Here is a 54459-nt window from a genome sequence, read left to right on the forward strand (position 1 = left end):
CGCCTTGGCGAAGGTAACGGCATGGATTCCAGGGTCTTCGCGACGGAGCTTCGCTCCTGCGCCGCCCTACATGACGAGGCTGGGTCCGGATGGTTGGCAACCATCCGCCTTTTGTTTTGCTGGCAAATAGAACACAATGTGAAGCAGTTCATAGAATTATACTTGACGCTGCAAAACATTGACATCCGATCTTCTGCCGCCCCATAATCATCGCCGTCACTCATTCGAATATTCTGTTTCAGCTGATCCGGGGCCGTGCTTCCGGGGCGGATTCTTGTTGGCTGCATCGATGGGCCGGGCATGCCGGCCGCGCTTCGGGAACGACGACGGATGGGGAGGAACGACAGATGGCCATCGACATAAAAGTCTCCGTCTATACCAATGGCGACGACGCCTTCGTCGCCTGGGCGCCCAGCGATTTCATCGCCGGGTGCCGGGGTTTTCTGCTCGAGCGCGGCCGCAAGGCCGGCGCGAGCGAGAGGATCGAGCCGGTGGAGAACCGCGTCGGCTTCACCAAGGACAAGCCGAAATCGGGCGACCACAGGCCGTCGGACGTCTGGCCGTTCCAGCGCTTCAACTGGACCGACCATGCGGCCGATGTCGGCAATGTCGTGCGCTACCGGGTGACCGCGATGATGAGCGCCGGACCCGGCAAGCCGCTGACCAAGGGCGTGTCGAGCGACTGGACGGACTGGGCAACACTCGCCACCGACGCCGGCGGCGGCTTTTCCTGCTACTTCAACCGCGGCCTGGTTCTGTCGCAATTCGTCGCCCGCTACATGGCCAAGAACAAGCTGTCGCCCGCGGCCTTCAAGAAGAGCCTGCAGACCAATGGCGACGCAAAATTCCGGGCTTTCCTCGAAGGCGATCTCGGCCTGCGCATGGTCGGGCTGACGCAGGTCGCCGGCGACGAGCTGCATGCCGCGCTCTACGAGCTCGGCGATGCGACGCTGGAGACGGCGCTGATCGGGCTCGGGCCGCGGCTCCATCTCATTCTCGCCAACGGCTCCGACAAAAGCGGCGACGGCAACAAGGAGGCGCGCAAGAACCTCAACGACCACGGCATCGCGACCATCGACCGGATGCTGAAATCGAAAGGCCTCGGCCACAACAAATTTGTCGTCGTGTCCAAGGACGGCGAGCCGAAGATGGCGTGGACGGGCAGCACCAACTGGAGCACGACCGGCCTGTGCACGCAGGTCAACAACGGCTTGCTGATCGAGGACGCGGCGGTCGCGGTGCATTTCCGCAAGCATTGGGACCTGTTGAAGGACGCCTCGCCGCCCAAGACCGACCCGGCCAATTTCACGCCGGCGCTGATGGCGGACAACGACGCCCCCAAGACCTTCACGGTCGGGACAGCCAAGACGACGGTGTGGTTCACCCGCACCTCGGATGGCGCCGACATGGCGGCGCTGCGCGACGTCATCGCCTCCGCCAAACAGGCGGTGCTTTTCCTGATGTTCACGCCGGGCAAGCAGGGGCTGCACACGCTGGCCGGCCAGCGCGCCAGGGAAAAGGGCATGTATGTGCGCGGCGTGGTCTCAACGCTGAGCGCGGAGGAGGGCGGCACCGATCAGGATTTCCTCGACATCGACCTGGTGAGCAGCGACCGGAAATTCACGCCCGACCGCTACGCGGTGGCGCAGCCGCAGGGCCTCGACGCGCCGCTCGGGCCGTGGATCGCCGAAGTAAACCGGCGGATTTTCCTGTCGCAGATCGGCCACGCCATCGTGCACTCGAAGATCCTGGTGACCGACCCGCATTCGAACGACTGCGTGGTGGTGACCGGCAGCCACAATTTCTCGGCGCCGGCGAGCGAGAAGAACGACGAGAACCTGGTGATCGTGCGCGGCCACAGGAAGCTCGCCGCCGCCTATGCCACCTATGCAATGTCGGTCTACAGCCACTACCGCTACCGCTCCTACATCCGCGAGACGCGGGCCCAAGGCAGGACGCCGTGGAGCTATCTCGACGACGACGACCAGTGGCTGAAGACCGAGCTCAGGACCAAGGCGCAGGAGATCGCGTTCTGGACGCAGGGTTAGTTGTCCGACGCGGGGATTTTGAAAGGTTTGCAGGCTGGCAAGGCCTTGGCCGTTGATCTCCGTGAAATCGGCGCAAACACTGGAGATTGGCTGAAGCCTCCCAACCTCGTCATTCCAGGGCGGAGCAGCCGCGAAGCGGCGTCGCGCAGACCCTGGAATCCATTCCGTGAACTTGGTCGAAGAGCGCAGCGGAGCAGAATTCTGCACCGCTGTAAGGGCTCGGAAGTCGCGGAATGGATCCTCGGATCTGCGCGCGTCGCTTCGCTCCTTGCTCCGCCCGTGGATGACGAGGTTGGGAGGCTTCCGCCAATCCCCGGCGTCTGCGCCGATTTCACAGAAAGGAACGGTGAAAATACTGCCGGCCGACAAGCGGCAACTTAACCGCTTGCGAGACCGGGGCCTTGATGAGGGCGATCATAATCACTTCTGCTTAAACTGTGCTGTCTTCAGAGCTGTTTCCAGCGACACGTCTGTCTTCTCGACAGTTTCCTCAATCGGCGGTCCAACCCGGATCGCGTCGCCAGGTGGAAGAGTAAACGTTGGGGCCGCGTCGTTGACCCTATTCACAACCCAAAAAAGAAGCGTCATGACGGCGATGTACGCTACGAGGGAAATCAGCAAGCCAGAGATTCCCCAGGTGCGAGCTATCCAATGCGCGGTCGACAAGCCGAAGGCCATAACAGAAAACCCGGCAAAGATTAGGCCGTAAAGAACGCCAACCAGACCTCTGCGAAACGGATAGCTCTGTGCGAATTTGAACATCCCCCAATAGTGCGGCGACACAATTGCAAATTTCTCAAGCACCTATTTAAAGTTGAACCATTTGGAACAGGTCGGATAGACGCGGCGCCGGCCTGTCCAGAACTGTCAGCAGCAGCGGCGATTTACAGTTGCACCGGGCGGCATCCGACCTATATGAGGTCACCTTTTCCAGCCGGCCGTATTTCAGCATGTCATCCATCATCTCGATCTCCGGTGTCACGAAAACCTATGCCACCGGCTTCAAGGCGCTGAAGGAAATCAATCTCGACATCGAGCGCGGCGAGATCTTCGCGCTGCTGGGGCCGAACGGCGCCGGCAAGACGACGCTGATCTCGATCGTCTGCGGCATCGTCAACCGCTCGTCGGGCACCGTCACCGTGGACGGCCACGACATCGGCCGGGACTACCGCGCCGCGCGCAGCCTGATCGGGCTGGTGCCGCAGGAGCTTACCATCGACGCCTTCGAGACGGTCTGGGCGACGGTGAATTACAGCCGCGGCCTGTTCGGCAAGGCGCCCAACGCGGCCTTCGTCGAGAAAGTGCTGCGCGACCTTTCGCTGTGGGACAAGAAGGATTCCAGAGCGATCACGCTGTCGGGCGGCATGAAGCGCCGGCTGATGATCGCCAAGGCGCTGTCGCACGAGCCGCGCGTGCTGTTCCTCGACGAGCCGACGGCCGGTGTCGACGTGGAGCTACGCCAGGACATGTGGGCGATGGTGCGGCGCCTGCGCGAGGACGGCGTCACCATCATCCTCACCACGCATTACATCGAGGAAGCCGAGGCGATGGCCGACCGCGTCGGCGTCATCAACAAGGGCGAGATCATCCTGGTCGAGGGCAAGGCCGAGCTGATGCGCAAGCTCGGCCGCAAGCAGATGAATCTGGAGCTGCGCGCGCCGCTCGCCGCCGTTCCGGACGGCCTGTCGCACTATTCATTGGAGCTGTCGGACGACGGCAACCAGCTCACCTACACCTATGACAACCAGAGCGACCGTCCGGGCGTCGCCTCGCTGATCCGCGACCTCGAGGCGGCCGGCGTCCAATTCCGCGACCTCGACACCAAGAATAGCTCGCTCGAAGAGATCTTCGTCAATCTTTTGAGGCAAGAGCCATGAACCTGCGGGCTGCCCCCAATTTTCGTGCGGTATGGGCGATCTACCGGGTCGAGATGGCGCGCGCCTTCCGCACGGTGCTGCAGAGCATAATCTCGCCGGTCATCTCGACATCGCTCTATTTCGTCGTCTTCGGCTCGGCCATCGGCTCGCGCATCACCGAGATCGACGGCATCGCCTACGGCGCCTTCATCGTGCCGGGGTTGATGATGCTGTCGCTCCTGACGCAGTCGATCTCCAACGCCTCCTTCGCCATCTATTTCCCGAAATTCGTCGGCTCGATCTACGAGCTCCTGTCGGCGCCGGTATCCTACCTGGAGATCATCATCGCCTATGTCGGGGGTGCCGCGACCAAGTCGGTCATGCTCGGCCTGATCATCCTGGCCACGGCGGCGCTTTTCGTGCCGCTCAGGATCGAGCATCCATTCTGGATGATCGCCTTCCTGGTGCTGACCGCGGTGACCTTCAGCCTGTTCGGCTTCATCATCGGCATCTGGGCAAAGACCTTCGAGCAGCTGCAGCTGGTGCCGCTGCTCATCGTCACGCCGCTCACCTTCCTCGGCGGCAGCTTCTATTCGATCCACATGCTGCCCGGCATCTGGAAGACGATCACGCTGTTCAACCCGGTCGTCTACCTGATCAGCGGGTTCCGCTGGAGTTTTTACGGCAAGGCCGACGTCTCGGTCGGCGTCAGCCTCGGCATGACGGTGATGTTCTTGGCGATCTGCATCGCGATCGTGGCGTGGATCTTCAAGACGGGCTATCGGTTGAGGAACTGAACAGGGCTCAGCCGCCGCAGAGCCTTTGTTTTTACGGCACCTGTGTGATGCTGCCGCTGCCGCGCACCTGCGAACGCCGCATGGTCGGGTGCCCGTAGACATCGACGTCGCCGCTACCGGAAATCGAGACATCCGCATCCGCCTGCGCGGTGATCTCGGCGTCGCCGCTGCCGCGGATATCGACCTTAGCGGATTGGGCGGTCAGGTTTTTGAGACGCCCGTCGCCTGAACCGGAAATCTTGAGGTCGACGGTCTGAGCCGTTCCGGCGGCGGTGACGCTGCCGCTGCCGCGGATGTCCAGCCGCAGCGCGGGCTGGTTGATCTCGTCCAGGGCGAGATCGCCGCTGCCGATTATCTTCCAGTCCGTTATCGCGGGCCCCGACAGGGTGACGTCGACGCGGTTGTTAAACCAACCCGGATCGCAGTCCAGGCTGAGCTTGCTGCCTTCCATCCGCACATGGTCGACCAGGACCGATTCGCCGCTGACGACGGCTTGCGCCACGTCTCCCGGCCGGTAGCGCACCGCTGCCGGAACGGCGATGGTGAAACCATCGCCGGCGTTGAACGGCAGCGTGACCTGTTTCGTCGTGGAGGTGGACTTTCCGCAGGTGGATTGGCCGCCGATCCACGAGCCGCCGGCATAGATCCAGTCCGGCCCGGAAAGCCCGATGCCAAGCGCCAGAAAGACGATTGCGCCAGTCAGCCCCGCCGTCGCGACGAATGCCAGTTTTCCAGTCATTGTCCGGTTCCTTCCACGTGATGACGAACAAAGCTCAGGCGCGATCGCGGTCAGGCCGCGCCAGACGCGAATGCAGCCTGGCGTAGCGCCCGACGACCCGTAGGCCGGCGCTGAACCCGAGCAACAGCAAGGCGCCGCCGCCGATGAAACCGCCGACCAGCCCGGCGCCGATGAAGAGGCGGCCGAGCACGGCCATGAGCGTTCCGGCAGGATCGAACAGCAGCGTCGAGAGGATGATCTTGATGCCCAGCGCGCCGATGGCGACAAGCGTGATGCCAAGCCCGATGCCGAGGATGATCGCGGTGAGCAGAAGCGGCAGCAGCAGGACGAGATCGACGAAGGCAAGACCGGCAAGGGCGAGTGTCGCCGCCAGCATGTTGGACATGCTCCAATGCGCCTCGAAGCGGCGCAGCCCGGCCTCGGCGCGCAGCTCGCGGGCGAGCCTGGCCGGATCGCCCAGCGCCGCCGCGACCTCCGCTTCGCCGCGGCCGGAGGCGTCAGCGAAATGGGCACTATAGTCGCCGACTATGCCGTCGATCTCGTGCACCGGCAAGCCGGCCAGCCCCTGTCTCAGCGTCTGCAGGAAAGCGTCCTTGGTCATGGCAGATCCTCGAGAAGTTTGTCGATCGCGCCGACGAGCGAGCGCCAATCGCGGCGATGCGCTTGGAACGCCTTCTGTCCCAGCGGCGAGAGCCGGTAATATTTGCGGGGCGGTCCGTTGCTCGACTCCACGATGCGGGTGGCGACCAGGCCGTCATTCTGCATGCGGCGCATCAGCGGGTAGATCGTGCCTTCCCCCATGCCGACCGCGGCGACCAGCTGGCTGGCGATTTCGTAGCCATAGCTTTCACCCCGCGACAGCACGGCCAGCACGCACAGGTCGAGCGCGCCTTTTCGCAATTGCACCTGGATCGAGTCGGTCATGTCGCATTCCGGTTCACCGGACAGCTTGGTTCCCGGTTTACAAAAACAGATATAGCAAGCTACCTGTTTATGCAAGATACCAGTTGATGCAGCTTACCGAGCAAGAGAAACTGCCATGATCCAGCCACGGTTCATTCGGCTGGCACAGGAGTGCCCGGCATGCCCGGAAAACCAAGCGTATTCAGATCGCCTTGATCAACCGCAGCAGGCCCAGCATTTCCACGAAAGTCCCTTTGCGGAACGCGATATAGGTCGGCTCCTCGATGCCATGGAAGCGGCGCTTGAAGGCCGCCTGGCCCTGCAGGTTGAAGCGCGAGCGGTTGATCCAGGGCGAGTTGTAGGCGCGCTGGAAGGTTCCGCGCCAGAAGCCCGATTCGGCGAAGCCGCTCGGCTCGATGTCGAGCAGCGGCGAGAGCCCGAGCGTCACCTCCGTGACGCCCTCCTCGCGAAAGCGGTCGACGGCGAATTTGGTCAGGCCGATCTCGGCATGTGGCGTCGCATCGACCTGCTTGCGCTTGAAGGAGGTGGTGTAGCCGATGACCTTGCCGTCGCGAAACAACGGGTCGAAATCAAGGATGGCGAGAAGCCGGCCTTCAGGGCCGTGCAGGAGGAAGCGGCGCATGTCGGCGCCGATCTCTTCGGAAAACCGACGGTTGAGGAAACGCATTTCCCAGCGCTTGATGATGCGCTCTTTGCGCCAGTCGGCGGAAAGCTGCTTGATCTCGTCCTGCAGCCCGTCGCCCTTGTCCTCGGCGAGGGTAAACCCCTTCTTCGTCAGCCAGCGCTCGGAATAGCGCACGGTCTCGTTGCGCCTGCCGGAAAAATCATGCGCAGGCAGCGGCAGCCTGGTGTCGACGCCGAGGCGATTGACCTGGTAGCCGAGGCCGGCGAGCACCTTGGCCGTGTCGGCGCCGACTTGGACGAACCAGGGACTGCCTGCGGCCTCGACGAAGCGCTTGATATAGGCCGGACGGTCGGCCGGGTCTGCCACCGGATCGCCAAGCGCGAAATGACGGCTCATCTTGGTGCCGAAGGCGATGTAGCCGTCGCCATCGCTGAAATAGGACAGTTTCTGCTGCACGGCCGTCGAATAGGCGAGCGAGAAGTCGCCGTAAAGGCGCACCAGCGCCAGGCGCTCGTCGTCCGTCAGGTCGCGTCGCGGGACCTTGGGTGCCACGGCATCGAGAAGCCTGTCGAAATGGATGCGCAGGGGCGCCATGAGCTCCGCGTGCCAAGAATGGACGACCTGCCGCCCTCAGGTCGCGAATCGCCGGCGCGGCCGATTGCGGTCACGTCGCGCCAGCGCGATATAGGATGCAATTGGCGGCGAATGAAGGGGAAATGTCCGAAAGCGTCCGCCATGGCCCGTCGGCCGCAGAGCGGCAGCGTAGGGTTGAAGCCGCCCCAGCATCGTCATTCTATGGTGGAGCAAGGAACGCAGCGACGCGGCGCAGACGATAGAATCCATGCCCGTGACTTGGAAGCGCCGCCACGGTGCAGAATTCTGTTCCGTTGCACGCCGTGGTAACGGCATGGATTCCAGGGTCTTCGCGACGGAGCTTCTCTCCTGTTTCCCCCTGCGATTGCCGACGTCGGGGTGGCTTGCGCCCAATCCCCGACGTCCACGACTCAAAGCTGCTATCCCCAGCGCGTCACACCGCGATCTTGCCGCCGCCCTGCTTCGTGATGGCAACGACGGACGGCCGCACCGGCATGTCCGGCTTGAAGTCCGGCCAGCGGGTCGACGGGTCCTCGTAATAGGACGGGCGGCCAAAACCTTCCCAATCCTCGCCGCCATCGCCCGGATGCTGGACGGCGACGAAAGCGGTCTGGTCGTCCGGCGAAAACAGCGGGCCGCACATTTCGGCGCCGATCGGCACGCGGAAGAACAGTTTCGACGTTGCCCGCGCGTCACCCTCGGTATCGACCGCCCAGAGACCGTCGGTGCGGCCGGTGGCCTTCGGGCCCTGGCCGTCGGTGGCGACCCACAGGCGCCCGGCGGAATCGACGGCGCAATTGTCCGGCATGCCGAACCAGCCATGGGCGGTGGTCGCGGTCGAGAAGGTGGCGCCGACATCGGCAACGGAAGGATCGCCGCATTTCAACAGCACTTCCCATTTGCCCTTGGTGGCGGCGAAATCGCCGCCGTCCTCGACGATCTCGATGATGTGGCCGAAAGCGTTGTCGGCGCGGGGATTGGCGGCGTCGACCTGCTCGGACTTGCGCTTGGAATTGTTGGTCAGCATGACATAGACCTTGCCGTTGCCGGCATTGGGCTGGATATCCTCCGGCCGGTCCATCTTGGTGGCGCCGAGCAGGTCGGCGGCGCGGCGCGTCTCGATGAGAACGTCGGCTTGGGAAGCAAAGCCGTTCTCGGCCGTCAGCGGGCCTTGACCGAAAACGATCGGCATCCATTCGACCGAGCCGTCCTCGGCGAATTTGGCCACATGCAACGTGCCGTCGTCGAGCAGGTCCAAGTTGGCGGCGCGGTCGTTCGGGTTGAAAATCCCCTTGGTGACGAATTTGTAGACATAGTCGAAGCGCTCGTCGTCGCCGAGATAGAAGACGACGCGGCCGTCCTTGGCGACGATCGATTCGGCGCCCTCATGCTTGAAGCGGCCCATGGCGGTGCGCTTCCTCGGCACGGAGTTGGGATCGTTGACGTCGACCTCGACGATCCAGCCGAAACGGTTCGGCTCGTTCGGCTCCTTGGCGAGGTTGAAGCGGTCGTAATGCGCGCCCCACTCATAGGCGCCTTCGGGGATGCCGAGCCGCTTGTAATTGGCGGCTTCCCTGTGGCCCTCCGGCAATTCGCCCGAGAAATAGCCGTGGATGTTCTCCTCGGCCATCACATAGGTGCCCCAGGGCGTGACGCCGCCGGCGCAATTGTTGAGGGTGCCAATGACCTTGGTGCCGGACGGGTCCGCATTGGTCTTGACGCGGTCATGGCCCGCCACCGGGCCGGAGAGCGCCATCTCGGTGGTGGACATGATGCGGCGGTTGAGCTTGCCGTCGCGCACCACTTGCCATTTGCCGCCTTGCTTGCGGATCTCGACGATGGTGCCGCCATGGGCGGCCATCTCGACATCGACCTGCTCCTTCGAGAGCGGCGCCACCTCGGCCTTCTTCTTGCCGTCCTTCTCGACGACCGAGACGATGCCGGGGAACATCAGATGCGGGTTGGTGTATTCGTGGTTGACGACCAAAAGGCCGTGCTCGGCCGAGCCGTCGATCGGAATATAGCCGACATAGTCGTTGTTGTAGCCGAACTGTCTTGCCTGGGCTTCAGCCGACTGCTTCAGCGGATCGAAGTCGGGGGAATCGGCAAACAGCGGATCGCCCCAGCGCAACAGCACGTCGGCGTCATAGCCGGGCGCGACATGGTGCTTGTCGTCGATGCCGGCTTCGAGCTCGTCGAACTTGAAGGCCGAAGCCTCAGCAGCGCGCGCCTCGTCGGCCGCAATCAGCGCCAGCGGGCTGACGGTGGCGGCGATGGCCGACACGGCCAGCGACCCCATGAGAAAGCCGCGGCGCGAGAAACGCGCGGCGATGATCTCGCCCATGGTGCGGTTGTCGGTCGGGTTGACCGGCGGGCCGTCATTTTCCTCGAGCTGGCTGGTCCGAAAACGGGTCTCAGGGGTCACGGTCATGAGTTGTCCTCTCGCTTCTTGAGTGGCTGGGGATTTTGACCTTTCGACCCCTAAAGCGCGCCGATCACATTTTCGTGACACTGCCGTGATTGAACCGCAACAGTTGTTTGCCGGCTCGCGGCGGCTTTTGCGACACCCGGCTTCGGTCCCTTGAGCGCCTGCGCTTCGCCGCGGTCAGCTTGACGACATCGCCCGCTTCGGAAACAAGGGCTGGCCGGCGTGGCGACGGCGCTTCAAAAGGGGACGGCAAGGTGAGTTTCTGGGGACTGGCGCAGCTCGGCATTTCGACCGTGATATTCCTGCTGGCGGCGACGGCGGCCAAGCAATGGGGGATGGCGCCGAGCTTGGCCAAGCTCCTTTTGACGCTGGTGCTCTACTCGGCCGGCAATCTGATCATGCTGAGGCTGGTGCGCGAGTTCGGCATGTCGGTATCGTTCAGCCTGTCGGCGGTGATCCAGCTCGTCGCGGTCAATGTCGTGGCGCTCGCCTTCTTCGGCGAACGGCTCAATGCCTTGCAGGCGACCGGTGTGGTGCTGGCGATCGCCGCCGTCGCGCTGATCACGCTCGGGCCCTATATGCAGCGGCTGTAGCTGGACCAAAGGGCTCGAATGAAATCGACCGCCAACGCGCTCCTCAACAGGTTGGAATTCCCGGTGCTCGTGGCTGGGCTGGTGATCGCCGGCGGGCTGTGGGGCCTGGTGGAACTCATGGAGGTGGCGCGCGCCACGACGCCGCATGCCTTCGATACGGAGATCCTGCTCGCCTTCCGCCACGCCGGGCAGCCGGACAGCCCGATCGGCCCGCTTTGGCTGGAGGGCGCGGTGCGCGATATCACTGCGCTGGGCAGCACGGCAGTGCTGGCGCTGATCACGACGGCGACGATCGGCTATCTGCTCCTGATCCGCAGGCCCTCGACAGCCCTGTTCATGTTCGCGGCCGTCGCCGGCGGGCAAGCGCTCTCCAGCCTGCTCAAGCTCGAGGTCGACCGGCCGCGGCCCGATCTCGTCTCGCATCTCGTTAACGAGACGTCGCTGTCCTTTCCGAGCGGCCACGCGATGCTGTCGGCGGTGACCTATCTGACGCTCGGTTCCTTGGCGGCCCGCTTCCTGCCGGACCGGACGACCAAGGTCTTCGTGCTCGGCCTCGCCGTGCTCACCACCGTGCTGGTCGGCGCCAGCCGCGTCTATCTCGGCGTGCATTGGCCCTCCGACGTGCTTGCAGGCTGGTGCGCGGGCTTTGCCTGGGCCATGCTGTGCTGGCTTGCGGCCCGCCTGCTGCAGCGACGCAAAGTGGTAGCCGACAGCGATTGACCGATGTCTAGTAAATATATAATGATGCTTAATACGTCGTAACATTTATAGTATACATCTTTTTATAAATTCAAAGGTGGATTCCGGCCGATGATCACTGCCGCACAGATGCGCGCCGCGCGGGCGTTGACGGGCATCGACCAGAAGACGCTGGCCGAGCGAGCCGGAGTCTCGCTGCCGACGATCCAGCGCATGGAAGCGAGCGGCGGCGTCGTCAGGGGCGTGGTCGACACGCTGATGAAGGTCATCCAGGCGCTCGACGAGGTCGGCGTGGAGCTGATCGGCGAGAACCAGCCCAGCGAGCGCGGCGGCCGGGGCGTGCGCCTCAAGGCCACCGCGGCGCAGAACCCGCATGGCTGAGCCGGCAAGCCGAAATGCGAGATGCTGGCGAGACAGCACCGGCGAGTGGCGAAAGCCGCGCAACATCCGATCTCCCCCCTTGTGGGGGAGATGGCCGGCAGGCCAGAGGGGGGCGCTGTCCCGCCGGCGTTTCAAGGCTTCTCCGCCGCATGGCTCAATCCAGCGATAGCGCGACGACCTCGCCTTCGCCCATCAGCGGCACGAAGATGCGCTTGCCGTCTGTGCCGATGTCGGCGCTGCCCGGCTTGAACTGCGCTATCGCCGTCGGCGCGCCGCCGCGCTTGTAGCCGTAGAGCGTGCCGGTCATGTAGGCGGTGGCATAGATGGTGTCGCCGATGGCGACGACGCCGTCGAGGTCGGCGAACTTTTGCGCGCCGGGCAACGGCGCGACCTTCCTGGTGGCGAGGTCGACCGACAGCAATCCGCCGGGCTCGGCGGTGCTGAAATCGGTCTTGTCGATGCCCTTGCCCCAGGACGCCACGATTAACCTGTCGCCATTGGCGAAGACGCCGTTGGGCGAGGCGAGCAGCGCATCCTTGACGAACAGCTCCGGTCGGTCGCCGTCGATGCGGTATATCGTGTCGGCCAGCATGTCACTGACATAGACCTTGCCGGCGCTGTCGGCGGTCATGTCGTTGAGAAACACAGCGCCAGGCACATCGATGGTCTCGACCAGTCTGCCGCTGGCGAGATCGACGACGCGCACCCTGGTGATGTCGGCAGCGTAGAGCCTGCCGCCGGCGATCGCGATGCCCTTGGGCGCGTCCATGCCGTCCACCCAGTGGCGAGAGACGACCTTGCCGTCCATCGACAAGAGCGACAGGTAGCCGTTGCCGTCCGCCGCGCCGGGATTGCCGACGATGTTGGAGACGACGATGCGGTTGTGGGCGGCATCGACAAGCGCGGATTCCGGCTGCTCGAAGCCGGTGGCGCGCCAGAGCTCGCCGGCCTGCGCGACGGACACGGAGATGGCGGCGAAGACGGTTGAAGCGACGAGGTGTTTCATGGGTGCTCTCCTGTGATGACGGCAGAGAGCTAGGATTTTCGATACTTTCCTGAAAGCCGGAACGAGACTAGTATCGCAGTTCAATACGAATTCGCGCAAACGAGGTGCATTCCATGAACGGTCCGATCTTCGAGGCGCTGAAACGGACGTTGAAGGCCAAGGGCCTGACCTATCGGACGCTGGCCGAGCGCATGGGCGTTTCCGAGCCGACGGTGAAGCGCATCTTCCATGAGAAGAACTGCAAGCTGGACCGGCTGATGGAGATCTGCGCCGCGGCCGATGTCGAGCTGGAGAACGTGCTCGGCGCGATGAACCGCGGGCCGGGTCCGGCCAACCGCATCGCGCCGGAGATCGAGCGCCGGCTGGCGGCGCGGCCGGCGCTGCTCTTCGTCTTCGTCATGCTGTCGGAGAAGTTCACGGCCGAAGGCATCATGCGCTCGCAGCGCCTGAGCGAAGCTTCGATGTTCCTCTACCTGCGCGACCTCGAGGAGCTCGGGCTGGTGGCGCTGGGGCGCGGCCTGTCGGCAAGGCTGCTCGTCGAGACGCCGATCCAATGGGATTTCGAGGGTCCGCTGAAGCCGCATTTCGAGATGACCAACAAGAACTTCATCGGCTGGGCGATCGGCCATATGGAACAGGGCGCGACCTTCATCAGCTTCTCCAGGCGCATGCGGCCGCAAACGGCGGAGATGCTGCGGCGCGAGGCCGAGGAGCTTGCCGAACGCGCCAGGCTGCTCGCCCACCACGACCAGCACACCACGCCCGAAGACCAGCTCACCGGCTACAAATGGACCTTCGCCTTCGGCGCGACGCCCTTTCCCGCGATCATGCCGATCGGCCCGCATCCGAGGGATGCGGGGGCCAGGGCGGATGGCGGCAAACCACGCGTGTCGGCATAGCCCGGCCGCAGTCCGACGGCCTTTGTATCAGCTCACCGCCCTTCGTCGAAGTCGTTCTCCGGCGTCAGCTTGACGACGGCGAAAGCGGTGGTGGATGGTGCAGGATATTCCGGCGTACAAGGCGACTGCGCCGATCACGTGTTAATTGTGTTTGACGACCGCCATTCTTGCGAAAGAGCCTGTGCTTGCCCTTCCTTGTTGTTGCCTCCTTATTCATTGGCGCCTGGATAAGCATCGTCCTGCACGAGTCCTCCCACGCTGTCGCCGGACATTTGGCAAACCTGCAAATTAGAGAGTTTCGTGTTGGCTTGGGACCAACAGCGCTTCACACCCGCTTGCTGGGAACGGAGGTTCGCGTAGGAGCTATTCCGTTAGCTGGCTGTGTGAAAACGTTTCCTCAATTATCCTTTTCCAAGCCCGCTAACTTGGTTTTTGTCGCCGCAGGGCCGTTGATGGATATTGTCTGGTTGGGCGTCCTAAGCGGCGCAATGACCATCTGTCGCGACGCTGAACTCGCAGGCACTATTTTGGCACCGGCAACTTTCTTCCAGATTATGATGGTTTTTGGCAGTGTCCTTCCGCATTATTCCAAGGTCTACGGCCAGCGGATGGCCAACGATATGCTGGCTTTTTGGACGATTGCGTGGAAAGAACGCGATACGAACGCTGCGTACCGTCAAGGCTATCTGAACGCCTTGCGGCCATATATGAGCCCAGATGATCTGCCCTGGCAGCCTACGGGTCAATCTGATCGGGTCGCTTTCTATCTGTCCAAGCCCGACCTGAAGGAAGAGGACATCCCGGCGCTGGAAGCCGAGCTGGCCGCCACCACGCCCGGAAGCGAGCGGCTCCTCCTCATCGAGACCGCCGCCACTAAAATCCTCACTCAACCCGGGCCGCCGACCTCTCGTCTGAACGCTTACCTCGATCGCCTGACGGAAATGGCTGTCGCTATGTCTCCGGGACTCCGCACGCTGAAAGGGACACGCGGCGCGGCGCTTGCACGATTGGGACGCCACGTGGAGGCGCTCAACGTCCTTGCTGAGGCCGATAGCTCCGATGACTACAATCGCTGCCTGAATGCCGCCTTCAGGGCACTGGCACACCACCACGCCGGCCGAAAAGAGCTGGCCGCCGCCGAGCTTGAGACATCCATCGCCATCTTGCGATCTTATGACTGGGCGGGCCGGATCGGCCAAATCGTAAGCGCTGTCCGTGCCGAAATTGGATACCCTTCGCTGGCCGACAAGGTACCTGCTGGCTAAAGGCTAACAGCGGGGCATGGCTGCGGTGTCACGCCGCCTTCGCTTCTTCCTGCGGTCCGGCGAGATCGTCGCGCGCCTTGCGGGCCAATCTCTTGGCCGAGCGTTTTGGGCTGTCGCCGAACAGGTCGGCGGCATCGGCAAGGCAGGCCTTGGCCAGGCTCTTTTCGGAGCGCTTCAACAGCTTGCGCAGAAGCTTCGTCTCGTCGGCGGGACCGAGCGGCTCGCCATCGGCGTCGAGCAGGGCGCGCATCACGAAGACGTCGTGCAATTCGCCGAGCTCTTCGCCGAGCCTGTCGACCGCCTTGCGGCGCGCCTTGATCGGCGTCGGCCACAGGCGGCCGAGCAGCGACAGATGCATGGAGTGGGTCTTTGTCGCCTTGCGCAGGTCGTGAAAATCGTCGGCCTCGCCGCGCGACTCCGCCTTGTCCAGCGCCTTCTTCGCCCGCCGCAAGGTGGCGCGGGCACCGTCGGCCAATATATCGGCCGCCTGTTCCGGCTGATCGGGCAAAGCCAGCCTGTCGATGCGCTCCAGGCCTTCCCGACAAGCGGCGATCGCCGCATTGATGGCGGCGTCAAGGCCGGGACCGGCGTGGAGTTCGTGCTGGCGCAGCACCAGCCGCTCGCGCACGGGGTCGAGACCGCCGCCTGCCGATTGTTCCGGAAAGGCATCGGCCAAGCGGTCGACGGTCTCGATCAAGGCGGTCGCCTCGCGCGGTCCGGCCAGCAGCGCCGATACTTGCTTATAACATTCGTTCTCGGTCTGGCAGAACGGTTCGTCCCCGAAACGAACCAGGCGTAGCAAGGCGCGCACGCTTTTCAGCCGCTTGCGGCATTTGTGCAGTCCCTGCTCCGGCTTCTCGCGCGCCATCTCGAGATGGGCGACTGCCTTGCCGATCTCGTCGGCCAATATGCGCCTGACCTCGCCGGTCAGCGGCAAGCGCGGATCGATGCGGAAGCTCATGCGGCGATCTCCGGATTCCCCCCGAGGGCCAGCGACGCGTTGTAGAACCTCGACTCGCCGGTGACCTCGCGACCGAGCCAGTCGGGCAGCATTTCGTCAGATACGTCCTCCGGCGTCTCCAGCTCCGCGATCACCAGCCCCGCGAGCTCGCCGCCGAAAACATCGACTTCATAGAGATAGCCGCCGTGTCTAACATGGCGGCGTGTCTTCTCGATGACACGCCCGACGGCGAACGCCATCAATTCCTCAGCCTCGGCAAGCGGGATCGAATATTCAAATTCGTCGCGCTCGCGCGCCCTGTCGCCGAACTTCAGCGTGAGCTTGGCGGAGCGCTCGTCGCTGATGCGCACCCGCACCGTGCGGCCGGGCTGTGCGGCGACGTAGAATTGACGAATGCGGATTTCCGCCTCGACCTCATCGCGCCAGGCGGGACTGGAGACCAGGAACTTACGCTCGACTTCCTTGCCCATGGCCGCGCACTAAAGCCTGTGAGGATCGAGAAGGCAAGCCGAGTCGCGGTCAAATTTGACTTTAATCAATCGATTGATTAAAGTCAAGGCATGAACAAAGGATCAATCGCAAGGAGGCCGCAGCGCGAGGTCGGCACCGCCGATCAAACGCGCGCGGCGCTTGTCCACGCGGCGCTCAGGCTGTTCGGGCGGAAGGGTTTCGACGGCACCTCGACGCGGGAGATCGCGGCCGAGGCCAAGGCCAATATCGGCTCCATCGCCTATCACTTCGGCGGCAAGGAAGGCCTGCGCGCCGCCGCCGCCGACTTCATCGTCGACACCATCCAGGGGATTGCCGGCCAGGCGCTGGGCGGCGTGCAAGCAACGGCGCCCCTGGACCCGGAAGCAGCCCAGGCGCAGCTTTTCGCGGCGCTCGAGCGGATGGTGGGCTTCGTCGTGGCTAGTCCGCAGGCCGGCGAGATCGTACAATTCGTACTTCGCGAGCTCTCGCATCCGACCGCCGCGCTCGACCGCATCTATGCCGGCGTGTTCGAGCCGACGCACCGGCGGCTGTGCCAGGTCTGGGAACAGGCGACCGGCGAGCCTGCCGAGAGCGAAGCGACCAAGCTTACCGTCTTCACCATGATCGGCCAGGTCATCTATTTCCGCATCGGCCGCGAGGCGGTGATGCGCCGGATGGGCTGGCGCGAGATCGGCAATGAAGAGGCCGCCAAGGTGGTGGCGGTCGCAACCGACAATCTCAGGGCAATGCTGGCCGCACGCGGCCCGGCCACCGGCAAGAAGGGCAAATCATGAGCTTTCTCTGTTCGCTGCCGCTCGCGGCCCAATTGTTCGGCGCCTGCGCGCCGGCCGCACCTTTGGCCGTCGGCTATGTCGAAGGCGAATATGTGCTGATGGCGCCGATCGAAGTGGCCCAGGTGGCGACGGTGACGGTTCGGCGCGGCGACCGCGTCGAGAACGGCACGGCGGTGGCGACGCTGGAAGACGCCGACGCAAAGATCGAGGTTGCGCAGGCTAAAGCCGCGCTTGCGCAGGCACAGGCGCAGCTTGCCGACCTGCAGGTCGGCAAGCGCCCCGAGGAAATCGCCGTGCTCAAGGCCGAAGTCGACATGGCGAAGGCCCAGGCGGCCGACGCCAAGCGCAAATACGACCGCGCCAGCGACCTCTACAAGCGCGGCACCGGCACCCAGGCCGATTACGACACCGCCTCGGCTTCGCTGGAGACCGCCAATGCCCAGGTCGGCCAGGCGGAAGCCAATCTCGCCGTCGGCAATCTGCCGGCGCGGGCCGAGACCATCAAGGCCGCCGACAACCAGGTCAAGCAGGCGCGGTCGACCCTGGAGCAGGCCGAGTGGCGGCTGTCGAAGCGGGTGCTGGCGGCGCCCTCGCCCGGCCGCGTCAACGATGTCATCCGCAATCCAGGCGATACGGCCGGGCCGACCGCGCCGGTGATCTCGATGCTGCCGGACGGCGCCGTGAAGCTCAGCGTCTATGTGCCCGAAAGCGCGTTCTCGGCGATCAAGGTCGGCACTGAGCTCAACGTCCATTGCGACGGCTGCGGGACGGGGCTGAGGGCACGCGTCAGCTATGTCTCGCCCGACCCCGAATTCACGCCGCCGGTGATCTACTCGCTGGAGAACCGGCAGAAGCTGGTCTATCTCGTCGAGGCGCGGCCGGAGGGCGATGCGGGACCGCTGCAGCCCGGCCAGATCGTCGATGTCGATCTCGCGGATCTCGGGCAATGAACGCCATCGACGTTCGCGGCCTGGTCAAGCGCTTCGGCGACAAGACCGTCGTCGACCATGTGACGATGACGGTCGCCGAAGGCGAGATCGTCGGCTTTCTCGGGCCGAACGGCTCGGGCAAGACGACGACCATCCGCATCATGTGCGGACTTTTGACGCCGGACGAAGGTGACGGCACGGTGCTGGGCTTCGACATCCGCACCGACGCGCTCAAGATCAAGCGCGAAGTCGGCTACATGACGCAGAAATTCTCGTTCTACGAGGATCTAACGATCGGCGAGAACCTCGAATTCGTGGCGCGGCTCTACCGGCTGAGGCCGGTCGAGGAGTATGTCTCGCGCACGCTTCAGGATCTCGGCCTGGCCAGCCGCCGCAACCAGCTGGCCGGCACGCTTTCCGGCGGCTGGAAGCAGCGGCTGGCCTTGGCCGCCTGCATCATGCACGAGCCGAAGCTGCTGCTGCTCGACGAGCCGACGGCCGGCGTCGATCCGAAGGCGCGGCGCGAGTTCTGGGACGAGATCCATCGCCTTGCCGGCGGCGGGCTGACCGTGCTCGTCTCCACCCACTACATGGACGAAGCTGAGCGCTGCCACCGCATCAGCTACATCTCCTATGGCAAGATGCTCGCCACCGGCACTGTGGACGAGGTGGTGAAGAATGCCGGGCTGACAACTTTCGTCTTGCAGGGGCCGCGGCTCGACCATGTGGCCGAGGCGCTGCAGGGCAGGCCCGGCGTCGACCAAGTGGCGCCGTTCGGCGCGACGCTGCATGTCGTCGGCTCCGACAAGGCGGCGCTCGAAAAGGCGCTGGCCGACGTCGAGAAGGAACACAAGGGCGTCACCGTGAAGCCAGGCGAGACCAGCCTCGAGGATGTGTTCATCCAGTTCATGGCCGGCTCGAAGGACAATATGGCATGAACGCGGTCTTCTCCTTCGCCAGGCTGGGCGCGCTGCTCGCCAAGGAATTCATCCAGATGCGGCGCGACCGCATCACCTTCGCCATGATGCTGGGGGTGCCGCTGATCCAGCTGGTGCTGTTCGGCTATGCGATCAACAACGATCCGAAGAGCCTGCCGGCCGCGCTGGTAGCGACCAGCAGCGATCCCTACACGCGGGCCATGGTCTCGGCGCTGCAGACCACCGGCTACTACCGCTTCGACCATGTCGCGCAAAGTGCCGAGGAAGCCGAGTTCCTGATGGCGCGCGGCGACGTCTCCTTCGTCGTCACCATCCCCGCCGATTTCGCCCGCCGCGTCGAGCGCGGCGACAATCCGCAGATCCTGATCGAGGCCGACGCCACCGACCCTGCGGTCGCCAGCGGCGCGATCTCGACGCTGAGCACCGTGGCTGGCCAGGCGCTGCTCAGGGCGCAGGGCACTGAAGAGACTGCCAAGGAGGCGGCGCGCGGCCAGCTCGATGTCGTCGTGCACCGGCGCTACAATCCCGAAGGCATCTCGCAATACAACATCGTGCCCGGCCTGCTCGGCGTCATCCTGCAGATGACGATGGTGATGATGACCTCGATTGCGCTGACGCGCGAGACCGAGCGCGGCACGATGGAAAACCTTCTGGCCATGCCGTCGAGCCCGCTCGAGATCATGATGGGCAAGGTGCTGCCCTACCTGGTGGTGGGCGCGGTGCAGGTGGTGGTGGTGCTGGCGGCGGCGAAGCTTCTGTTTGCCATTCCGTTCATGGGGTCGCTTTCGCTGCTGCTGTCGACCGTGCTGGTGTTCGTGCTGTCGCTGGTGCTGCTCGGCTACACGATCTCGACGATCGCCCGCACGCAGATGCAGGCGCTGCAACTCACCTTCTTCTTTTTCCTACCCTCGATCATGCTGTCGGGCTTCATGTTCCCCTATCGCGGCATGCCCGGCTGGGCGCAGACCTTTGGCGAGATCTTCCCGCTGACCCATTTTTTGCGCATCACCCGCGCGGTCATGCTGAAAGGGGCAGAGCTGCCGGCGGTGGCGACGGAGATCGGCTGGCTGGTGGTGTTCGTGGCATTGTTTGCCGGCGTGGCGCTGGTGCGGTTCAGGCGGACGCTGGATTAGGCCGGACGCCCCTGACGCAGGGCAGGTCGACACGATTGGCCAAGATCAGTTGCGGCTGGTCATGCGCTCGCAGATGGCGCCGCCGATGGCAGGCAACAGGCCAAAGAGCAACAACTGGGCGGTTCCACCGATGCCAAACGCTCCGGCAAGCAGAAACGCAACCAGCAGCCCGAGTGCCCCGCCCAAGGCAAATGGCAGGTAACCTAGCAACAGCTTCTCCGGCAGTGACCAACTGATGGAAAACGTAACGTGATCGACGCTAAAGGCAAGAGTCCCGCTACGAAGGTCCTCTATGCCGCCGCCATGATCCCGGCATAGGTGCCGAAATCGACATTGCCGCCGGACAGCACCACGGCAACGCATTTGCCGGCAAGGTCGATCTCGCCGGATGAGAGCGCGGCAAACGCGACGCAGCCGCCGGGCTCGACCACGAGCTTGAGATGGGCCATGGCGTCGCGCATCGCCTGGGCGGCCGCCTTGTCGGAGACGGCGATGGCGCCGGCGAGATTCCGGCGGTTGATCTCGAAGGTGATGGCCCCGGGTTCGGCGGTAAGCAGCGCGTCGCAGATCGAAGTGCGTCCGGGTTCGTTCGAGACCCGCTCGCCCTTGGCCAGCGAGCGGCGCGTGTCGTCGAAATGCTCGGGCTCGACGGCCCAGACTTGCGTGCTCGGCGAAGCGTCCTTGACGGCGACGGAGATGCCGCTCGACAGGCCGCCGCCGCCGCAAGGAACGACCACGGCGTCGAGCGCCACGCCAAGCGCTTTCGCCTGCTTTATCAGCTCCAGGCCGATCGTGCCCTGGCCGGCGATGATGGCCGGATCGTCGAAGGGCGGCACCAGCACCATGCCCTTTTCGATATAGGGGCGAACGATCAACATGCGGTCGTCCTTATAGCGATCGAATGGCACCACTTCGGCGCCCATCTTGCGGACATTGCCAACCTTGAGCGCCGGCGCATCGGCCGGCATGGCGATCACTGCCTTGACGCCGAACATGGCGGCCGAGGCCGCCACGCCTTGCGCGTGGTTGCCGGACGAGAAGGCGACGACGCCCCGGCCGCGCTCTTCCTCGCTCAGGCTCGACAGCTTGTTGTAGGCGCCGCGGATCTTGAAGGAGCCGGTGCGCTGCAGCGTCTCGGGCTTGAACAGAATGCGGCCGCCATAGCGCTTGTTGAGCTCGGGCGATTCGATCAGCGGCGTTTCGACGATCAGGCCGGAAAGCCGCTCGGCGGCGGCGCGGATGTCGGAGATGCCGGGCAGGGTGAGCATGATGGGCCTCGCGGGATGAGCGCCGTCATGGTGCACGCAAACCGAGGCGTCGCGCCAACGAAAAAATGTGATGGAGACAAGGTTTGCCACGATGGCGGCGGCGGCGGAACTGCTGATCTCCCCCCTCGTGGGGGAGATGGCCGGCAGGCCAGAGGGGGGCGCTGTCCCGCCGACATTGCGCCTGTCGGCAACCCCTCACCCCAGCAGCGTCTTCGTCCTTTTGCTGCCGCCCAGCTTGCGCCAGGAATTGAAGCGGTGGGTGGCGGCGGCGAAGGATATCTTCATCTGCTGGGAAACCGTGTAGCGCGACTTGCCTTCGTCGAACATGCGGTAGCAGCACTCCGCGCCTTCCTCGGTCAGCTTGCCGTCCGGCGTCTTGTTGTGCGGGTTGGCGGGGTCGAATTTATCGAGCTGTTCCTCGACAAGACCCTTCAGGCGCTGCAGGTCGGCCTCGATGCTGGCGATGAGATCGAGAACCGGCTTGGCGTCAAATGCGTGCGGGGGCTTCTTGTCCGTCATGCAGGGGGTTCCTTCAATTTCGGTGGTGGTCAGCTATATAGGCAAACATTCGGCAATAATGAAGAGTTGGGCCGGCTTCCGCTTAATCACCCATTTTCGCGCCCGCAGCCCGCGCCGTTGGCAATTGACCTTCGACTGCCAAGGTCATAGTTTAGAATAATTCTAAACTAGAGTGATCTCATCATGCTTTCCCGTGTTTTCGGCTTCGGCCGCCGTTCCTTCGATTCGCTTTCGGAGCAGGAGATCCTGGCGCTGGCGATCTCCTCCGAGGAGGATGACGGACGTATCTACCGCGCCTATGCCGATGGCCTGGCGCAGGATTTTCCGCAATCGGCAAAAGTGTTCGAGGCGATGGCCGAGGAAGAGGACGGTCATCGCGATTCGCTCATCGAGCTTCACCGCAAGCGCTTCGGCGAGCGCATTCCGCTGATCCGGCGCGAGCATGTGAAAGGCTATTTCGAGCGCAAGCCGGACTGGCTGGTGAAGCCGCTCGGCATCGAGCATGTGCGGCGGCAGGCCGAGGAAATGGAGCGGCAGGCCTATCGCTTCTATGTCGAGGCGGCCAAGCGTACCACCGACGCCTCGACGCGCAAACTGCTCAACGACCTCGCCGCGGCCGAGCAGGGCCATGAAAGCTCGGCGCATGAATTGGAACAGCAGCATGTGCCGGGAACCGTCAAGGTAGAGGAGGCGACGGCCGAGCAGCGCCAGTTCATCCTCACCTATGTGCAGCCGGGGCTGGCCGGGCTGATGGACGGCTCGGTGTCGACGCTGGCGCCGATCTTCGCCGCAGCGTTCGCCACGCACGACACCTGGCAGACGCTCCTGGTCGGCCTCGCCGCCTCGATCGGCGCCGGCATCTCGATGGGTTTCACCGAGGTCGCCTCCGACGACGGCAAGCTGTCGGGGCGCGGCTCGCCGCTCAAGCGCGGGCTGACGGTCGGCCTGATGACTTCGCTGGGCGGCCTCGGCCACGCGCTGCCCTATCTGATCCCGTATTTCTGGACGGCCACCGCCGTGGCGGCGGTGGTGGTGTTCTTCGAGCTCTGGGCGATCGCTTTCGTCCAGAACCGCTACATGCAGACCCCCTTCTGGCGCGCCGCCTTCCAGGTGGTGCTGGGCGGCGCGCTGGTGTTCGGGGCGGGCGTGCTGATCGGCAATGCGTAGCGCCGGCGCTCACCTTCTCCCCTTGTGGGAGAAGTTGTCGACGGATGAGGGGTGCTCCAGGGAACGCCAGCGTCTCACTCCGCTGGAACACCCCTCATCCGTCTCGGCGCTTGCGCGCCGATCCACCTTCTCCCACAAGGGGAGAAGGGGAATCGCGCTCATCCATTCACTGCCTTGCTATCCTGCGGCGCCTCGGCCCTTTTCTTCATCCCGTAGTCGCGCACGACATGGGCGATGCGCAGACGGTAGCCGGCAAAGATGCCGCCGCGCCCCGCCTTCTGCGCCTGCCTGTGCTCATCGGTGTTGCGCCAGGCTTTCACCGCTTCCTCGTCGCGCCAGAAAGACAGCGACAGCACCCGCTTCGGGTCGGCCAAGCTCTGGAAGCGCTCGACCGAGATGAAGCCGTCGATGCTCTCGAGCAGCGGCTTAAGCTCGGCGGCGATGCCGAGATAGGCATCGCGCTTGCCTTCCGCCGGCTCCACCTCGAAGATGACTGCGATCATGTCTCGACCCCTTCCTTGACCACAACGTCGGTGCGAAAGACCTGCCTCGGCCCATGCGGCCCGGACACCAGCTTCAGGAAGAGGCGATCTTCCTTCAAGATGAATTTCTAGCGCCGCGCGAACTCGTAATTTGCCTTGCCCGCAGGGTCCGGCAAGCCGGGCGCGATAGGCTTCATAGGCCGCGAGGCTCTCGATGTTGTAGGCGGCGTAAGCGGTGGTGGCGGAGCCTTCATGCGGGGCGTAATAGCCGATCAGATCGGCGCCACAGCGCGGAATGGCCTGGCCTCAGGCTCGCGCATATTGCTCGAAGGCGGCCTTGCCGAACGGGTCGATCTCGTAGCGGATAAAGCAGGTGATGGTCACGTCGGTCTCCTCGTCCGTTGGTTTTGACGACGACGGTTCGATTGCGGTCGAAACATCGCTTGCGCCTTTGTGCTAGGTATTCTCCTGTCAGGAGAGTTTGCCGCGCTGCTTGAGCCGACCGCAGAACAGTGCTTCCCTGACAGGAATGCTTCGACGAGGATCGAACCATGCGTGAAGGACCCGACATCGCCCGCATCGCCAGCCTGGTCGGCGACCCGGCGCGCGCCAACATGCTGAACGCCCTGATGGGCGGCACGGCGCTGACGGCGTCGGAATTGGCGCTGGAAGCCGGCGTGTCGCTGCCCACCGCTTCCTCGCATCTGTCGAAGCTGATGGATGGCGGCCTGCTGACCTTGGCCAGCCAGGGCCGACACCGCTATTACGGTCTCGCCGGCGCGCAGGTGGCTGGCATGATCGAGGCGATCATCGGCGTCGCCGAAGCGGTCGGCCCGAAGCGCGTGCGGCCGGGACCGCGCGACGCGGCCATGCGCGTGGCCCGGGTCTGCTACGATCACCTGGCCGGCGAGCAGGCGGTGGCGATGCTCGACCGGCTGCTCGACAGGAAGCTTTTGCTGCGCGACGACAACCAGATCAGGCTCTCGCCTTCCGGGGCCTCGCATTTTTCCGCGCTCGGCATCGAGACCGGTGCCAAGGCGCGGCGGCCGGTTTGCCGCGCCTGCCTCGACTGGAGCGTGCGGCGATCGCACCTCGCCGGCACGCTGGGTGCGGCCATCCTCGACAAGATCATCGCCGAGAAATGGGCGCGGCGCGAAAAGGACAGCCGCGCCGTGGCGTTCTCGCCGAAGGGCCGGCAGGAATTCGAGAGGGTGTTCCTGTCTTAGGTGGCAATCTGGCGATGCTGGCGGGACAGCGCCCCCCTCTGGCCTGCCGGCCATCTCCCCCACGAGGGGGGAGATTGGCTGTCTCGGCGCCTCGCTTATCCTGCAACGTTGAAGATTAGCGAAAGCCGGCGTGACATCGATCTCCCCCCAAGTGGGAGATGTCCGGCAGGACAGAGGGGGGCGCGAAGGATCGCGGCGCTCGTTGCCAGCTACCCCCTTTTCAGCGGCTTCCCCAGCTGGAAGAACTCCTTCCAAGGATCGGCCTTCTTCAGCTCGTTCAGCGTGGACGCATCCCCAAGCGGGAACGCATTCGGCGCCAGGCCCTTCTTTATCTCCGGCCAGGTCGCCGGCATCGATATCGTGGCGCCCTTCTTGGCGCGCGAGGAATAGGGCGCGACCGTGGTCGAGCCCCTGCCGTTGCGCAGATAATCGACGAAGATCTTGCCGGTGCGCGCCTTCTTCGACAGCGTCGCCGTGTAGCGGTCGGGCGCGGCCTGCTCGAGCGCACGGGCGAAATCATGCGCGAAATCCTTGACCTCGTCCCATTCGGCCGAGGGTTTCAGCGGCACCAGCACGTGATAGCCCTTGCCGCCTGAGGTCTTGACCAGGTTCGGCAGCGACAGCTCGTCGAGCTGCTTGTGGATGTCGAGCGCGGCCTCGCGCACGCGGCCGACATCGACGCCTTCATCCGGATCGAGATCGAAGATGATCTGGTCCGGCTTTTCCAGCTTATCGATCGTCGAGCCCCAGATATGGACCTCGACCACGCCGTACTGGACAAGCGCGGCCAGCCCGTCGAAATCCTTGATGAACAGTATCTCCTCGCCGTCGGTCGGATCCTTCATCCTGGCGATCTTGTCGCTCATGCCGGGCGAGGCGTGTTTCTGGAAGAAGCGCTGGCCGTGGATGCCGTCCGGCGCCCGCACCAGGCTCAGCGGCCGGTTGACGACGAATTCTGCCATGCGCGGCCAGACCAGCGCGTAGTGATCGAGCAGGTCCCGCTTGGAAACCTTTTCGTCGGGCCATAGCAGCTTGTCGGGATGCGAGAGCTTGATCGAGGTCTTCGCCGTTCCGGCCGAGGGTTTCGGCGCGGTCTTTGTACCCGGCTTCGCCCCGGTTTCGGCCTTCTTCGGCTGTTCCTGCACGACTTCCTCCGCCGGCTTGTCCTCGCGCAACCCCTGGAACGAGGCGTGGCGGATTATACGGTCGGAAGTCCAGCTGCGGAACTCCACTTCGCCGACAAGTTCCGGCTTGACGAAGGTGAGGCCCTTGCCCTTGGGCACGGCGCCCGAGAACGGCGAGGCCGTCGCCTTGAGGCCGTCCAGCTTCTTCTTCAAATCCGTCATCACCTTGCCGGAAAAGCCCGTGCCGACACGGCCGGCATAATGCAGCTTGCCGCCTTCGTTGAACCCGACCAGCAGCGAGCGCAGGCCGCGCCCGGTCTTGTCCGAGGGCAGATAGCCGCCGATGACGAATTCCTGGCGCAGCGTGCATTTGGATTTGATCCAGGAGAGCCCCCGCCCGCTGCGGTAGGGCGCGTCGGCGCGTTTCGACACCACGCCTTCCAGGCCCATGCGGCAGACATGCTGCAGCATGACCTTGCCCGGCTCGTGGAAATGGTCGCTGAAGCGCAGCGCCGAATGTTCGGGCTGCTGGCCCAGCAGCTCTGCCAGCGCCTGCTTGCGTTCGACCAAAGGTTCGCGGCGCAGGTCCTTGCCGTCGAGCCGCATCAGGTCGAAGACATAGTAGACGAAGCGGTCGGCGCGGCGGGCCGACAAATCCGCCTGCAGCAAGGGGAAGGACGAGACGCCGCTGTCGGCCAAAACCACGACCTCGCCGTCGATGATGGCGTCGCGGCATTTCAGCCTGGCAAGCGCGGCGGTCACAGGACCATCGAATTTGTTCGTCCAGTCGAGGCCGGCGCGGGTGAGCAGCTTTACGTCGCTGCCGGCGATCTGCGCCTGCATGCGGTAGCCGTCGAATTTGACTTCGTGCAGCCAGTCCTCGCCGGCGGGCGCATCCTTTTCCAGCGTCGCCAGCTGCGGCTCTATGAATTCGAGACGCTTGCCAGGCCCGGCCTTGGTCTTGGCGGCAGCCGGCCTGTTGGATTGCCAGACTTTCGGTGTCTGCCCCCTGGCGGCCTTGCCTTCGCCCACCTCCTCGATGGTCAGGCCCGACTTCACCGATTTCGGTTCCTCCTCGAGAACATCCTCGCCGGGCCGGGCGGCGGCATCGTCGGATTTGATCAGCAGCCAGTTGTCGCGCTTCTCGCCCGGGCGGGGCCGCAGCCTGACCAGATGCCAGCGGCCGTTGAGCTTGTGGCCCTCGAGCTCGAAGTCGATATGGCCCTTCTTCATGCCCTTGGCCGGATCGCCATCCGGCGTCCACTTGCCTTCGTCCCAGACGATGACCGAGCCGCCGCCATATTGGCCCTTCGGAATGGTGCCTTCGAAGGACGCGTAGTCGATCGGGTGATCCTCGACATGCACGGCCAGCCGCTTCTCGTGCGGATCGAGGCTCGGGCCGCGCGTCACCGCCCAGCTCCACAAGACGCCGTCATGCTCAAGCCGGAAATCATAATGGAGTCGCGTGGCGGCATGCTTCTGGACGACGAAGATGCCGCCGCCTTGCTTTTGCCTGCCGACCTTGCCGGCCGGCTCGGCGGTCTTCCTGAAATCGCGCTTGGCGTGATACTGCTCGAGGCCGGCCATGCCGCCATCCTCCTATGCGGATTTGCGTTTTGGCGCGGCCTTGCTCTTGCTTTTCCCGGCCGCCGCTTTCGATGTGGCCTTGCCGGCTTTGCCGCCGCCTTCCGCGTTCAGGCTCTTCTTCAACGCATCGAACAGGTTGACCACATTGGACGGCTTTGGCTGCGCCTTGGCCTTGGGCGCTGTCTTGCCCGCCTTCTTGGCGCGGATCAGCTCGAGCAGCGCCTCCTCGTAGCGGTCGTCGAATTTCGACGGGTCGAACTTCGTCTTCTTGCCGTCGATGATGTGCTGGGCGAGGTCGATCATCTCCTTGTCGGTCTTCGCCGCTGCGATGTCCTCGAACACCGTCGCCGGCCGGCGCACCGTGTCGTCGTAGCGCAAGGTGGTCAGCACCATTCCCTTGCCGAGCGGCTCGATCGCCACCGGGCGCTCGCGCCGATAAAGCACGATGCGCGCAAGCCCCGCCATCTTCCTGGCCGCCATCGCGTCGCGGATGACGGCGAAGGCTTCTTGCGACACCTCGTCCGCTGGGGAAACATAGTAGGGCGTGTCGAGGTAGATCTGCTCGATCGAGGATTTCTCGACGAAGCCGTCGAGGCTCATCGTGTGCGAGGATTCGATCTGCACCGCCTCGATCTCGTCCTCCTCGATATGGACGAAGTCGCCGTCGCTCACCTCATAGCCCTTGATCTCGTCGCCCTCCTCAAGCGGCTTGCCGGTGCCCGCATCGACATAGATGCGCTTGACGGTGTTGCCGGTCTTGCGGTTGAGGATGCGGAAAGAGACCTTCTCGGCATGGGTCACGACGTTGGTGAGCTCGATGGCGCATGTGACCAGCGACAGTTTGAGATAGCCCTTCCAAGCCGGGCGTGGTGCCATTGCGAACTCCTGCGCGATGCGGTTTCAATCGCAACGGACAGGGGTTCGCTTGGGTTCCGGGGGGCTGGCCACGCAGCCTGCTATTCGGCGGCCTGCAGGTTGACCTTGCTTTCCGCGATCTCGCTGAGCTTGCGGTCCGTCGCCTCTTCTTCCTTGAGGTTCTTGGCCAGCACGTTGGCGCAGTCGCTGCGGCCGAGCTGCCTGGCCCAGGCGATCAGCGTGCCGTAGCGCGTTATCTCATAGTGCTCGACGGCCTGGGCGGAGGCGATCAGCGCGGCGTCCAGAACCTCCTTGTCGTCGACATCGCCGCTGACTTCGTCGGCCTCCGCGAGGATGCCGTCGATGGCCGGGCAATTGACGGTCTTGGCCTTGACGCCGTGCAGCTCGAACACCTGCTCGACCCGCTCGATGTGCCCCTTGGTCTGCGCGAGATGCTTCTCGAAGCCGGCCTTCAATTGCGGATCGGTCGCCTTGTCGATCATCTTCGGCAGCGATTTCTCGATCTGCTTCTCGGCATAATAGATGTCGCGCAGCGTGTGGATGAAGAGGTCGTCCAGCGTCTTGATGTCTTTCGAAAAGAAGCCCATGGCGGTTGCCTTTCCATGTTTCGCATTGTCGGGAAGTTGCGCGGCGGGGCAGCCGTCAACTTGGCCGGGTTCGCCCCGGCCTTGCGGGGTCAACGTTGTCTTCTGGGACAGGTTCCTGCCCGCCCAGGCGCGCGAAAGGAAATTCCCTGTCACTGGCCGAACGTGAAACAGATACGCGCGCAAGCGACATCGGAACGAAACATATGTGATGCAAAAGTCACACGAGCCGGAAACGCGACGAAAGGCACCGAAAGACCGCGAATCAGCCGCAATCCAGCCATGAAGCAACGTGTTTCGGACCAGAAATTAACATCACGTTCACGGACTATTCACGCCTCAACGCTATGCTCTCGAACAATTCGGACGGGACATCCGAAAGCGGACAGGGACCAGGTAAAATGAACTTCTGGAATCACATCGCCGGCTACGCCGCCGCCATTCGCGAATTCGTCGCGCCGACCTATCGGCCGGAGCGCTACTACATGCGCGGCCCGGGCCCGGCCTGCGCGCGCCGCGGCAACTCGCTGGGCGTCGGCGCGAACTGATATGACCCGCGAACGTGCCCACCACGGCCGCATCTGCAGGCCGGCCGCCGACCAGCGCGCCACCACCTATCGCGCCGAGCGCCTTGTGCTCGCCGCCAACTGGCGTGCGACAACGCCGCGACTTTGACGCAGCCGCCGGCTGGCTTAGTGTCTCCCCTAGCTTAGTGTCCCCCTTGGTACAGCGTAAGGGGGTCACAAGCAGCCGGGGCCGCCATGACCGACCTGCCCGAACGTCCCACCTTGCCGCGCCAGGCCTATGACGCCCGCCAGCCGCTGATCGTCTTCGACGGCGCCTGCGTGTTCTGCTCGGCTTTCGTCCAGCTCGTCCTCAAGCTCGACCGGAAAAAACGCTTCCGCTTCGCCACGGCGCAATCGCCGCTCGGCGAGGCGCTGTTTCGCGAGTACGGCCTGGCGACCGACGATTACGACAGCAACCTCGCCATCATCGAGGGCGCGGCCTTCACGAAGCTCGACAGCTTCGTCGCGGTCATGGCCGCGCTCGGCTGGCCATGGCGCGCCGCGAAGGCGCTGCTCATCCTGCCGCGGCCGCTGCGCGGCTGGCTCTACGACCGCGTCGCCAAGAACCGCTATGCACTGTTCGGCCGAAAAGACAGTTGCGCGATACCTTCGGCCGAGTTGCGGGAGCGATTGATCGGCTGACGGGCAATTCCGACGCTTGTTGCAAAAAGCGTCGCCGGGCTGATCGTGCGCTACCGCGGCTGGCTCGAACCGTCGCACGGTTCGAGCACGGTGGGTTCGCCGGCCGTCTCGCCCAGTTCGCGGCAGCCGGCGGCCGTGCACAGCGTCCAACCCTTCCCGGTGGCGCCGGACGCTGCGAGCACCAGGCGCGGTTGGGGTCCGATCCGTGGCGCATAGACCCACCAGCCGCTGCGCAGCACCGAGCCCTCCGGCGGCTCCATGCCGGCGCCGGAGCCCTTGACCCGCGCCTCGACGACCTGCAGCCCGGCCGGCGACACTTTCCAATCCTCCTGCCAGCGCGTCCGTTCCACCGAATGCGTCCAAGACAGCGTGAAGGCGGCGACGGCAAGCGTCACCGTCTTGCCGGCGGCGAGGACACACAGGCTCATGTGGTCCCGGCCGTGGACAGCCGGCGGGCGCGCCACCAGTGCCAGCCGATCCAGACCAGCGCCAGCGCCCAGCCGGTCTCGTCGGTGAGCGGCAATGCGGCCACCAGGAGCAGGCCGGCGCAGAACGCGACGAGACGCTCCCACCAGGCCATGCGGCGGGCGAGGAAGCCGACGGCGGCGGCGCCCCAGAGCACGATGCCCATGCAGGCTTTGACGACGATATAGCCGACCTCGACGGGGTAGCCGAACGACGCCGCGATCGGGCCGGCGTCCTGCAGCATCAGGGCCGGCGTGTAGACGGCCATGAACGGCACGACGAAGCCGGCAATGGCGAGCTTGGTCGCCTGGATGCCGATCTTGAGGCCGCTTTCCTTGGCCATCGGTGCTGCGGCAAAGGCGGCGAGCGCCACTGGCGGGGTCAGGTCCGCCATGATGCCGAAATAGAAGACGAACATGTGGCTGACCACCAGCGGCACGCCCAGCGACAGCAGCGCCGGGCCGGCAAGCGAGGAGGTGATGATGTAGTTCGGGATGGTCGGAATGCCCATGCCGAGAACCAGGCAGGTGAGCATCGTCAACACCAGCGACAGGAATAGATTGTTCTGGCCGATCGAGATGATCCAGCCGATGAAGGTGGAGGCGATGCCGGTAAGCGTCAGCGTGCCGATGACGATGCCGACGATGGCGCAGGCGATGCCGACGGGCAGGGCATTCCTCGCTCCTTCGGCGAGCGAATCGACGCAAATGCGCAGCGTCTCGCGCCCGCCCTTGAAGGCGAAGCAGGCAATGACGAGCGCTGCGATGACGAGGCTCAGCACATTGACGCCGAAGCGCATGAAGGATGCCGCCGCAAGACCGAGCGCCAGCCAGAAAAGGAGGCGAAAGGCGAACGGCCCGATCAACGCCGCCAGCGGCGTGCCGAGGATGAGCACGACGGTCAGCGCGAGGCCCATCGTGCCGGCGAAGATCGGCGTGTAGCCGGCAAAGAGCAGATAGACCAGCACCGCGAGCGGCAGCACAAGCGGCCAGTGCTTCCTGACCGCTTCCCAGGGATTGGGCAGCTCTGCCTTGGCCATGCCGTGCAGCCCGGCCTTGCCGGCCTCCAGATGCACCTGCCAGAAGCAGGCGCCGAAATAGAGCAGCGCCGGGATGATCGCCGCCTTGACCACCTCGGCGTAAGGGATGTTCAGCGTCTCGGCCATGATGAAGGCGACGGCTCCCATCACCGGCGGCATGATCTGGCCGCCCATCGAGGAGGTCGCCTCGACCGCGCCGGCGAAGGCGGAGCGGAAACCGAAGCGCTTCATCAGCGGGATGGTGAACTGGCCGCTGGCCACGACATTGGCGACGCCCGAACCGGAGATGGTGCCCATCAGCGCCGAGGACAGCACGCAGACCTGGGCCGGGCCGCCGCGCCACGAACCGACGAGGCCGAGCGCGAAATCGTTGAACAGCGCGATCATGCCGGCCCGTTCGAGGAAGGCGGCAAAGACGACGAAGATGAAGATATAGGCGGCCGAGACATAGACCGGCGTGCCGTATATGCCTTCGGTGCCAAAGGCGAAGGTGTCGACAAGCTGCGCGAAATCATATCCGCGATGGATGAAGGGCGGCGGCAAATGATTGCCGACGAAGCAGTAGGCGAGGAAGATGAAGGCGATGACCGCCAGCGGAAGGCCCATCAGCCGCCGCGCCGCCTCGAAGACCAGCACCACCAGCAGCGTGCCGACGATCAGGTCCGGCGTGGTGAGGAAGCCGGAGCGGCGGATGAGGTCGGCATAGAAGACCCAGTTGTAGAGGCCGGTCGCGAATCCCAGCACGCCGAGCGTCCAAAACACTGCTTTCGCGGCGGCGCTCCTGGCACGCAGATTGGCGATCAGGCCGAAACCGAGCAGCAGCAGGAAGCCGACATGCATGGCGCGCACCACCTGGCTGGGCAGGCTGCCATAGGCGGCGATGTAGATCTGGAAGACCGAAAAGGCGACCGCTATGAGGAAGGCCGCCTTGCCGGCGAGGCCTTCGCCAAAACCGGGCGGCAGACCTTCGACCTGTTCCTCGGCGGTGGGGGAAAGAACGATGGGGGTATCGGTCATTGGCGGATTCCTGGCGGGCAATACCGTCTCGGATGAGAAGAGAGAAACCGGGTATGGCGCTCCCCCTCACCCAGCCTCCGCTTCGCTCGGCTGACCTCTCCCCGAGGGGAGAGGAGGCGGTCGGCGTTGGGCGCCAGTCTCTTCTCCCCGACGGGGAGAAGGTGGCCGCGAAGCGGCCGGATGAGGGGGCTGGCGCTGCGCTATGCGATAGCCCTTGCTCGATGGAGGAAGCCTACTTCAGCAGCCCTTTTTCCCTGTAATACTTCTCCGCGCCGGGATGCAGCGCCACTGGCATGCCGTCCAGCGCCTTGGCTGGATCGATCGCCTTGGCGGCGGCATGGGCAGCCACCAGCTGGTCGAGATGCTCGAACAGCAGCTTGGTCATCTGGTAGGCAGTCTCGTCGGAGACGTCGGCGCGGGTAATCAGGAAATTGCCGACCGCGGCGGTCGCGACATCCTGCGTCTGGCCTTCATAGGTGCCTTTCGGGATAACCACGGAAAGATAGGGCGCGCCGATCTTGGCGACGTCCTCGGCCGGCACGGAGACGACGTTGATGGGAACCGAGGTGGCGAGGTCGCGGATGGAAGCGACGCCGAGGCCGGCCGACTGCAAGGTGGCGTCGAGCTGGCGGTTCTTGATCAGCTCGACCGACTCGGCGAAGGGCAGGTATTCGACCCGTCCGAGATCCTCGTATTTGAGACCGGCGGCGGCGAAGATGGCGCGCGCGTTGAACTCGGTGCCGGAGGCGGGCGCGCCGACCGACAGGCTCTTGCCCTTGAGGTCGGCAAGCGTCTTGATGCCGGATTCCTGGCTGGCGACGATCTGGATGAAATTGGGATAGATCGCGGCAATGCCGCGCAGCTTGTCGAGCTTGCCCGGGAAGCCGGCCTCCGTGTTGCCTTCGGCCGCCATCTTGACCGAATCGCCGAGCGCAAAGGCGATCTCGCCCTTGCCCTGCTGCAGCAGGTTGAGGTTCTCGACCGACGCCTTGGTCGCCTGAACCTGGGTGCGCGAGCCCTCGATGCCCTTGCCGTAAATCGCCGACAGGGCGACCCCGAGCGGATAGTAGACGCCCGACGTGCCGCCGGTGAGCACATTGATGAATTCCTGCGCCCCGGCCGATACGGCGCCAAGGCCGAGCGACAAGGCCAGCGCGCCGGCGGCAATAGACTTGGTCCTGAAATTGAACATCGCGATTTCCTCCCTGAAATGCCGGCCCGCAATCCGCCCCTCCTGGCGAGCCCGCGACGAGTTTAGACGGCGGAAGGCAAATGCCAACCCGCAATTGCGTGCGTTAGACCAATGGTTGAGTAGCGGCGAAAGGCGACGGCTTGCGCTTGATGGCTTTGGGGGCGAAAGATTTTCAAGACGCCTGTCGAAATCGGTCGATGCCGCACGACATAGGTCGGCACGCGACGATGCGGCCTTCAAGAAAACGGGAGAACATCCATGCGTTACATGCTTTTGATCTACAATGACGAGGCCGCGATGGCGAACGTGCCGAAGGAGCAGACCCAGCAGGTGCTCGCGGCCTATGGCGCCTATACCGAGGCGCTGAAGAAATCTGGCGCGTACATCGCCGGCGAGCGGCTGCGCCCGACGCAGGCGGCCACTGCGGTGCGGATGGCGAACGGCAAGACCAACGTGCTCGACGGCCCCTATGCCGACACCAAGGAGCAACTGGCCGGCTTCTACATGATCGAGGCGGCCGACATCGACACGGCCATCGAATGGGCCGCGCGCTGCCCCGCGTCCAGCACCGGCACGGTCGAGCTGCGGCCGATCTGGGAAATGGCCGAATACGTAGCCGCCGCATAGCGACCCCACGATGCATGATCGCTCGCAGATCGCGCGGGCGGCCGCCGAAGCGGCCGCCCGGCGCAGCTACGGCAAGCTGGTCGCCTGGCTGGCGGCGCGCACGCGCGACGTCGCCGGCGCCGAGGACGCGCTGGCCGATGCCTTCGCCGCCGCGCTCGAACGCTGGCCGCGAACCGGCGTGCCGGCGCAGCCCGAAGCCTGGCTGCTCGCCGTGGCGCGGCGGCGCGACGTGGACGCCGTGCGGCGTCGTCTGACCGGCGAGGCGGCGCGCGGTCATCTGCAGCTGATCGCCGAGGAGATGGAGGCGCGCGTGCGCGGCGAAGACCTGCCCGACGACCGGCTGCGGCTGATGTTCGCCTGCGCCCATCCGGCGATCGAGGCCAGCGTGCGCGCGCCGCTGATCCTGCAGACGATCCTCGGTTTCGACGCCGCGACGATCGCCTCGGCCTTCCTGGTTTCGCCGGCGACGATGGGCCAGCGGCTGGTGCGGGCCAAGGCGCGCATCCGCGAGACCGGGATTCCGTTTCGCGTGCCGGAGCAGGCGGAGCTGGGCGAGCGGCTGGGCGCGGTGCTGGAGGCGATCTACGCCACCTTCGCCGAAGGCTGGTCGGACCCGACCGGCACCGACAGCCGGCGGCGCAATCTCGCCGCCGAAGGGATCTGGCTCGGACGGCTGGTCGCCTCGCTGATGCCGGACGAGCCGGAGGCGCTCGGCTTGCTGGCGCTGATGCTTTTCGCCGAGGCGCGCCGTTCGGCGAGACGCGACCCGCATGGCGACTTCGTGCCTTTGGCCGAGCAGGACATCGCGCTCTGGGACGACGGCCTGATCGACGAGGCGGAAGCCTTGTTGGTGCGCGCCGCGCAAAGGGGCATCATCGGCCGCTACCAGCTGGAGGCCGCCGTGCAGTCCGCCCATGCGGCACGCCGGCGCGGCAGCGGCACCGACTGGGCGGCGATCCGCCAGCTATATGACGCGCTGCAGGCCGTGGCCGGCTCGCCCGTGGTGGCGATCAACCGCGCCGTGGCGATCGCCGAAACCGAGGGCGCCACGGCCGGCCTGGCGGCGCTTTACGTGCTGGGCGACGACAAGCGGCTGCAGGACTACCAGCCCTATTGGGCCGCCCGCGCCGGGCTGTTGGCCAGGCTCGGCAACACCAAGCAGGCGGCAGAATCCTACGACCGGGCGATCGGCCTCGAGCGCGACGCCGCGCTGCGGCGTTTCCTGCAGGGCAAGAAGGCGAAGCTTATCGGGGATTAGGCAATCTGTTGAGGCCGGAGGGACAGCGCCCCCCTCTGTCCTGCCGGACATCTCCCCCACGAGGGGGGAGATTGGCCGCCACGCCGGCTTTCGCCAATCTCCGACGTTGTAAAATCGAACCAGGCGCCGAAGCTGCTAATCTCCCCCCATGTGGGGGAGATGCCCGGCAGGGCAGAGGGGGGCGCGAAGGATCTCGGCGCTGGGGCTTTTGCGCGCCTAGGCGCCCAGCCCGTCGAACAGAATGGTCGAGAGATAGCGCTCGGCGAAGGAGGGGATGACGACGACGAGGGTCTTGCCCTTGTTCTCCGGCCGCGAGCCGACGACGATTGCCGCCTGGAGTGCTGCGCCCGACGAGATGCCGACCGGCACGCCCTCGAGACGGGCGACGAGGCGGGCATTGGCGACCGAATCCTCGTTCGAGACCCTGACGACCTCGTCATAGATCGAGGTATCGAGGATTTTGGGCGCGAAGCCGGCGCCGATGCCCTGGATCTTGTGCGGGCCGGGCTGTCCTCCCGACAGAACCGGCGAGGCTTCCGGCTCGACCGCCACGACCTGCAGTGAAGGCTTGCGCTTCTTCAGCACCTGGCCGACGCCGGTGATGGTGCCGCCGGTGCCGATGCCGGCGACGAAGATGTCGACCTCGCCATTGGTGTCGTTCCAGATTTCCTCGGCCGTGGTCCGGCGATGGATTTCGGGATTGGCCGGGTTCTCGAACTGCTGCGGGATGATGGCGTTAGGCAGCGTCGCGGCGAGCTCGTCGGCCTTGGCGATCGCGCCCTTCATGCCTTTCGGGCCTTCGGTCAGCACCAGCTCGGCGCCGAGCAGCGCCAGCATCTTGCGGCGCTCGACCGACATCGTCTCCGGCATGGTGAGGATCAGCTTGTAGCCCTTGGCGGCGGCGGCGAAGGCGAGCGCGATACCGGTGTTGCCGGAGGTCGGCTCGATCAGCGTCGTCTTGCCCGGCGAAATCTTACCGGCTTCCTCCAGCGCCTCGATCATGGCGACGCCGATGCGGTCCTTGACGGAGGCGATCGGGTTGAAGAATTCGAGCTTGGCCAGAAGGTTGGCGACGACGCCCTTCTCCTTCGCGAACTTGTCCAGCCTGACCAGCGGCGTGTCGCCAATCGTCTCCGTGATCGAGTTGAAGACGCGGCCGCGGCCGGGCACGCGCGCGGAGGTGACGGGCTTGTTCATTGGTTTCGCTCCCAAGGCAATGGCACAGGCAGACAGAATAAGGCTTTCAGCCGCGCAAGATAGGCTGAGGCTGGAAAATATCCGAGTGGGGCGGTTGCTCAAAAGCACCCGCGGCCGGAAATGCATTTTCCGCCACGCTGGGTTTCAGGAATAGTTTGGCCGAATCCGGGATCGGTTGAGATCGGAACCTATTGACGCGCCGCTATAGCGGCAGCCGCGCCCATCATGAAGCCGGCGGCGGTGCGGTTCAGCACCTTCAGCGCGCGCGGCGATTTCAGGAACCAGCGCGCCTTGGCGGCCAAAGCCAGATAAGGCACCAGCACCACGAACAGAACCGCCACGGTGAGCATCGCAAGGATGGCGTAGTCGGCAAGCGTGATGGTCTTGAGGTCGACGATGGTCGGCGTGATGGCGAGATAGAAGATCATCGTCTTGGGATTGCCGAGCGTCACCGTCAGCCCGGCGATGAAGCTCGACACCAGCCCGCCCTTGGCCTTCCGCGCCTCGATGTTTTCGGGCGTGATGCCGCTGGTCCAGAAGCGCCAGGCAAGGAAGGCGAGATAGGCAACGCCGGCCCATTTGATGGCGAGGAAGACCATGCCGAAGGTCTGCGCGACGAAGGCGAGCCCGAGCACGACGGCGGTGAGATAGGTGAGGTCGCCGAGCATGAGGCCGAATGCCATGGCAAGCGAGGACCGAAAGCCGGAGCCGAGCGCGCGGGCGACAAGCGCCGTAACGCCGGGGCCCGGAATGGCGGCGGCAACGCCGAGCGCGGCGCTGTAAGCGAGAAATCCGGTGAGTGTCATGGTTCTGGCCTAGCGCATGATTCCCCGAAGGGATCGATGAGGAGCGGGGCTTTTATCATGACGCCCGGCCACTGGTAATTCCCTCGCGGCGGGATTCGTTACGCCAGCTCGACGGAGTGCGCGTTCCCTTGTTGGCAGTCCGTACACTTTGGAGATTGGCCGAAACGGCCCGGCCTCGTCATCCACGGGCGGAGCAAGGAGCGAAGCGACGCGCGCAGACCCGAGGCTCCATTCCGTGACCTCGAAGCGTAGCAACGGTGCAGAATCCTGCTCCGCTGCGTTCTATGATCAGGGTCACGGAATGGATTCCAGGGTCTCCGCGACGCCGCTGCGCGCCTGCTACGCCCTGGAATGACGAGGTTGGGGTGGCTTCCGCTAGTTGCCAACGTTTGCGCTGATTTCATAGAAATGAACGGGTAAAGCCTTGTCCATCGACAAACGGCACCTTCTAAAAACCCCTATGTCGAACAGCTACCCACCATGCGTAATGCGCCAGATCGTGCCATTGCCGTCCTCCGTGAGGATCAGCGCGCCGTCCCTGGCCACGGCGACGCCGACCGGCCGGCCCCAGACCGCATCGTCGGATATGACGAAGCCGGTGGCGAAATCCTCGTATTCGCCGGTCGGCTTGCCGTCCTTGAACCTCAGCCGCACCACCTTGTAGCCGGTGCGGACATTGCGGTTCCACGAGCCGTGCAGCGTGACGAAGGCGTCGCCCTTGAAATCGGCCGGGAAATTGGCGCCATCATAGAAGGCGATGTTGAGTGGCGCCGAATGCGCCTGCATCAGCACATCCGGAACCGTGACCTTGCCGGCGAGATCGGGGCGCGCGCCCTGGTGGCGCGGGTCCTCATTGTCGCCGATATAATACCAGGGCCAGCCATAGAAGGCGCCGTCCTTCACGGCGGTGGCAAATTCGAACGGGGTGTTGTCGCCAAGCTCGTCGCGCTCGTTGACGACGCACCAGAGCGCGCCCGTCGCCGGCTGCACGGTCATGCCGGAGCAATTACGCAGGCCGGTGGCGACCGCCCTGCGGTTGTTGCCGTCGGGGTCGAAGGCCAGCACGTCGGCGCGGCCCTGCTCCGGACCCCAGGCCTCGCCCAGCGGCTGCGATTTCGCCCACGCCTCGACACCGCCCTTCGGCTTTGTGCCCATGTCCTCGGCGATGTTGGAGCCGGAGCCGACCGACAGATAGAGCGTCTTGCCGTCGGGCGAGAAGGCGATGTCGCGCGTCCAGTGGTGGCTGGCGGGAACTTTGGCGACTATGGTTTCCGGCTTGCCCGACGCCTCCAGGTCACCGTCGCGGTAGGGAAAGCGGACGACGCTGTTGCTGTTGGCGACATAGACCCATTGCGGCTTGTCGCCCGGCGGGTAGAAGGCGATGCCGTAGGGCCGGGTCAGGCCCTTGGCGAAGATCGACTCCTGTGCAGGCTTGGCGCTGCCTTCCGCCAGGCGATAGACGCGGACCTGGTTTGCCCGGCTGTCGGCAACGAAGAGGTCGCCGTTCGGCGCCACCCGCACGACGCGCGGACTGTCGATGCCGGATGCGATCAGCTCGGCGGAAAAGCCGGGCGGAAGCTTTGGCTTTGCGTCCTCGGGGCGCTCGGTGACGCCGCCGCCGTTGGATGCGGACTCCGTCATATCGGGTTTCGGCAAATCCTCAAGTTTCAGCAGCCGGCGCACGCCTGGACGGTCGGCTTTCCAATCGCCGAAGGCTTTCTCGCCGCTGAGCAAGGGCTGATCGGCCTGCTGCGCAAAGGCACTCGTGGCAAAAACCAGCGCGAAGCCCGCAAGGCCGGCGATCCGCATCATGCTGTCCTCCGTCGTCTGTCACATGTCCGGTCCCTGGGCGCCTCACTCGATAAGGCGCCCGGAGACAGGACATATTGGGCAAACGATCGAAAAGAGAAGCGTGCGCAAGCCGATTTGACGGAGCGCCGGCCTCAGGCCTCTTCGGCGTCCAGATCGTCGTCGAGGCGCTTTTCCAACTCCACGAGATCAGCCGGCAGGGGCAGGCCCATGGCGCGCATCTCCCTCAATTTCTCGCGCAGCTGCTCCTGGATCTCGTGCTCGTCCTCGGGCTGGTTCACCATCTCCTCGAGCAGCAGGCTGATCTGGGCCTTGAGCGATTCCAGCGCCATGTTCTTCTCCTTTGCACCCTCAGCTGTGTCGAGGTTCAGGTCAGGCCGGCATCACCTGAATATCGATACACCTAACGAAGCATGCGCGAAATCAGCTGCGCCGTATAGTCGACCATCGGCACGATACGGGCGTAGTTCAGCCGGGTCGGCCCGATGACGCCAAGCGCGCCGACGACGCGGGCGTCCTTGTCGCGATAGGGGGCGACGACCAGCGAGGAGCCGGACAGCGAAAACAGCTTGTTCTCCGAGCCGATGAAGATGCGCACGCCCGGCCCTTCTTCGGCAAGGTCGAGCAGCTGCAGCAGTCCGTCCTGGGTTTCCAAATCCTCGAACAGATGGCGAAGCAATTCGATGTCCGCCTGGGCGGTGACGTTTTCCAGGAGGTTGGCGCGGCCGCGCACGATAAGGCGCGCCGGCAGGCCGCTTTCGGCGCCGGCCCAGACCGCGAGGCCTTTCTCGACCAGATCCTGCGACAGCGTGTCGAGGGCCGCCCTGGTCTCGTCCTTGATGCGGGCGATTTCCGCGCGCGCCTCGGCCAGTGTTCGGCCACGGATATGGGCGTTGAGGAAATTGGACGCCTCGTGCAGCTGCGACACGGTGGTGCCGGCCGGCAGGTCGACGACGCGGTTCTCGACGTCGCCGTTTTGCGACACCAGCACGGCGAGCGCCTTGGAGGGCTCGAGCTGGATGAATTCGATGTGCTTCAGCGCCACCTCGTGCTTGGAGGCGAGCACGAGGCCGGCGCCGCGCGACATGCCCGACAGCATCTGGCTGGCCTCGGTCAGCATATGCTCCAGCGTCGCGCCCGAGCCGGAGGCGCGCACCTGCGCCTCGATGGTGCGGCGCTCGTCGTCGGAAAGGTCGCCCAGCTCCATGAAAGCGTCGACGAAAAAGCGCAGGCCGGTCTGGGTCGGCAGCCGCCCGGCGGAAATATGCGGCGCGTAGATCAGCCCCAGATGCTCGAGGTCGCTCATCACGTTGCGGATGGTGGCGGGCGACAGCGAGGAGGGCAGGATGCGCGACAGGCTGCGCGAGCCGACCGGCTCGCCGTCGCGCAGGTAGGAATCGACAATCCGCCGGAAGATATCGCGCGAGCGCATGTCGAGTGACTGAAGTACCGGCGACTGCGACGTCGGATCGACTGGTTTGTTCATTCCGGCGAGAAACCTCTTTCCGAAAGATATAGACTTAAGCTACGGCGGCGCAACCCGGTGCCGCGTTTGCGGTCACGCGACCTCGTTTTCCTTTGCGCCATGCTGCGCATACGTCTACAAGCCGGCCACGATTCCGGAAACGACAAGAAAGAAGGCCGAATGCGCCCCTCCAAACGCCAAGCCGACGAAATGCGCGCCATCTCCTTCGAACGCGGCGTCTCCAAGCACGCCGAAGGCTCGTGCCTGGTGAAGTTCGGCGACACGCACGTCCTGTGCACGGCGAGCCTGGAGGAAAAGGTGCCGGCCTGGATGCGCAATTCCGGCAAGGGCTGGGTGACGGCAGAATACGGCATGCTGCCGCGCTCGACCGGCGAACGCATGCGGCGCGAAGCCTCCGCCGGCAAGCAGGGCGGCCGCACGCTGGAGATCCAGCGGCTGATCGGCCGCTCGCTGCGCGCCGTGGTCGACCTGCAGGCGCTGGGCGAGCAGCAGATCACCGTCGACTGCGACGTCATCCAGGCCGATGGCGGCACCCGCACGGCCTCGATCACCGGCGGCTGGGTGGCGCTCTACGATTGCCTGCGCTGGATGGAAGCGCGCCAGATGGTGAGCGTCGCCAAGGTGCTGAAGGACCATGTCGCGGCGATTTCCTGCGGCATCCATGACGGCCAGCCGGTCGTCGACCTCGATTACCTGGAGGATTCCTCGGCCGGCACCGACGCCAACTTCGTCATGACCGGCAAGGGCGGCATCGTCGAGATCCAGGGCACGGCCGAGGGCGAGCCTTTCTCCGAGGAGCAGTTCGCGGCGCTGATGGGCTTGGCGAAGAAGGGTATTTCGCGGCTGGTGAGCCTGCAGCAGATGGCGGTGGCGTAGGTTTGAAATGCCGAGCCTAGGCCCCCCTCTCTGGCCTGCCGTCGCCGGCCCTTCGCTGTCGCTTCGGGCGTTCGTCGTTCGGAAAGCCAAGCAATTGGCTTTCCGTCCGCTAGGCGGACCACTCCTCACCCCCCTCAAGGGGGGAGATCAGATGTTGCTTCGGCTTTCGCCAATCGCCAGCGTTGCAAGATGTGCGGCGGCATCGAAACTGCTAATCTCCCCCCTTGAGGGGGAGATGCCCGGCAGGGCAGAGAGGGGGGCCTCGTGATACCCTCCGCAATCCTCGAATCCGCCCTCTACGTCACAGACCTACACGCCGCCGAAGCCTTCTACCGCGACGTCATCAGCCTCGAGGCGCTGGGCAAGGTCGAGGGCCGGCATGTCTTCTTCCGCTGCGGCGATGGCGTATTGCTCCTCTTCAATGCCGAGGCAACGAAAATCCCGCCGGCGCCGGACGCTCGGCTGAAGGTCCCGCCGCACGGCACGGCCGGCGAAGGGCACCTCTGCTTTGCGGCAACCGCCGATGAAATCGCCGCATGGCGCAAGCATCTCGCCGCGAACAACATCGCCATCGAAAGCGATTTCGAATGGCCGCAGGGCGGGCATTCGATCTATATCCGCGACCCGTCGGGCAATTCGATCGAGTTCGCCGAGCCAAGGATCTGGGGTTTTTGATGCACTCGCAACCTTTTCATTCCCTTGGGGAAAAAAAGATCGTCGTCGCCAGCCACAATGAAGGCAAGCTGCGCGAATTCGCCGACCTGATGGCGCCGTTCGGCTTCGAGGCGAAATCGGCCAAGGAATACGGCCTGCCCGAGCCGGACGAGACCGGCACCATCTTCGAGGAGAATGCCTATATCAAGGCATATGCGGCCGCCAAGGCGACCGGCCTGCCGGCGCTGTCGGACGATTCCGGGCTCTGCGTCGACGCGCTCGACGGCGCGCCCGGTGTCTATACCGCCAACTGGGCCGAGACGCCGGACGGCAGCAGGGATTTCGGCATGGCCATGCAGCGCACCGAGGTGGCGCTACAGGAGGGCGGCGCTACGGAGCCCGCGCAGCGCACCGGCCGCTTCGTCGCCGTCATCTGCCTGGCCTTTCCCGACGGCGAGGCCGAATATTATCGCGGCGAGGCCGAAGGCACGCTGGTGTGGCCGCCGCGCGGCACGCTCGGCTTCGGCTACGATCCGGTGTTCCTGCCCAACGGTTTCGACAGGACTTTTGGCGAGATGAGCGCGCGAGAAAAGCATGGCTGGAAGCCCGGCCAGGCGACGGCGCTGTCGCACCGCGCCCGCGCCTTCCAGAAATTCGCCGAAGCGCGATTAAATTTGGCCAGATTGGATTTGGCGCGATCAGGACCCGCATGAGCGCAGTGACCCTACCGCTCGACCGCAGCCCCGGCTTCGGCGTCTATATCCACTGGCCGTTCTGCGCGGCCAAGTGCCCTTATTGCGACTTCAACAGCCATGTCCGCCACCAGCCGGTCGACCAGGAGCGTTTCGCCCGCGCCTTCGAGACGGAGCTCGCAACCATGCGCGCCCGCACCGGGCCGCGCGAGGTGACCAGCATCTTCCTCGGTGGCGGCACGCCGTCGCTGATGAAGCCGGAAACCGTCGGCGCGGTGCTGGAGGCGGTGGCGAAGAACTGGACGGTGCCGGCCGGCATCGAGGTGACGCTGGAAGCCAACCCGTCCTCGGTCGAGGCCGAGCGTTTCCGCGGCTACCGCGCCGCCGGCGTCAACCGCGTCTCGCTCGGCGTACAGGCGCTGAACGACAAGGATCTGCGCTTCCTCGGCCGGCTGCACAATGTCGAGGAGGCCCTGCACGCCATTGGCCTCGCGCGCGAAATATTTCCGCGCCTCTCCTTCGACCTGATCTACGCGCGGCCCGGCCAGACGCCGGACGCATGGGGGGCGGAGTTGGAGCAGGCGATCGGCTATGCCGTCGACCACCTGTCGCTCTACCAGCTGACCATCGAGGAGGGCACGCCCTTCCACGCGCTTTACGCGGCACGCAAATTCACGCTGCCCGACAACGACCATGCCGCAGACCTCTACGCGCTGACGCAGGAGGTGACGGCGGCGCATGGCCTGCCCGCTTATGAGATTTCCAACCACGCGCGGCCGGGTGCGGAAAGCCGACACAATCTGACCTACTGGCGCTATGGCGAATATGTCGGCGTCGGCCCCGGCGCCCATGGCCGCTTCGTCGAAAACGGCCGCCGTACCGTGACGATTGCAGAAAGAATGCCGGAGACCTGGGCCAATCTGGTCGAGGCCAAAGGCCACGGCGTCACCGGCGGCGAGATCCTGACGCGTTCCGAAGAGGCGGACGAGTTCCTGCTGATGGGCCTGAGGCTTGCCGAAGGCATCGACCTGCAGCGCTACGAGGCGCTCTCGGGTCGCGGCCTGTCGAGCGCGCGGCTTTCGGTGCTGCAGGAAGAAGGCCTGGTGGCGCCTGTCGGCAACGCAAGGCTCCGCGCCACGACGGCGGGGATGATCGTGCTGGATGCCGTGGTGGCGGATCTGGCAAGGTAGCTTCGCACGTTCGTCATTCTCGGGCTTGACCCGAGAATCCATGCCGTGACTTCAGCCATAGGATGCAGCGGAGCAGGATCTGCATCGCCGGCAGAACGTCGATGTAACGGGATTCCAGGGTCTGCGCGCGTCGCTTCGCTCCTTGCTTCGCCCTGGAATTACGAAGTGCGGCCGCTCGCGGCCAATGACGATGGACGCGACGCCTTAAGCGTCGTGCTTCTGGCGGTGCTTGCCGCGGTGCTTCTCGCCATGCGCCTCGCCGTGACGGACAGGCTTCTCGTCGGCCTTGTCGCGGCGTGCGCCGGACTCGGCGGCGATTGGGTGTGGAGGGATGCCCTCGCGGGCGGTTTTGCTTTCAAGTCGGCTGATAAAAATATCGAAGCGATTGGGCATCGTTCGGTCCTGCCTCCTCCCGGGGGAATCAGGGGTTAAATTCGCCGATGTGGGTTTCGTTCCGCACTGTGGCAAAGGCATGGCGATTTCGTTGCCTCGACCTCACGTTTTGCAACGGGGCGTCGGCCATGCGAAACAGACTTGGTTCTTACGCAATTCCGGACGGAAAACCGCGACGCACTTTTCCTGGAATTGCTCGGAATGAGGGGCATTCGGTGACCGGCGACAAACGCAGCTATCTGATCGGACAGAGCGAGGTCGCGGCGCGGCCGCTTCAGCCGGCGCTTTATCTGGTGGCGACGCCGATCGGCAATCTGGCCGACATCACGTTGCGCGCGCTGGAGACGCTGGCTGCCGCCGACATCGTCGCCTGCGAGGACACGCGCGTCTCGCGCGTGCTGCTCGAACGCTACGGCATCCGCCGCCGCACCACCGCCTATCACGAGCACAATGCGCAAGAGGCCGGGCCGAAGCTGATCGAGGCGCTGGCCGCCGGACAGAGCGTGGCGCTGATCTCCGACGCCGGCACGCCTCTGGTCTCCGATCCCGGCTACCGGCTGGTCGGCGAGGCGCTGGAGCGCGGCATTCGCGTCGTGCCGATCCCCGGACCTTCGGCTCCGCTTGCGGCGCTCACCGCGTCGGGCCTACCTTCCGATGCCTTCCTGTTCGCCGGCTTCCTGCCGGTGAAGACCGGGCAGCGGCTGACCAAGCTGGAGACGTTCAAGCAGGTGCCGGCGACGCTGATCTTCTTCGAATCGCCGCGCCGGCTGGCCGAGACGCTCGGCGCCATGGTCGAGGCGCTGGGCGGCGCGCGGGGCGCCGCCATCGCGCGCGAGCTGACCAAGACGTTCGAGGAGATGCGCACCGGAACGCTTGCCGAGTTGGCCGACCATTACGGGGCGGCCGACACGCCGAAGGGCGAGATCGTCATCTGTGTCGGTCCGCCCGAAGCGGCGGAGGACCAGCCGGCCGACATCGACCGCCTCCTGCTCTCGCTTGCCGCCGAGATGCCAGCATCGAAGGCGGCGGCGGAAGCCGCGAAGATGACCGGCGGCCAGAAGCAGGCGCTTTACCGGCGGCTGATCGAGCTCAAGGCGGACGGGGATGGCTGAACGCACGGTCGGCCATCGCCGAAAGGCCTATCGGCGCGGCCATCGCGGCGAGTGGCTGGCAGCGCTGGCGCTGATGCTGAAAGGCTATCGCATCCTTGCCCGCCGCCACCGCACCAGGCTCGGCGAGATCGACCTCATCGCCCGGCGCGGCGACCTCGTGCTGTTCGTCGAGGTCAAGGCGCGGCGAACCTTGATCGAGGCGATGGAAGCGATCGGCCGTGAATCGGAGCGCCGCATCGAGGGCGCCGCGGATTTGTGGCTGTCGCGCCAACCGGATTACGGCCGGCTGTCGATGCGCTTCGACATGGTGGCGGTGCTGCCCTGGCGCTGGCCGGTGCATGTCGAGAACGCGTTTTATGGGAAGAGTTGAGGGTCTGCCCAACGGCGATAGGCTGGCGGGACAGCGCCCCCCCTCTGGCCTGCCGGCTTTCGTCGTTCGAAAAGCCAAGCAATTGGCTTTCCGTCCACTTCGTGGACCACTCCTCAACCCCCACGAGGGGGGAGATCAGATGTCGCTCTCGCTTTCGCCAATCGCCAACGTTGCAGAGTCGGCGGAGCGCCGAAGCTGCCAATCTCCCCCCTCGTGGAGATGTCCGGCAGGACAGAGGGGGGCGCGAAGGATCGCGGCGTTAAGCGGCCCAGCCGCTCACCCCCAAACCATCAGCGCCACCAGCCCGAGCCCTCCCACCGCAAGCCGCCACCAGCCGAACAGCGAATAGCCGTTGCGCGAGACGTAATCGAGCAGGAAGCGCACCACGATGAGCGCGGTGACGAAGGCGGCGATGAAGCCGACGGCGATGATCGGCAAATCGGCCGAGGTCAGCACGTTGCGGTTCTTGAAAAGATCGAAGGCGAAGGCGCCGACCATGGTCGGCATGGCGAGGAAAAAGGAGAATTCGGCCGCCGCGCGCTTGTCGACGCCCATCAGCAGCGCGCCGACGATGGTCGAGCCGGAGCGCGAGGTGCCGGGGATCAGCGACAGGCACTGGAACAGGCCGATCTTGAGATAAACGCTCAACGGGAAGTCCTCGACGTCGTGGTGGACCGGCTTGAGGTTGATGCGGTCGACGACGAGCAGCACCACGCCGCCGATGATCAGCATGATGCAGATCAGCCGGGGCGATTCGAACAATATGGTCTTGATAAAATCATGCGCGAGCGCGCCGATGACGGCGGCCGGCAGGAAGGCAATCAGGATGCCGACGACGAAATGCCGGGTCTGCGGATCGCTGGGCAGCTTGATCAGCATCTGCCACAGCTTGCTGAAATAGACGCTGAGGATCGCCAGGATCGCGCCGAGCTGGATCAGGATCTCGAAGGCCTTGCCGGTGGAATGGAAACCGAGGAAATGGCCGGCAAGCAGGATATGGCCGGTCGAGGACACCGGGATGAACTCGGTCAGGCCCTCCAGCAGCCCAAGCAGCAGCGCTTCGACGATGGTCTGGCTTTCCATGGCAACCTCTTGGTTCGAATGGCGGCAAGAGCATGATGCCGAAAAGTGTGAAGCGGTTTTCGGACGACATCATGCTCCGAGGGGGAGGAAGGGTTTGCTTGTCATGGAGCGGAAGTGCCCCTATAGGTCGCAACACCATGACAGTCCCTGGAATCGGGCGGCCAAGACTTATCGGCGCTGACACCGATTCGCCAGTGCGCCTTTTCATCGCGGAACCATGCTGACGCTTTTCCATCATCCCATGTTTGCCACCTGCCGCTTCGTGCGCCTCGCTTTCGGCGAGTATGGCGAGGAGTTGGCGCTGATCGAGGAAAAGCCGTGGACCAGGCGCAAGGAATTCCTGGCGCTGAACCCGGCCGGCACGCTGCCGATCCTGCTTGCCGAAGGCGATGTGCCGATCGTCGGCGCCATGGTGATCGCCGAATATCTCGACGAGACACGCGGTGTGCTCAAGCGCGACAGGCGGCTGTTCGCCGAGGATCCGATGCAGCGCGCCGAGATCCGCCGGCTGACCGACTGGTATCTGGCGAAGGCCGAAAGCGAAGTGACGCGGCATCTGGTGCGGGAGCGCGTGCTGAAGCCGGTGATGCCGGAAACCGCCGGCGGCGGCTCGCCGGACTCGGCCGCCATCCGTGCCGCGCGCGCCAACATCCGCCAGCACATGAAATACACCAATTGGCTGGCCGGCACGCGCCATTGGCTGGCCGGCAACAAGGTGACCTATGCCGATCTCGCGGCGGCCGCGACGCTGTCGGTGCTCGATTATCTGGGCGAGATCGATTGGCGCGAGCATGGCGCCGCGCGCGAATGGTACACGCGGGTGAAATCACGGCCGTCGTTCCGGCCGCTGCTCTCCGACCGGGTGCGCGGCCTGTCGCCGGTATCGCATTATGCGGACCTCGACTTCTGAAACCTTACGCGCACTGATCGAGGCGGAGGCGCGCCGCGCCGGCTTCGAGGCAGTCGCAGTGACCCGGCCGGACGCGATCCCGCTGGCGCCGGCAAGGCTCGCCGAATTCGTCGCCGACGGTTTCCACGGCTCGATGGAGTGGATCGCCGAGACGGTTCAGCGCCGGGCCGAACCTTCGACGCTTTGGCCGGAGGTGCGCTCGATCATCGTTCTTGCCATGAATTACGGCCCGGACCGCGACCCGCGCGATGTCCTTGCAAAGTCCGACCGCGGCGCGATCTCGGTCTATGCGCAAAACCGCGACTATCACGACGTGATGAAAGGCCGGCTGAAAGAGATCGCCGGCAAGATCGTGGCAAAGGCCGGCGGTGACGTGAAGGTGTTCGTCGATACAGCACCCGTGATGGAAAAGCCTCTTGCCGAAGCGGCGGGGCTCGGCTGGCAAGGCAAGCACACCAATCTGGTCAGCCGCGCGCATGGTTCATGGCTGTTCCTCGGCACGATCTTCACCACGGCCGAGCTGGAGCCGGACCAGCCCGAAATCGACCATTGCGGCTCCTGCCGCGCTTGTCTCGACGTCTGCCCGACCGATGCATTTCCCGCGCCCTACCGGCTCGATGCGCGGCGCTGCATTTCTTATCTCACCATCGAAAACAAGGGGCCGATCCCGCGTGAGTTCCGCGACAAGATCGGCAACCGCATCTATGGCTGCGACGATTGCCTGGCCGCCTGCCCCTGGAACAAGTTCGCCAGCGCGGCGTCCGAGGTGAAGCTTGCCGCGCGTGACGATCTTCGCGAGCCGCCGCTGTCGGAACTGCTCGCGCTCGACGACGCGGCGTTCCGCGCTTTCTTCTCTGGCTCGCCGATCAAGCGCATCGGCCGCGACCGCTTTGTCCGTAACGTGCTGATCGCCGCGGGCAATTCGGACGACGCTTCGCTAACGCCCATTGTGCATCGCCTGCTGGGCGACGCCTCGCCGCTGGTGCGGGGTGCGGCAATCTGGGCCCTGTCGCGACTGCTCTCCGACCGCGAATTTGGCAAGCTTGCCGCAACCGCTGCGAAAGCCGAGACGGACGCGGCGGTCCGCGAAGAATGGCTGGCGGTGCCGGCAAATCCGGCGAAGGCCGATTGAAGGGGGTTCATCGATGGGCGAAAGACGCTTCTTCGTCATCTTCGGCGCCGGCTATTCCGGCAAGGCTTTCGCGCGAGCCAACGCGCAACACGCGCCGATCTCCGGCACGACCCGGGCGCCGGAAAAGTTCGACGCGCTGCGATCGGCCGGCATCGAGCCCTTGCAATTCGACGGCGCGCTGTCGAGCGAACTGGGTGAGGTGCTTGCAGGGACGACGCATCTCATCGTCTCGATCGCTCCCGACGAGGCCGGCGATCCGGTGCTCAACGCCGCCGGCGAGACGATCCGGGCAAACATGCCGGCGCTGGAATGGATCGGCTATCTCTCGACCGTCGGCGTCTATGGCGACCATGGCGGCGCCTGGGTGGACGAAACCAGCGCGTGCCGCCCGGTGTCGAAGCGCTCGATGATGCGGGTGGCGGCCGAACAGGAATGGCTGAAGCTTGGCCGGGAGACCGGCAAGCCGGTGGCGATCCTGCGGCTTTCCGGGATCTACGGGCCGGGCCGCAACGCGCTGGCCAATCTCGAGGACGGCACCGCAAGGCGGCTGGCCAAGCCGGGACAAGTGTTCAACCGCATCCATTGCGACGACATCGCCGGGGCGCTCTGGCTTCTGGCCGACAAGAATCTCGGCGGCATCTTCAACGTCACCGATGACGAGCCGGCGCCGCCGCAGGACGTCGTCGCTTACGCCGCCGGGCTGATGGGGGTCGAGCCGCCGCCCGAAATTCCCTTCGAGACCGCCCAACTTTCGCCCATGGCGCGGTCTTTCTATGGCGAGAACAAGCGCGTCGCGAATCAGGCGATCAAGGCGGCCGGCTACCGCTTCCGGTTTCCCAACTACCGGGTGGCGCTGGAGCGGATGTGGGCTGAGGGCAACTGGCGATATGGAGAGCCGCGCAGCCCGATGCGAGGATGATGCTGAAAGGGTGAATGACGATCATCTTCTGCTGCTTTGATCGATGTGGGACGCGCGGCGTGGTATGATTCGTTCCTGATCAGGTCGCTTGAACGCGCGGCAAACGGATAGACTGGAGAGGGACCCAGCCTGATGAATTTGCGATCGCTTCCTGACCGCAAGCCGTTCCTGACCGCCGCGCTGGCGCTGGTGGCCCTGGCCGCGGTGGCGGCTGTCGCTATTTCGGCCGAACCCCATGCCAAGGAGTTGTTCGGCGCCCGAAAACTGCCGGCCGTGGCGCCCGCGCAATCCTTTGGCTTCTACTCGAAAGGCTGCTTCACCGGCGGCGTCGCGCTGCCGATGGACGGCCCGACCTGGGAAGTGATGCGCCCGTCGCGCAACCGGCGCTGGGGCCACCCGGCGATGATCGTGCTGATCGAGAAGCTCGCGCGCGATGCCCAGGCGGATGGCTGGCCGGGGCTTCTGGTCGGCGACGTCTCGCAGCCGCGCGGCGGACCGATGATGACCGGCCATGCCTCGCACCAGATCGGGCTCGACGCCGATATCTGGCTGACGCCGATGCCGAAGCGGCCGCTGACCATCGCGCAGCGCGAGACCATGAGCGCGACGCTGATGGTCGACGAAAAAACGCATCTGGTGAAGGACGCGCTGTGGACGCAGGCGCATACGCGGCTTTTGAAGCGCGCGGCGAGCTATCCTGAGGTCGAGCGCATCCTGGTCAATCCCGGCATCAAGAAGAAGCTCTGCGACACCTTCACCGGGGACCGCTCCTGGCTGCGTAAGATCCGGCCGTTCTGGGGCCATGACTACCATTTCCATATGCGCATTGGCTGCCAGCCGGGCTCGCCCTTCTGCAAGGGGCAAGAGACGACGCCGGACGACGATGGCTGCGGCAAGCCGCTGGCCTGGTGGTTCACCGAGGAGCCGTGGCGGCCGAACAAGAATCCGGATGCGCCCAAGGCGCGCGACCTGATGACGATGGCCAACCTGCCGAAGCAATGCCAGGACGTGGTCGATGCGCCGGACGCGCCTTCGCTGGAAGCGGTGACCTATCATGGCGGCGGCGCCGCCGCGGTCGCCGTGGCTGAACCGCAGCCGACCGAGCCGGCGGAGACGATCTCCAGCGGCAACGCCGCGATCCCGGCGGCGGCAAGTGCTTTCGCGCCGACGCCAAAGATCGGCATTCCGTTGCCAAGGCCAAGGCCGGGGAACTAGTGGCACTGCACAGGGATTTTGACGGTTGCCGTTTTTCTTGGTGTGAGATTTTCCGTTCATGTCCGTGAAAGTCAGCGCAAACGCCGGGGACTGGTTGAAGCCGCCCCAACCTCGTCATTCTATGGCGGAGCAAGGAGCGAAGCGACGCGGCGCAGACCATAGAATCCATTCCGTGACTTGGAAGCGCTGCCGCGGTGCAGAATTCTGGACCGTTGCACGCCTTGGCGAAGGTAACGGCATGGATTCCAAGGTCTTCGCGACGGAGCTTCGCTCCTGCTTCGCCCTGGAATGACGATCGCGATGGGCGTTTCGGCCAATCTCCAAGGCATGCCACCTGCCAATGCAAACGGAGCCGACCGGTCAAAATCCCGGTGCAGTGCCACTGACGCGTTTCACCGTTTCACGAAGCGGCGAAACGCCCTATCTCTTCGCTTTGACGCAATTCCGGACGGAAAGCTACGGCGCGGGCGCCGAGCCTAACCGCTCACACTTTTCCTGGAATTGCTCTAAGGCGCAAGCGGGCTTCCCCTTTGCGGGGTCATGCGCTAGTCAATCGATTGAAACGGCGCAGCGGCGCCGCAGCGAGGACGATCAAAAGCATGGCAGGCGAAGACGAGAAGGGACTGCGGTTTCCGGTCCTGATCGGCGACATTGGCGGCACCAATGCGCGCTTCTCGATCGTGCTCGACGCCAATTCGGAAGCGACCGAGCCGCAGATCGTCCAAACCGCCAATTTCAAGACCATTGACGAGGCGATCCAGGCGGCGGTGCTCGACCGTTCGTCCATCCAGCCGAACTCGGCGGTGCTGGCGGTCGCCGGGCCGGTTGACGGCGACGAGATCCCGCTCACCAACTGCCCCTGGGTCGTGAGGCCCCGGCAGATGCTTGCCAATCTGGGCTTGAGCGAGGTCGTCGTGCTCAACGATTTCGAGGCGCAGGCGCTGGCCGTGGTGGCGCTCGGCGAAGAGCACATGGAAAAGATCGGCGGCGGCACGCCGGAACCCAATGCGAGCCGGGTCGTGCTCGGTCCCGGAACGGGTCTCGGCGTCGCCGGGCTGATCTATGCGCTCGACCATTGGATACCGGTGCCCGGCGAGGGCGGGCATATGGATATCGGCCCGCGCTCGCCGCGCGACTTCGAAGTGTTCCCGCATATCGACAAGCTCGAGGGCCGCATCTCCGGCGAGCAGATCCTGTGTGGGCGCGGGCTCGTCAACGTCTACCGCGCCGTGGCCAGCACGGACGGCAAGCCGACGCCCTTGACCACGCCGGCCGAGATCACCGCGGCGGCGCTTTCGAAGTCCAATCCGGTGGCCGAGGAGGCGCTGGCGCTGTTCGTCACCTGCCTTGGCCGCACCGCGGGCGACCTGGCGCTGGTGTTCATGGGCCGCGGCGGCGTGTTCCTGACCGGCGGCATCGCGCAAAAAATCGTGCCGGCGCTGAAAGCAGGGAATTTCCGCGCCGCCTTCGAGGACAAGGCGCCGCACCGCGCGCTGATGCGCGAAATGCCGGTCTACGTCATCACCCATCCGTTGGCGGCGCTGCTCGGGCTTGCCGCCTATGCCAGGACGCCTTCGCTGTTCGGCGTGCGGACGGCGAGGCGGCACTGGCGGGCGTGATCGCGCCGGCGCTCGGGACGGCGCGACGAAGTTTCGCCATAGGCAAGCCGTAGCCGGAGCGCTAAGAGGGTGCGAAAAAGGCGTCCTGACGTTTACGAGAATCCACGAAGCGCTTCGATTTGACACTTCAAAATCCAAACAAGGCAAGAAGCCGACCCGCCGAGGTCACGGCGGTGCTGCGCCGTATCGTTGCTGAAAACGGCTATGACCATCGCTGGTCCTATGCGGTCGTCATCGTCTGCTCGCTGCTGGTTTCGGGCGCGACCGCCTTCTCGGCCTGGGTCATGGCCCCGATGGTCAACGAGATCTTCTACGAACGGCGCGGCGACGCGATCGCGTGGATCTGCGCCGGCTTCATGGGCGCCTTTCTGGTGCGCGGCTTCGCCGGCTACGGCCAGGCGATAGCCCTGGCGACGATCGGCAACAATCTGGTGGCTCGCTACCAGAAGCGCATCTTCGACCATCTGATGAAGCTCGGCGTCGATTTCTTCAACGACACGCGCTCCGGCCGCCTGGCGGCGCAGGTGGACGAGAATGTCGGCGGCATTCGCGATCTCTTGTCGCTGACGTTGATTTCCATCACCCGCGACGCGGTGACCCTGGTCGGCCTCGTCGGGCTGATGGTCTACCAGGATCCGGTGCTGTCGCTCAGCTCGCTGCTGATTGGGCCGCCGCTGATCTGGGCGGTCGTCTACATCACGCGGCGGGTGCGCAAGATCAACCGCGAATCCGTGCTGATCAACTCGCGGCTGAGCGGGTCGGTGCAGGAGGCCACGCAAGGCATCGCCATCGTCAAGGCCTTCACCATGGAGGACGAGCTGGCGCGCCGCATCGGCATCATGGCCGACACCGCCGAGCAGCGCAGCAACAAGATCGCCCGCGTCTCCGAACGGCTGTCGCCGATTTCGGACATGCTGGCCGGCCTCGCGGTCACGGCCGTCATCGCTTATTCCGGCTACCGGGCGCTGGTGCTGGGCCAGCCGCCGGGCGCGGTGTTTTCCTTCATCACCGCGCTGATTCTTGCCTATGATCCGGCGCGGCGCCTGGCCCGCATGCAGGTCACGATGGAGCGCGCGCTGGTCAATGCGCGCATGATCTACGAGCTGCTCGACCTCGAGCCGAAGCAGGGCGATGCGCCCGACGCGGTTGAGGCGAAGATCACCACCGGCGAGGTGCGCTTCAACAATGTGACGTTCGGCTACAGCGTCGAGATGCCGGTGCTGCGGGACCTGAGCTTCACCGCCGCCGCCGGCAAGGTGACGGCGATCGTCGGCGCC

The 54459-nt window shown here is 64.9% G+C and carries 58 protein-coding genes and 1 pseudogene (1 of these 59 only partly in view); 32 read left to right on the forward strand and 27 right to left on the reverse strand.

Going from position 1 to position 54459, the window contains the following annotated elements; genetic code table 11:
- Both FJ419_RS31010 and FJ419_RS00005 read left to right on the forward strand, forming a co-directional pair.
- Positions 1–207: hypothetical protein (locus FJ419_RS31010; protein WP_210241639.1), on the forward strand; the 207-nt coding region annotated here is incomplete at its 5' end.
- Between the two features lie 140 nt (positions 208–347).
- Positions 348–2048: a phospholipase D-like domain-containing protein gene (locus FJ419_RS00005; protein WP_140686713.1), complete on the forward strand. Its 1701-nt coding sequence runs from the start codon at positions 348–350 to the stop codon at positions 2046–2048.
- Positions 2049–2468: 420 nt separating this feature from the next.
- Here FJ419_RS00005 and FJ419_RS00010 read toward each other — a convergent pair whose 3' ends face one another.
- A complete protein-coding gene (locus tag FJ419_RS00010) occupies positions 2469–2810 on the reverse strand; it encodes a hypothetical protein (RefSeq protein WP_181170558.1) in 342 nt (113 codons plus the stop codon).
- A 188-nt stretch (positions 2811–2998) separates the two neighbouring features.
- Here FJ419_RS00010 and FJ419_RS00015 point away from each other — a divergent pair, with 188 nt between their 5' ends.
- Together FJ419_RS00015 and FJ419_RS00020 are read left to right on the forward strand one after the other, a co-directional pair.
- Positions 2999–3925 carry an ABC transporter ATP-binding protein gene (locus FJ419_RS00015; RefSeq protein ID WP_140546691.1) on the forward strand — a complete coding sequence of 309 codons (927 nt, stop codon included), beginning with the start codon at positions 2999–3001 and terminating at the stop codon, positions 3923–3925.
- On the forward strand, positions 3922–4701 hold the full coding sequence (locus FJ419_RS00020; protein ID WP_140546692.1) for an ABC transporter permease: 780 nt from the start codon (positions 3922–3924) through the stop codon (positions 4699–4701). Before FJ419_RS00015 ends, FJ419_RS00020 begins: the two co-directional genes overlap by 4 nt.
- Positions 4702–4732: 31 nt before the next feature.
- On the opposite strand, the gene FJ419_RS00025 is transcribed toward FJ419_RS00020, so the two are convergent.
- The 5 genes from FJ419_RS00025 to FJ419_RS00045 form a co-directional block, all read right to left on the reverse strand.
- The gene (locus FJ419_RS00025) at positions 4733–5440 is read right to left on the reverse strand and encodes a DUF2807 domain-containing protein (protein ID WP_140686715.1); all 708 of its coding nucleotides are present in this window, start codon (positions 5438–5440) and stop codon (positions 4733–4735) included.
- Between the two features lie 34 nt (positions 5441–5474).
- On the reverse strand, positions 5475–6041 hold the full coding sequence (locus FJ419_RS00030) for a DUF1700 domain-containing protein (RefSeq protein WP_140686716.1): 567 nt from the start codon (positions 6039–6041) through the stop codon (positions 5475–5477).
- Positions 6038–6364: a PadR family transcriptional regulator gene (locus FJ419_RS00035; RefSeq protein WP_140686717.1), complete on the reverse strand. Its 327-nt coding sequence runs from the start codon at positions 6362–6364 to the stop codon at positions 6038–6040. Before FJ419_RS00035 ends, FJ419_RS00030 begins: the two co-directional genes overlap by 4 nt.
- 181 nt (positions 6365–6545) lie before the next feature.
- Complete coding sequence (locus FJ419_RS00040) at positions 6546–7583, reverse strand: phosphatidylglycerol lysyltransferase domain-containing protein (protein WP_140686718.1); 1038 nt, start codon at positions 7581–7583, stop codon at positions 6546–6548.
- A gap of 433 nt (positions 7584–8016) precedes the next feature.
- Complete coding sequence (locus tag FJ419_RS00045) at positions 8017–10014, reverse strand: PhoX family phosphatase (RefSeq protein WP_140686719.1); 1998 nt, start codon at positions 10012–10014, stop codon at positions 8017–8019.
- Positions 10015–10265: 251 nt separating this feature from the next.
- Between FJ419_RS00045 and FJ419_RS00050 the strand changes: the two genes are divergently transcribed.
- The 3 genes from FJ419_RS00050 to FJ419_RS00060 all read left to right on the forward strand — a co-directional run bounded on the left by FJ419_RS00050 (position 10266) and on the right by FJ419_RS00060 (position 11684).
- Complete coding sequence (locus tag FJ419_RS00050) at positions 10266–10604, forward strand: hypothetical protein (protein WP_140686720.1); 339 nt, start codon at positions 10266–10268, stop codon at positions 10602–10604.
- Positions 10605–10622: 18 nt separating this feature from the next.
- Positions 10623–11324, forward strand: a complete 702-nt coding sequence (locus FJ419_RS00055; RefSeq protein WP_140686721.1) for a phosphatase PAP2 family protein — start codon at positions 10623–10625, stop codon at positions 11322–11324.
- 90 nt (positions 11325–11414) lie between these two features.
- Positions 11415–11684: a helix-turn-helix transcriptional regulator gene (locus FJ419_RS00060; protein ID WP_140686722.1), complete on the forward strand. Its 270-nt coding sequence runs from the start codon at positions 11415–11417 to the stop codon at positions 11682–11684.
- Between the two features lie 154 nt (positions 11685–11838).
- On the opposite strand, the gene FJ419_RS00070 is transcribed toward FJ419_RS00060, so the two are convergent.
- Positions 11839–12690, reverse strand: coding sequence for an ATP/GTP-binding protein (locus FJ419_RS00070; protein WP_140686724.1), 852 nt, complete (start codon positions 12688–12690; stop codon positions 11839–11841).
- Between the two features lie 113 nt (positions 12691–12803).
- Between FJ419_RS00070 and FJ419_RS00075 the strand changes: the two genes are divergently transcribed.
- Together FJ419_RS00075 and FJ419_RS00080 are read left to right on the forward strand one after the other, a co-directional pair.
- Complete coding sequence (locus FJ419_RS00075; RefSeq protein WP_140686725.1) at positions 12804–13589, forward strand: helix-turn-helix transcriptional regulator; 786 nt, start codon at positions 12804–12806, stop codon at positions 13587–13589.
- A 185-nt stretch (positions 13590–13774) separates the two neighbouring features.
- Positions 13775–14854 (forward strand): site-2 protease family protein, encoded by a 1080-nt coding sequence (locus FJ419_RS00080; protein WP_181170559.1) that lies wholly within the window; start codon positions 13775–13777, stop codon positions 14852–14854.
- 28 nt (positions 14855–14882) lie between these two features.
- Here the strand turns inward: FJ419_RS00080 and FJ419_RS00085 are convergent, their stop codons facing one another.
- Both FJ419_RS00085 and FJ419_RS00090 read right to left on the reverse strand, forming a co-directional pair.
- Entirely contained in the window at positions 14883–15815 is a 933-nt protein-coding gene (locus FJ419_RS00085; RefSeq protein ID WP_140686727.1) for a CHAD domain-containing protein, read from the reverse strand.
- Complete coding sequence (locus FJ419_RS00090) at positions 15812–16285, reverse strand: CYTH domain-containing protein (RefSeq protein ID WP_140686728.1); 474 nt, start codon at positions 16283–16285, stop codon at positions 15812–15814. Before FJ419_RS00090 ends, FJ419_RS00085 begins: the two co-directional genes overlap by 4 nt.
- 90 nt (positions 16286–16375) lie before the next feature.
- Between FJ419_RS00090 and FJ419_RS00095 the strand changes: the two genes are divergently transcribed.
- From FJ419_RS00095 to FJ419_RS00110, 4 genes are read left to right on the forward strand one after another with little or no spacing between them, the layout of a single operon-like run.
- Positions 16376–17080, forward strand: coding sequence for a DUF1956 domain-containing protein (locus tag FJ419_RS00095; RefSeq protein ID WP_140545791.1), 705 nt, complete (start codon positions 16376–16378; stop codon positions 17078–17080).
- Positions 17077–18030 carry an HlyD family efflux transporter periplasmic adaptor subunit gene (locus tag FJ419_RS00100; RefSeq protein WP_140686729.1) on the forward strand — a complete coding sequence of 318 codons (954 nt, stop codon included), beginning with the start codon at positions 17077–17079 and terminating at the stop codon, positions 18028–18030. Before FJ419_RS00095 ends, FJ419_RS00100 begins: the two co-directional genes overlap by 4 nt.
- A complete protein-coding gene (locus FJ419_RS00105) occupies positions 18027–18947 on the forward strand; it encodes an ABC transporter ATP-binding protein (RefSeq protein ID WP_140686730.1) in 921 nt (306 codons plus the stop codon). The genes FJ419_RS00100 and FJ419_RS00105 overlap by 4 nt, the downstream gene beginning before the upstream one ends.
- Entirely contained in the window at positions 18944–20080 is a 1137-nt protein-coding gene (locus tag FJ419_RS00110) for an ABC transporter permease (RefSeq protein WP_140633351.1), read from the forward strand. The genes FJ419_RS00105 and FJ419_RS00110 overlap by 4 nt, the downstream gene beginning before the upstream one ends.
- A gap of 45 nt (positions 20081–20125) precedes the next feature.
- On the opposite strand, the gene FJ419_RS30635 is transcribed toward FJ419_RS00110, so the two are convergent.
- The 3 genes from FJ419_RS30635 to FJ419_RS00125 form a co-directional block, all read right to left on the reverse strand.
- Positions 20126–20290 (reverse strand): hypothetical protein, encoded by a 165-nt coding sequence (locus FJ419_RS30635; RefSeq protein WP_181170560.1) that lies wholly within the window; start codon positions 20288–20290, stop codon positions 20126–20128.
- 80 nt (positions 20291–20370) lie between these two features.
- Positions 20371–21348 (reverse strand): threonine/serine dehydratase, encoded by a 978-nt coding sequence (locus tag FJ419_RS00115; RefSeq protein ID WP_140686731.1) that lies wholly within the window; start codon positions 21346–21348, stop codon positions 20371–20373.
- 195 nt (positions 21349–21543) lie between these two features.
- On the reverse strand, positions 21544–21867 hold the full coding sequence (locus tag FJ419_RS00125) for a hypothetical protein (RefSeq protein WP_095770189.1): 324 nt from the start codon (positions 21865–21867) through the stop codon (positions 21544–21546).
- 183 nt (positions 21868–22050) lie between these two features.
- On the opposite strand from FJ419_RS00125, the gene mbfA reads away from it, so the two are divergent.
- Positions 22051–23034, forward strand: coding sequence for an iron exporter MbfA (gene mbfA, locus FJ419_RS00130; RefSeq protein WP_140686733.1), 984 nt, complete (start codon positions 22051–22053; stop codon positions 23032–23034).
- A 158-nt stretch (positions 23035–23192) separates the two neighbouring features.
- Here the strand turns inward: mbfA and FJ419_RS00135 are convergent, their stop codons facing one another.
- Together FJ419_RS00135 and FJ419_RS00140 are read right to left on the reverse strand one after the other, a co-directional pair.
- Positions 23193–23537 (reverse strand): antibiotic biosynthesis monooxygenase, encoded by a 345-nt coding sequence (locus FJ419_RS00135; protein ID WP_140686734.1) that lies wholly within the window; start codon positions 23535–23537, stop codon positions 23193–23195.
- Positions 23534–23900: pseudogene (locus FJ419_RS00140) on the reverse strand (NIPSNAP family protein). The gene FJ419_RS00135 and the pseudogene FJ419_RS00140 overlap by 4 nt, the downstream one beginning before the upstream one ends.
- A gap of 167 nt (positions 23901–24067) precedes the next feature.
- Between FJ419_RS00140 and FJ419_RS00145 the strand changes: the two are divergent.
- The gene (locus tag FJ419_RS00145) at positions 24068–24742 is read left to right on the forward strand and encodes a winged helix-turn-helix domain-containing protein (protein ID WP_140686735.1); all 675 of its coding nucleotides are present in this window, start codon (positions 24068–24070) and stop codon (positions 24740–24742) included.
- A gap of 209 nt (positions 24743–24951) precedes the next feature.
- Here FJ419_RS00145 and ligD read toward each other — a convergent pair whose 3' ends face one another.
- From ligD to FJ419_RS00160, 3 genes are all read right to left on the reverse strand, one after another.
- Complete coding sequence (gene ligD / locus FJ419_RS00150) at positions 24952–27453, reverse strand: DNA ligase D (protein WP_140686736.1); 2502 nt, start codon at positions 27451–27453, stop codon at positions 24952–24954.
- A gap of 12 nt (positions 27454–27465) precedes the next feature.
- A complete protein-coding gene (locus FJ419_RS00155; protein ID WP_140686737.1) occupies positions 27466–28329 on the reverse strand; it encodes a Ku protein in 864 nt (287 codons plus the stop codon).
- A gap of 80 nt (positions 28330–28409) precedes the next feature.
- Entirely contained in the window at positions 28410–28916 is a 507-nt protein-coding gene (locus FJ419_RS00160; protein ID WP_140686738.1) for a ferritin-like domain-containing protein, read from the reverse strand.
- Between the two features lie 398 nt (positions 28917–29314).
- On the opposite strand from FJ419_RS00160, the gene FJ419_RS00165 reads away from it, so the two are divergent.
- From FJ419_RS00165 to FJ419_RS00170, 3 genes are all read left to right on the forward strand, one after another.
- Positions 29315–29461, forward strand: a complete 147-nt coding sequence (locus FJ419_RS00165) for a hypothetical protein (RefSeq protein ID WP_140545780.1) — start codon at positions 29315–29317, stop codon at positions 29459–29461.
- Position 29462: 1 nt separating this feature from the next.
- On the forward strand, positions 29463–29588 hold the full coding sequence (locus tag FJ419_RS31400; RefSeq protein ID WP_281405816.1) for a hypothetical protein: 126 nt from the start codon (positions 29463–29465) through the stop codon (positions 29586–29588).
- Between the two features lie 86 nt (positions 29589–29674).
- Entirely contained in the window at positions 29675–30121 is a 447-nt protein-coding gene (locus FJ419_RS00170; protein ID WP_140686739.1) for a DCC1-like thiol-disulfide oxidoreductase family protein, read from the forward strand.
- 50 nt (positions 30122–30171) lie between these two features.
- On the opposite strand, the gene FJ419_RS00175 is transcribed toward FJ419_RS00170, so the two are convergent.
- The 3 genes from FJ419_RS00175 to FJ419_RS00185 form a co-directional block, all read right to left on the reverse strand.
- The gene (locus FJ419_RS00175; protein WP_140686740.1) at positions 30172–30549 is read right to left on the reverse strand and encodes a DUF1850 domain-containing protein; all 378 of its coding nucleotides are present in this window, start codon (positions 30547–30549) and stop codon (positions 30172–30174) included.
- Positions 30546–32642 (reverse strand): TRAP transporter permease, encoded by a 2097-nt coding sequence (locus FJ419_RS00180; protein ID WP_140686741.1) that lies wholly within the window; start codon positions 32640–32642, stop codon positions 30546–30548. The genes FJ419_RS00175 and FJ419_RS00180 overlap by 4 nt, the downstream gene beginning before the upstream one ends.
- 232 nt (positions 32643–32874) lie before the next feature.
- A complete protein-coding gene (locus FJ419_RS00185; RefSeq protein ID WP_140686742.1) occupies positions 32875–33834 on the reverse strand; it encodes a TAXI family TRAP transporter solute-binding subunit in 960 nt (319 codons plus the stop codon).
- A gap of 258 nt (positions 33835–34092) precedes the next feature.
- Here FJ419_RS00185 and FJ419_RS00190 point away from each other — a divergent pair, with 258 nt between their 5' ends.
- A complete protein-coding gene (locus FJ419_RS00190) occupies positions 34093–34461 on the forward strand; it encodes a YciI family protein (RefSeq protein ID WP_140545776.1) in 369 nt (122 codons plus the stop codon).
- Positions 34462–34471: 10 nt separating this feature from the next.
- A complete protein-coding gene (locus FJ419_RS00195; RefSeq protein ID WP_140686743.1) occupies positions 34472–35719 on the forward strand; it encodes an RNA polymerase sigma factor in 1248 nt (415 codons plus the stop codon).
- A gap of 216 nt (positions 35720–35935) precedes the next feature.
- On the opposite strand, the gene cysK is transcribed toward FJ419_RS00195, so the two are convergent.
- The 5 genes from cysK to hrcA form a co-directional block, all read right to left on the reverse strand.
- A complete protein-coding gene (gene cysK, locus FJ419_RS00200; RefSeq protein WP_140686744.1) occupies positions 35936–36916 on the reverse strand; it encodes a cysteine synthase A in 981 nt (326 codons plus the stop codon).
- Positions 36917–37104: 188 nt separating this feature from the next.
- Positions 37105–37722 (reverse strand): LysE family translocator, encoded by a 618-nt coding sequence (locus tag FJ419_RS00205; protein WP_140686745.1) that lies wholly within the window; start codon positions 37720–37722, stop codon positions 37105–37107.
- 471 nt (positions 37723–38193) lie between these two features.
- Positions 38194–39534 (reverse strand): sorbosone dehydrogenase family protein, encoded by a 1341-nt coding sequence (locus FJ419_RS00210; protein WP_140686746.1) that lies wholly within the window; start codon positions 39532–39534, stop codon positions 38194–38196.
- Between the two features lie 131 nt (positions 39535–39665).
- On the reverse strand, positions 39666–39863 hold the full coding sequence (locus FJ419_RS00215) for a hypothetical protein (protein WP_095767926.1): 198 nt from the start codon (positions 39861–39863) through the stop codon (positions 39666–39668).
- Positions 39864–39934: 71 nt separating this feature from the next.
- Positions 39935–41017, reverse strand: coding sequence for a heat-inducible transcriptional repressor HrcA (gene hrcA, locus FJ419_RS00220; RefSeq protein ID WP_140686747.1), 1083 nt, complete (start codon positions 41015–41017; stop codon positions 39935–39937).
- A gap of 159 nt (positions 41018–41176) precedes the next feature.
- Here hrcA and rph point away from each other — a divergent pair, with 159 nt between their 5' ends.
- From rph to hemW, 4 genes are all read left to right on the forward strand, one after another.
- Complete coding sequence (gene rph / locus FJ419_RS00225) at positions 41177–41893, forward strand: ribonuclease PH (RefSeq protein WP_140686748.1); 717 nt, start codon at positions 41177–41179, stop codon at positions 41891–41893.
- Positions 41894–42157: 264 nt separating this feature from the next.
- Positions 42158–42568 (forward strand): VOC family protein, encoded by a 411-nt coding sequence (locus tag FJ419_RS00235; RefSeq protein ID WP_140686749.1) that lies wholly within the window; start codon positions 42158–42160, stop codon positions 42566–42568.
- Entirely contained in the window at positions 42568–43260 is a 693-nt protein-coding gene (rdgB, locus tag FJ419_RS00240; RefSeq protein ID WP_140686750.1) for an RdgB/HAM1 family non-canonical purine NTP pyrophosphatase, read from the forward strand. The genes FJ419_RS00235 and rdgB overlap by 1 nt, the downstream gene beginning before the upstream one ends.
- A complete protein-coding gene (hemW, locus tag FJ419_RS00245) occupies positions 43257–44429 on the forward strand; it encodes a radical SAM family heme chaperone HemW (RefSeq protein WP_181170561.1) in 1173 nt (390 codons plus the stop codon). Before rdgB ends, hemW begins: the two co-directional genes overlap by 4 nt.
- Before the next feature lie 204 nt (positions 44430–44633).
- On the opposite strand, the gene FJ419_RS00250 is transcribed toward hemW, so the two are convergent.
- A complete protein-coding gene (locus FJ419_RS00250; RefSeq protein WP_140686751.1) occupies positions 44634–44822 on the reverse strand; it encodes a hypothetical protein in 189 nt (62 codons plus the stop codon).
- A gap of 215 nt (positions 44823–45037) precedes the next feature.
- Here FJ419_RS00250 and rsmI point away from each other — a divergent pair, with 215 nt between their 5' ends.
- On the forward strand, positions 45038–45934 hold the full coding sequence (rsmI, locus tag FJ419_RS00255) for a 16S rRNA (cytidine(1402)-2'-O)-methyltransferase (RefSeq protein ID WP_181170562.1): 897 nt from the start codon (positions 45038–45040) through the stop codon (positions 45932–45934).
- Positions 45927–46304, forward strand: coding sequence for a YraN family protein (locus tag FJ419_RS00260; protein ID WP_095767933.1), 378 nt, complete (start codon positions 45927–45929; stop codon positions 46302–46304). The genes rsmI and FJ419_RS00260 overlap by 8 nt, the downstream gene beginning before the upstream one ends.
- Positions 46305–46580: 276 nt before the next feature.
- Here the strand turns inward: FJ419_RS00260 and FJ419_RS00265 are convergent, their stop codons facing one another.
- The gene (locus tag FJ419_RS00265) at positions 46581–47387 is read right to left on the reverse strand and encodes an undecaprenyl-diphosphate phosphatase (protein ID WP_140686753.1); all 807 of its coding nucleotides are present in this window, start codon (positions 47385–47387) and stop codon (positions 46581–46583) included.
- Positions 47388–47604: 217 nt separating this feature from the next.
- Between FJ419_RS00265 and FJ419_RS00270 the strand changes: the two genes are divergently transcribed.
- From FJ419_RS00270 to FJ419_RS00295, 6 genes are all read left to right on the forward strand, one after another.
- A complete protein-coding gene (locus FJ419_RS00270) occupies positions 47605–48297 on the forward strand; it encodes a glutathione S-transferase family protein (RefSeq protein ID WP_095767936.1) in 693 nt (230 codons plus the stop codon).
- A complete protein-coding gene (queG, locus tag FJ419_RS00275) occupies positions 48278–49429 on the forward strand; it encodes a tRNA epoxyqueuosine(34) reductase QueG (RefSeq protein ID WP_140686754.1) in 1152 nt (383 codons plus the stop codon). The genes FJ419_RS00270 and queG overlap by 20 nt, the downstream gene beginning before the upstream one ends.
- A gap of 13 nt (positions 49430–49442) precedes the next feature.
- On the forward strand, positions 49443–50348 hold the full coding sequence (locus FJ419_RS00280) for an SDR family oxidoreductase (RefSeq protein WP_140686755.1): 906 nt from the start codon (positions 49443–49445) through the stop codon (positions 50346–50348).
- Positions 50349–50480: 132 nt separating this feature from the next.
- The gene (mepA, locus tag FJ419_RS00285) at positions 50481–51563 is read left to right on the forward strand and encodes a penicillin-insensitive murein endopeptidase (RefSeq protein ID WP_140686756.1); all 1083 of its coding nucleotides are present in this window, start codon (positions 50481–50483) and stop codon (positions 51561–51563) included.
- Between the two features lie 599 nt (positions 51564–52162).
- Positions 52163–53182, forward strand: coding sequence for a glucokinase (locus FJ419_RS00290; protein WP_140686757.1), 1020 nt, complete (start codon positions 52163–52165; stop codon positions 53180–53182).
- A gap of 119 nt (positions 53183–53301) precedes the next feature.
- Positions 53302–54459: the 5' portion of an ABC transporter ATP-binding protein gene (locus tag FJ419_RS00295; protein ID WP_140686758.1), read on the forward strand. It continues 714 nt past the right edge of the window; 1158 of the gene's 1872 nt are visible here — the first part of the coding sequence; the start codon lies at positions 53302–53304; its stop codon lies off the right edge, out of view.

Origin of the sequence: Mesorhizobium sp. B2-6-2, from assembly GCF_006440615.1 — a bacterium.
Lineage (GTDB): Bacteria > Pseudomonadota > Alphaproteobacteria > Rhizobiales > Rhizobiaceae > Mesorhizobium.

Excerpts from the sequence above, each read along its gene's own strand:
- FJ419_RS00005 (WP_140686713.1), top strand. The coding sequence starts at position 348 with ATGGCCATCGACATAAAAGTCTCCGTCTATACCAATGGCGACGACGCC.
- FJ419_RS00010 (WP_181170558.1), bottom strand. The coding sequence starts at position 2,810 with ATGTTCAAATTCGCACAGAGCTATCCGTTTCGCAGAGGTCTGGTTGGC.
- FJ419_RS00015 (WP_140546691.1), top strand. The coding sequence starts at position 2,999 with ATGTCATCCATCATCTCGATCTCCGGTGTCACGAAAACCTATGCCACC.
- FJ419_RS00020 (WP_140546692.1), top strand. The coding sequence starts at position 3,922 with ATGAACCTGCGGGCTGCCCCCAATTTTCGTGCGGTATGGGCGATCTAC.
- FJ419_RS00025 (WP_140686715.1), bottom strand. The coding sequence starts at position 5,440 with ATGACTGGAAAACTGGCATTCGTCGCGACGGCGGGGCTGACTGGCGCA.
- FJ419_RS00030 (WP_140686716.1), bottom strand. The coding sequence starts at position 6,041 with ATGACCAAGGACGCTTTCCTGCAGACGCTGAGACAGGGGCTGGCCGGC.
- FJ419_RS00035 (WP_140686717.1), bottom strand. The coding sequence starts at position 6,364 with ATGACCGACTCGATCCAGGTGCAATTGCGAAAAGGCGCGCTCGACCTG.
- FJ419_RS00040 (WP_140686718.1), bottom strand. The coding sequence starts at position 7,583 with ATGGCGCCCCTGCGCATCCATTTCGACAGGCTTCTCGATGCCGTGGCA.
- FJ419_RS00045 (WP_140686719.1), bottom strand. The coding sequence starts at position 10,014 with ATGACCGTGACCCCTGAGACCCGTTTTCGGACCAGCCAGCTCGAGGAA.
- FJ419_RS00055 (WP_140686721.1), top strand. The coding sequence starts at position 10,623 with ATGAAATCGACCGCCAACGCGCTCCTCAACAGGTTGGAATTCCCGGTG.
- FJ419_RS00060 (WP_140686722.1), top strand. The coding sequence starts at position 11,415 with ATGATCACTGCCGCACAGATGCGCGCCGCGCGGGCGTTGACGGGCATC.
- FJ419_RS00070 (WP_140686724.1), bottom strand. The coding sequence starts at position 12,690 with ATGAAACACCTCGTCGCTTCAACCGTCTTCGCCGCCATCTCCGTGTCC.
- FJ419_RS00075 (WP_140686725.1), top strand. The coding sequence starts at position 12,804 with ATGAACGGTCCGATCTTCGAGGCGCTGAAACGGACGTTGAAGGCCAAG.
- FJ419_RS00085 (WP_140686727.1), bottom strand. The coding sequence starts at position 15,815 with ATGAGCTTCCGCATCGATCCGCGCTTGCCGCTGACCGGCGAGGTCAGG.
- FJ419_RS00090 (WP_140686728.1), bottom strand. The coding sequence starts at position 16,285 with ATGGGCAAGGAAGTCGAGCGTAAGTTCCTGGTCTCCAGTCCCGCCTGG.
- FJ419_RS00095 (WP_140545791.1), top strand. The coding sequence starts at position 16,376 with ATGAACAAAGGATCAATCGCAAGGAGGCCGCAGCGCGAGGTCGGCACC.
- FJ419_RS00100 (WP_140686729.1), top strand. The coding sequence starts at position 17,077 with ATGAGCTTTCTCTGTTCGCTGCCGCTCGCGGCCCAATTGTTCGGCGCC.
- FJ419_RS00105 (WP_140686730.1), top strand. The coding sequence starts at position 18,027 with ATGAACGCCATCGACGTTCGCGGCCTGGTCAAGCGCTTCGGCGACAAG.
- FJ419_RS00110 (WP_140633351.1), top strand. The coding sequence starts at position 18,944 with ATGAACGCGGTCTTCTCCTTCGCCAGGCTGGGCGCGCTGCTCGCCAAG.
- FJ419_RS00115 (WP_140686731.1), bottom strand. The coding sequence starts at position 21,348 with ATGCTCACCCTGCCCGGCATCTCCGACATCCGCGCCGCCGCCGAGCGG.
- FJ419_RS00125 (WP_095770189.1), bottom strand. The coding sequence starts at position 21,867 with ATGACGGACAAGAAGCCCCCGCACGCATTTGACGCCAAGCCGGTTCTC.
- mbfA (WP_140686733.1), top strand. The coding sequence starts at position 22,051 with ATGCTTTCCCGTGTTTTCGGCTTCGGCCGCCGTTCCTTCGATTCGCTT.
- FJ419_RS00135 (WP_140686734.1), bottom strand. The coding sequence starts at position 23,537 with ATGATCGCAGTCATCTTCGAGGTGGAGCCGGCGGAAGGCAAGCGCGAT.
- FJ419_RS00145 (WP_140686735.1), top strand. The coding sequence starts at position 24,068 with ATGCGTGAAGGACCCGACATCGCCCGCATCGCCAGCCTGGTCGGCGAC.
- ligD (WP_140686736.1), bottom strand. The coding sequence starts at position 27,453 with ATGGCCGGCCTCGAGCAGTATCACGCCAAGCGCGATTTCAGGAAGACC.
- FJ419_RS00155 (WP_140686737.1), bottom strand. The coding sequence starts at position 28,329 with ATGGCACCACGCCCGGCTTGGAAGGGCTATCTCAAACTGTCGCTGGTC.
- FJ419_RS00160 (WP_140686738.1), bottom strand. The coding sequence starts at position 28,916 with ATGGGCTTCTTTTCGAAAGACATCAAGACGCTGGACGACCTCTTCATC.
- FJ419_RS00165 (WP_140545780.1), top strand. The coding sequence starts at position 29,315 with ATGAACTTCTGGAATCACATCGCCGGCTACGCCGCCGCCATTCGCGAA.
- FJ419_RS31400 (WP_281405816.1), top strand. The coding sequence starts at position 29,463 with ATGACCCGCGAACGTGCCCACCACGGCCGCATCTGCAGGCCGGCCGCC.
- FJ419_RS00170 (WP_140686739.1), top strand. The coding sequence starts at position 29,675 with ATGACCGACCTGCCCGAACGTCCCACCTTGCCGCGCCAGGCCTATGAC.
- FJ419_RS00175 (WP_140686740.1), bottom strand. The coding sequence starts at position 30,549 with ATGAGCCTGTGTGTCCTCGCCGCCGGCAAGACGGTGACGCTTGCCGTC.
- FJ419_RS00180 (WP_140686741.1), bottom strand. The coding sequence starts at position 32,642 with ATGACCGATACCCCCATCGTTCTTTCCCCCACCGCCGAGGAACAGGTC.
- FJ419_RS00185 (WP_140686742.1), bottom strand. The coding sequence starts at position 33,834 with ATGTTCAATTTCAGGACCAAGTCTATTGCCGCCGGCGCGCTGGCCTTG.
- FJ419_RS00190 (WP_140545776.1), top strand. The coding sequence starts at position 34,093 with ATGCGTTACATGCTTTTGATCTACAATGACGAGGCCGCGATGGCGAAC.
- FJ419_RS00195 (WP_140686743.1), top strand. The coding sequence starts at position 34,472 with ATGCATGATCGCTCGCAGATCGCGCGGGCGGCCGCCGAAGCGGCCGCC.
- cysK (WP_140686744.1), bottom strand. The coding sequence starts at position 36,916 with ATGAACAAGCCCGTCACCTCCGCGCGCGTGCCCGGCCGCGGCCGCGTC.
- FJ419_RS00205 (WP_140686745.1), bottom strand. The coding sequence starts at position 37,722 with ATGACACTCACCGGATTTCTCGCTTACAGCGCCGCGCTCGGCGTTGCC.
- FJ419_RS00210 (WP_140686746.1), bottom strand. The coding sequence starts at position 39,534 with ATGATGCGGATCGCCGGCCTTGCGGGCTTCGCGCTGGTTTTTGCCACG.
- FJ419_RS00215 (WP_095767926.1), bottom strand. The coding sequence starts at position 39,863 with ATGGCGCTGGAATCGCTCAAGGCCCAGATCAGCCTGCTGCTCGAGGAG.
- hrcA (WP_140686747.1), bottom strand. The coding sequence starts at position 41,017 with ATGAACAAACCAGTCGATCCGACGTCGCAGTCGCCGGTACTTCAGTCA.
- rph (WP_140686748.1), top strand. The coding sequence starts at position 41,177 with ATGCGCCCCTCCAAACGCCAAGCCGACGAAATGCGCGCCATCTCCTTC.
- rdgB (WP_140686750.1), top strand. The coding sequence starts at position 42,568 with ATGCACTCGCAACCTTTTCATTCCCTTGGGGAAAAAAAGATCGTCGTC.
- hemW (WP_181170561.1), top strand. The coding sequence starts at position 43,257 with ATGAGCGCAGTGACCCTACCGCTCGACCGCAGCCCCGGCTTCGGCGTC.
- FJ419_RS00250 (WP_140686751.1), bottom strand. The coding sequence starts at position 44,822 with ATGCCCAATCGCTTCGATATTTTTATCAGCCGACTTGAAAGCAAAACC.
- FJ419_RS00260 (WP_095767933.1), top strand. The coding sequence starts at position 45,927 with ATGGCTGAACGCACGGTCGGCCATCGCCGAAAGGCCTATCGGCGCGGC.
- FJ419_RS00265 (WP_140686753.1), bottom strand. The coding sequence starts at position 47,387 with ATGGAAAGCCAGACCATCGTCGAAGCGCTGCTGCTTGGGCTGCTGGAG.
- FJ419_RS00270 (WP_095767936.1), top strand. The coding sequence starts at position 47,605 with ATGCTGACGCTTTTCCATCATCCCATGTTTGCCACCTGCCGCTTCGTG.
- queG (WP_140686754.1), top strand. The coding sequence starts at position 48,278 with ATGCGGACCTCGACTTCTGAAACCTTACGCGCACTGATCGAGGCGGAG.
- FJ419_RS00280 (WP_140686755.1), top strand. The coding sequence starts at position 49,443 with ATGGGCGAAAGACGCTTCTTCGTCATCTTCGGCGCCGGCTATTCCGGC.
- mepA (WP_140686756.1), top strand. The coding sequence starts at position 50,481 with ATGAATTTGCGATCGCTTCCTGACCGCAAGCCGTTCCTGACCGCCGCG.
- FJ419_RS00290 (WP_140686757.1), top strand. The coding sequence starts at position 52,163 with ATGGCAGGCGAAGACGAGAAGGGACTGCGGTTTCCGGTCCTGATCGGC.